The 57,671-nt window shown below is 62.8% G+C and carries 50 protein-coding genes, 1 tRNA gene and 1 pseudogene (1 of these 52 running past the window's edge); 32 read left to right on the top strand and 20 right to left on the bottom strand.

Translation table 11 applies throughout. The features are described from left to right. On the top strand, positions 1-356 hold the 3' portion of the coding sequence (locus KSW38_RS22095) for a cation:proton antiporter regulatory subunit (protein ID WP_216927152.1). Its footprint begins 127 nt before the window's first position; the window shows 356 of its 483 coding nt (coding positions 128-483); its start codon lies beyond the left edge, outside the window; it ends in the stop codon at positions 354-356. Positions 357-362: 6 nt separating this feature from the next. Continuing rightward, complete coding sequence (locus tag KSW38_RS22090; RefSeq protein WP_216927150.1) at positions 363-1,562, top strand: cation:proton antiporter; 1,200 nt, start codon at positions 363-365, stop codon at positions 1,560-1,562. Positions 1,563-1,608: 46 nt separating this feature from the next. Here KSW38_RS22090 and dcd read toward each other — a convergent pair whose 3' ends face one another. After that, positions 1,609-2,184 (bottom strand): dCTP deaminase, encoded by a 576-nt coding sequence (gene dcd, locus KSW38_RS22085; protein WP_216927188.1) that lies wholly within the window; start codon positions 2,182-2,184, stop codon positions 1,609-1,611. A 633-nt stretch (positions 2,185-2,817) separates the two neighbouring features. After that, positions 2,818-3,057 (bottom strand): hypothetical protein, encoded by a 240-nt coding sequence (locus KSW38_RS22080; protein ID WP_216927148.1) that lies wholly within the window; start codon positions 3,055-3,057, stop codon positions 2,818-2,820. Here KSW38_RS22080 and KSW38_RS22075 point away from each other — a divergent pair. After that, positions 3,044-4,270: a CAP domain-containing protein gene (locus KSW38_RS22075; protein ID WP_216927180.1), complete on the top strand. Its 1,227-nt coding sequence runs from the start codon at positions 3,044-3,046 to the stop codon at positions 4,268-4,270. The two genes, KSW38_RS22080 and KSW38_RS22075, sit on opposite strands and share 14 nt — an antisense overlap. A 30-nt stretch (positions 4,271-4,300) precedes the next feature. Here KSW38_RS22075 and KSW38_RS22070 read toward each other — a convergent pair whose 3' ends face one another. Continuing rightward, the gene (locus KSW38_RS22070; protein ID WP_216927140.1) at positions 4,301-4,744 is read right to left on the bottom strand and encodes an SRPBCC family protein; all 444 of its coding nucleotides are present in this window, start codon (positions 4,742-4,744) and stop codon (positions 4,301-4,303) included. Positions 4,745-4,959: 215 nt separating this feature from the next. Here KSW38_RS22070 and KSW38_RS22065 point away from each other — a divergent pair, with 215 nt between their 5' ends. The 3 genes from KSW38_RS22065 (at position 4,960) to KSW38_RS22055 (ending at position 7,352) form a co-directional block, all read left to right on the top strand. After that, the gene (locus KSW38_RS22065) at positions 4,960-6,480 is read left to right on the top strand and encodes a M15 family metallopeptidase (protein ID WP_216927138.1); all 1,521 of its coding nucleotides are present in this window, start codon (positions 4,960-4,962) and stop codon (positions 6,478-6,480) included. A 78-nt stretch (positions 6,481-6,558) separates the two neighbouring features. Next, positions 6,559-6,632, top strand: a tRNA-Gly gene (locus KSW38_RS22060). 258 nt (positions 6,633-6,890) lie between these two features. Beyond that, the gene (locus KSW38_RS22055; RefSeq protein WP_216927136.1) at positions 6,891-7,352 is read left to right on the top strand and encodes a nuclear transport factor 2 family protein; all 462 of its coding nucleotides are present in this window, start codon (positions 6,891-6,893) and stop codon (positions 7,350-7,352) included. 79 nt (positions 7,353-7,431) lie between these two features. On the opposite strand, the gene KSW38_RS22050 is transcribed toward KSW38_RS22055, so the two are convergent. Then, a complete protein-coding gene (locus KSW38_RS22050; RefSeq protein WP_216927134.1) occupies positions 7,432-8,817 on the bottom strand; it encodes an MFS transporter in 1,386 nt (461 codons plus the stop codon). A gap of 156 nt (positions 8,818-8,973) precedes the next feature. Here KSW38_RS22050 and KSW38_RS22045 point away from each other — a divergent pair, with 156 nt between their 5' ends. Then, positions 8,974-9,828: a LysR substrate-binding domain-containing protein gene (locus tag KSW38_RS22045; protein ID WP_216927132.1), complete on the top strand. Its 855-nt coding sequence runs from the start codon at positions 8,974-8,976 to the stop codon at positions 9,826-9,828. On the opposite strand, the gene KSW38_RS22040 is transcribed toward KSW38_RS22045, so the two are convergent. Next, positions 9,825-10,754, bottom strand: a complete 930-nt coding sequence (locus KSW38_RS22040) for an NAD-dependent epimerase/dehydratase family protein (protein WP_216927125.1) — start codon at positions 10,752-10,754, stop codon at positions 9,825-9,827. The genes KSW38_RS22045 and KSW38_RS22040 overlap by 4 nt on opposite strands. A 67-nt stretch (positions 10,755-10,821) precedes the next feature. Between KSW38_RS22040 and KSW38_RS22035 the strand changes: the two genes are divergently transcribed. Further along, positions 10,822-11,160, top strand: coding sequence for a metalloregulator ArsR/SmtB family transcription factor (locus tag KSW38_RS22035; RefSeq protein WP_216927123.1), 339 nt, complete (start codon positions 10,822-10,824; stop codon positions 11,158-11,160). Between the two features lie 170 nt (positions 11,161-11,330). Next, entirely contained in the window at positions 11,331-12,104 is a 774-nt protein-coding gene (locus tag KSW38_RS22030) for a sugar phosphate isomerase/epimerase family protein (protein WP_216927121.1), read from the top strand. Positions 12,105-12,144: 40 nt separating this feature from the next. Here the strand turns inward: KSW38_RS22030 and KSW38_RS22025 are convergent, their stop codons facing one another. After that, positions 12,145-13,185, bottom strand: coding sequence for a LacI family DNA-binding transcriptional regulator (locus KSW38_RS22025; protein ID WP_216927119.1), 1,041 nt, complete (start codon positions 13,183-13,185; stop codon positions 12,145-12,147). Positions 13,186-13,381: 196 nt separating this feature from the next. On the opposite strand from KSW38_RS22025, the gene KSW38_RS22020 reads away from it, so the two are divergent. From KSW38_RS22020 to KSW38_RS22005, 4 genes are all read left to right on the top strand, one after another. Beyond that, the gene (locus KSW38_RS22020; protein WP_216927111.1) at positions 13,382-14,551 is read left to right on the top strand and encodes a Gfo/Idh/MocA family protein; all 1,170 of its coding nucleotides are present in this window, start codon (positions 13,382-13,384) and stop codon (positions 14,549-14,551) included. After that, positions 14,551-15,765, top strand: coding sequence for a dihydrodipicolinate synthase family protein (locus tag KSW38_RS22015; protein ID WP_216927109.1), 1,215 nt, complete (start codon positions 14,551-14,553; stop codon positions 15,763-15,765). The genes KSW38_RS22020 and KSW38_RS22015 overlap by 1 nt, the downstream gene beginning before the upstream one ends. Then, entirely contained in the window at positions 15,762-16,604 is an 843-nt protein-coding gene (locus KSW38_RS22010; RefSeq protein ID WP_216927106.1) for a sugar phosphate isomerase/epimerase family protein, read from the top strand. The genes KSW38_RS22015 and KSW38_RS22010 overlap by 4 nt, the downstream gene beginning before the upstream one ends. Before the next feature lie 267 nt (positions 16,605-16,871). Continuing rightward, complete coding sequence (locus KSW38_RS22005; protein ID WP_216927104.1) at positions 16,872-17,051, top strand: hypothetical protein; 180 nt, start codon at positions 16,872-16,874, stop codon at positions 17,049-17,051. Positions 17,052-17,073: 22 nt separating this feature from the next. Here the strand turns inward: KSW38_RS22005 and KSW38_RS22000 are convergent, their stop codons facing one another. From KSW38_RS22000 to KSW38_RS21990, 3 genes are all read right to left on the bottom strand, one after another. Then, complete coding sequence (locus KSW38_RS22000) at positions 17,074-17,313, bottom strand: hypothetical protein (RefSeq protein ID WP_216927102.1); 240 nt, start codon at positions 17,311-17,313, stop codon at positions 17,074-17,076. Continuing rightward, positions 17,294-18,409 (bottom strand): YihY/virulence factor BrkB family protein, encoded by a 1,116-nt coding sequence (locus KSW38_RS21995; RefSeq protein ID WP_216927100.1) that lies wholly within the window; start codon positions 18,407-18,409, stop codon positions 17,294-17,296. The genes KSW38_RS22000 and KSW38_RS21995 overlap by 20 nt, the downstream gene beginning before the upstream one ends. Before the next feature lie 126 nt (positions 18,410-18,535). Beyond that, positions 18,536-19,798 carry an ROK family transcriptional regulator gene (locus KSW38_RS21990; RefSeq protein WP_216927178.1) on the bottom strand — a complete coding sequence of 421 codons (1,263 nt, stop codon included), beginning with the start codon at positions 19,796-19,798 and terminating at the stop codon, positions 18,536-18,538. Positions 19,799-19,880: 82 nt separating this feature from the next. On the opposite strand from KSW38_RS21990, the gene xylA reads away from it, so the two are divergent. The 7 genes from xylA (at position 19,881) to KSW38_RS21955 (ending at position 28,661) form a co-directional block, all read left to right on the top strand. Beyond that, a complete protein-coding gene (xylA, locus tag KSW38_RS21985) occupies positions 19,881-21,068 on the top strand; it encodes a xylose isomerase (protein ID WP_216927097.1) in 1,188 nt (395 codons plus the stop codon). Between the two features lie 123 nt (positions 21,069-21,191). Beyond that, on the top strand, positions 21,192-22,622 hold the full coding sequence (xylB, locus tag KSW38_RS21980; protein ID WP_216927096.1) for a xylulokinase: 1,431 nt from the start codon (positions 21,192-21,194) through the stop codon (positions 22,620-22,622). A gap of 68 nt (positions 22,623-22,690) precedes the next feature. Continuing rightward, on the top strand, positions 22,691-23,674 hold the full coding sequence (locus KSW38_RS21975) for a LacI family DNA-binding transcriptional regulator (RefSeq protein WP_216927176.1): 984 nt from the start codon (positions 22,691-22,693) through the stop codon (positions 23,672-23,674). A 130-nt stretch (positions 23,675-23,804) separates the two neighbouring features. Then, on the top strand, positions 23,805-25,508 hold the full coding sequence (gene araB, locus KSW38_RS21970) for a ribulokinase (protein ID WP_216927094.1): 1,704 nt from the start codon (positions 23,805-23,807) through the stop codon (positions 25,506-25,508). Continuing rightward, on the top strand, positions 25,505-26,212 hold the full coding sequence (locus KSW38_RS21965) for an L-ribulose-5-phosphate 4-epimerase (RefSeq protein ID WP_216927092.1): 708 nt from the start codon (positions 25,505-25,507) through the stop codon (positions 26,210-26,212). Before araB ends, KSW38_RS21965 begins: the two co-directional genes overlap by 4 nt. A 35-nt stretch (positions 26,213-26,247) precedes the next feature. Then, positions 26,248-27,768, top strand: a complete 1,521-nt coding sequence (gene araA, locus KSW38_RS21960; protein ID WP_216927090.1) for an L-arabinose isomerase — start codon at positions 26,248-26,250, stop codon at positions 27,766-27,768. After that, positions 27,765-28,661 carry an aldose 1-epimerase family protein gene (locus tag KSW38_RS21955; protein WP_216927088.1) on the top strand — a complete coding sequence of 299 codons (897 nt, stop codon included), beginning with the start codon at positions 27,765-27,767 and terminating at the stop codon, positions 28,659-28,661. The genes araA and KSW38_RS21955 overlap by 4 nt, the downstream gene beginning before the upstream one ends. A 69-nt stretch (positions 28,662-28,730) precedes the next feature. Here the strand turns inward: KSW38_RS21955 and KSW38_RS21950 are convergent, their stop codons facing one another. Beyond that, complete coding sequence (locus tag KSW38_RS21950) at positions 28,731-29,747, bottom strand: LacI family DNA-binding transcriptional regulator (RefSeq protein ID WP_216927086.1); 1,017 nt, start codon at positions 29,745-29,747, stop codon at positions 28,731-28,733. Positions 29,748-29,872: 125 nt separating this feature from the next. Here KSW38_RS21950 and KSW38_RS21945 point away from each other — a divergent pair, with 125 nt between their 5' ends. Genes KSW38_RS21945 through KSW38_RS21930 form a run of 4 tightly spaced genes read left to right on the top strand, consistent with a single transcriptional unit; the run spans position 29,873 to position 34,970 of the window. Next, positions 29,873-30,274 (top strand): L-rhamnose mutarotase, encoded by a 402-nt coding sequence (locus tag KSW38_RS21945; RefSeq protein WP_216927084.1) that lies wholly within the window; start codon positions 29,873-29,875, stop codon positions 30,272-30,274. Further along, positions 30,271-31,452, top strand: a complete 1,182-nt coding sequence (gene rhaI, locus KSW38_RS21940; RefSeq protein WP_216927082.1) for an L-rhamnose isomerase — start codon at positions 30,271-30,273, stop codon at positions 31,450-31,452. The genes KSW38_RS21945 and rhaI overlap by 4 nt, the downstream gene beginning before the upstream one ends. 2 nt (positions 31,453-31,454) lie before the next feature. Next, positions 31,455-33,503 carry a bifunctional aldolase/short-chain dehydrogenase gene (locus KSW38_RS21935; RefSeq protein ID WP_428982445.1) on the top strand — a complete coding sequence of 683 codons (2,049 nt, stop codon included), beginning with the start codon at positions 31,455-31,457 and terminating at the stop codon, positions 33,501-33,503. Between the two features lie 9 nt (positions 33,504-33,512). After that, the gene (locus KSW38_RS21930) at positions 33,513-34,970 is read left to right on the top strand and encodes a rhamnulokinase (protein WP_216927079.1); all 1,458 of its coding nucleotides are present in this window, start codon (positions 33,513-33,515) and stop codon (positions 34,968-34,970) included. 7 nt (positions 34,971-34,977) lie between these two features. On the opposite strand, the gene KSW38_RS21925 is transcribed toward KSW38_RS21930, so the two are convergent. After that, complete coding sequence (locus KSW38_RS21925) at positions 34,978-36,939, bottom strand: FG-GAP-like repeat-containing protein (protein ID WP_216927077.1); 1,962 nt, start codon at positions 36,937-36,939, stop codon at positions 34,978-34,980. A 140-nt stretch (positions 36,940-37,079) separates the two neighbouring features. Here KSW38_RS21925 and panD point away from each other — a divergent pair, with 140 nt between their 5' ends. Further along, the gene (gene panD / locus KSW38_RS21920) at positions 37,080-37,511 is read left to right on the top strand and encodes an aspartate 1-decarboxylase (RefSeq protein ID WP_216927071.1); all 432 of its coding nucleotides are present in this window, start codon (positions 37,080-37,082) and stop codon (positions 37,509-37,511) included. Between the two features lie 161 nt (positions 37,512-37,672). Then, positions 37,673-38,599 (top strand): AEC family transporter, encoded by a 927-nt coding sequence (locus KSW38_RS21915; RefSeq protein WP_216927069.1) that lies wholly within the window; start codon positions 37,673-37,675, stop codon positions 38,597-38,599. 79 nt (positions 38,600-38,678) lie between these two features. On the opposite strand, the gene KSW38_RS21910 is transcribed toward KSW38_RS21915, so the two are convergent. From KSW38_RS21910 to KSW38_RS21895, 4 genes are all read right to left on the bottom strand, one after another. Continuing rightward, positions 38,679-41,315 carry a trehalase-like domain-containing protein gene (locus KSW38_RS21910; RefSeq protein ID WP_216927068.1) on the bottom strand — a complete coding sequence of 879 codons (2,637 nt, stop codon included), beginning with the start codon at positions 41,313-41,315 and terminating at the stop codon, positions 38,679-38,681. 111 nt (positions 41,316-41,426) lie between these two features. After that, positions 41,427-42,416, bottom strand: a complete 990-nt coding sequence (locus KSW38_RS21905) for an LLM class flavin-dependent oxidoreductase (RefSeq protein ID WP_216927067.1) — start codon at positions 42,414-42,416, stop codon at positions 41,427-41,429. A 145-nt stretch (positions 42,417-42,561) separates the two neighbouring features. Beyond that, positions 42,562-43,491, bottom strand: a complete 930-nt coding sequence (locus KSW38_RS21900) for a threonine/serine dehydratase (protein ID WP_216927066.1) — start codon at positions 43,489-43,491, stop codon at positions 42,562-42,564. 95 nt (positions 43,492-43,586) lie between these two features. Beyond that, a complete protein-coding gene (locus tag KSW38_RS21895; RefSeq protein ID WP_216927065.1) occupies positions 43,587-44,468 on the bottom strand; it encodes a helix-turn-helix transcriptional regulator in 882 nt (293 codons plus the stop codon). 195 nt (positions 44,469-44,663) lie between these two features. On the opposite strand from KSW38_RS21895, the gene KSW38_RS21890 reads away from it, so the two are divergent. The 6 genes and pseudogenes from KSW38_RS21890 (at position 44,664) to KSW38_RS21865 (ending at position 50,870) form a co-directional block, all read left to right on the top strand. Further along, a complete protein-coding gene (locus tag KSW38_RS21890; protein ID WP_216927064.1) occupies positions 44,664-45,545 on the top strand; it encodes an aldo/keto reductase in 882 nt (293 codons plus the stop codon). A gap of 82 nt (positions 45,546-45,627) precedes the next feature. Then, positions 45,628-46,071 (top strand): GNAT family N-acetyltransferase, encoded by a 444-nt coding sequence (locus tag KSW38_RS21885; protein ID WP_216927063.1) that lies wholly within the window; start codon positions 45,628-45,630, stop codon positions 46,069-46,071. 67 nt (positions 46,072-46,138) lie between these two features. Beyond that, positions 46,139-47,335, top strand: coding sequence for an FG-GAP repeat domain-containing protein (locus KSW38_RS21880; protein WP_216927062.1), 1,197 nt, complete (start codon positions 46,139-46,141; stop codon positions 47,333-47,335). Between the two features lie 4 nt (positions 47,336-47,339). Next, a pseudogene (locus tag KSW38_RS21875) lies at positions 47,340-47,801 on the top strand (hypothetical protein); the annotation flags it as partial. Positions 47,802-47,977: 176 nt separating this feature from the next. After that, on the top strand, positions 47,978-49,726 hold the full coding sequence (locus tag KSW38_RS21870; RefSeq protein ID WP_216927061.1) for a helicase HerA-like domain-containing protein: 1,749 nt from the start codon (positions 47,978-47,980) through the stop codon (positions 49,724-49,726). 115 nt (positions 49,727-49,841) lie between these two features. Next, positions 49,842-50,870, top strand: a complete 1,029-nt coding sequence (locus KSW38_RS21865; protein WP_216927175.1) for a hypothetical protein — start codon at positions 49,842-49,844, stop codon at positions 50,868-50,870. A gap of 85 nt (positions 50,871-50,955) precedes the next feature. On the opposite strand, the gene KSW38_RS21860 is transcribed toward KSW38_RS21865, so the two are convergent. From KSW38_RS21860 to KSW38_RS21840, 5 genes are all read right to left on the bottom strand, one after another. Then, positions 50,956-51,780: a type IV toxin-antitoxin system AbiEi family antitoxin domain-containing protein gene (locus tag KSW38_RS21860; protein WP_216927060.1), complete on the bottom strand. Its 825-nt coding sequence runs from the start codon at positions 51,778-51,780 to the stop codon at positions 50,956-50,958. 161 nt (positions 51,781-51,941) lie between these two features. Beyond that, positions 51,942-53,915 carry an NHL domain-containing thioredoxin family protein gene (locus KSW38_RS21855; RefSeq protein ID WP_216927059.1) on the bottom strand — a complete coding sequence of 658 codons (1,974 nt, stop codon included), beginning with the start codon at positions 53,913-53,915 and terminating at the stop codon, positions 51,942-51,944. Next, positions 53,915-56,200, bottom strand: a complete 2,286-nt coding sequence (locus KSW38_RS21850) for a bifunctional copper resistance protein CopD/cytochrome c oxidase assembly protein (protein WP_428982436.1) — start codon at positions 56,198-56,200, stop codon at positions 53,915-53,917. The genes KSW38_RS21855 and KSW38_RS21850 overlap by 1 nt, the downstream gene beginning before the upstream one ends. A 175-nt stretch (positions 56,201-56,375) precedes the next feature. Beyond that, the gene (locus KSW38_RS21845) at positions 56,376-56,663 is read right to left on the bottom strand and encodes an HU family DNA-binding protein (RefSeq protein ID WP_011776355.1); all 288 of its coding nucleotides are present in this window, start codon (positions 56,661-56,663) and stop codon (positions 56,376-56,378) included. Between the two features lie 294 nt (positions 56,664-56,957). After that, complete coding sequence (locus KSW38_RS21840; RefSeq protein WP_216927058.1) at positions 56,958-57,521, bottom strand: GNAT family N-acetyltransferase; 564 nt, start codon at positions 57,519-57,521, stop codon at positions 56,958-56,960. Positions 57,522-57,671 lie beyond the last annotated feature (150 nt).

Raw genomic sequence — 57,671 nt, 5'->3', positions numbered from 1 at the left:
ATGACCCGGACACCTGCCAGGCCTCCATTCCCCTTACTGCCGATGAAGCCGCAACTCTTGGCAACCTCCTGGGCGGGCAACATATCGCCATGCGCCTGGCAGAGGCCCACCGTGAGATACCTGGCATCGTGACCCGCCAGTTCTCCATCACCCCTGACTCCCCGTTCGTGAACCAGCCCATGGGCAAAGCCCAGGTCCGCACCCGCAGTGGCGTTTCGATCGTCGCGATTATGCGCGAAGGCGAGGTCGTCCCCTCGCCCGCACCCGACGTCGTACTTCACACGGGTGATTTGCTCGTTGCGGTTGGCACCCAGGAAGGCCTCGACTCGGCGGCCGATATCCTCCGCAACGGCTGACCCACCATGGATCCGCTCGCACTAGCCCTCGTTGAACTGGGGGCCGTCGTCTTCTGCCTCGGTCTCCTTGCTCGACTAGCGGGCCGGATTGGCATGTCCCCCATTCCGCTTTACCTGCTGGGTGGCTTGGCCTTCGGTGCAGGCGGCTTCGTCAAATTGGATGGCATGCATGAATTCGCCCATCTTTCGGGCGAAATCGGCGTCATCCTGCTGCTGTTGATGCTCGGATTGGAATACACCGCCTCCGAACTCGTCACCGGACTCAGACGCTCATGGCAGGCCGGTGTCCTGGACTTCGTCCTGAATTTCCTCCCCGGCGCCGGAATTGCCGTTCTTCTGGGCTGGGGTCTTGTGGGCGCCATCGTGATGGGTGGCGTTACCTATATCTCGTCCTCAGGAATCGCGGCGAAGGTCATCACGGACCTAGGGCGGATCGGTAACCGCGAAACTCCCGTGGTGCTTTCCATCCTCGTTTTCGAGGACCTGGCCATGGCCATATACCTACCCATTCTCACTGCCATCCTGGCCGGTGTTGGGTTCCTGGGTGGGTTGCAGACGGTGGGCATCGCGCTGGCTGTCGTCACGGTAGTCCTGATGATCGCGCTCAAACACGGGCACCGCGTCTCCCAAGCCGTTCACAGCGAGAACTCGGAAGTGTTTCTGCTGAACGTGCTCGGCCTGGCCCTCCTGGTTTCCGGTATCGCCTCCGCCCTGCAGGTCTCAGCCGCTGTGGGTGCATTCATGTTGGGCATCGCCATCTCCGGCGCCACGGCCCACAATGCGACCCGCATCCTTGAACCCCTGAGGGACTTGTTTGCCGCGATCTTCTTCGTTGCCTTCGGCCTCAATACGGACCCCACGTCCATCCCGCCGGTCCTGGGCTGGGCGCTGCTCCTCGCCCTGCTGACAACTGCCACGAAAATGTTCACGGGATTCTGGGCAGCCAAACGCGCAGGCATCGCAATGCCGGGCCGCTTCCGTGCGGGAGCGGCCCTGATTGCGCGTGGTGAATTCTCTATCGTCATTGCTGGCCTGGCGGTGGCCTCGGGAGCCGTACCGGACGAGGTCGCAGCCTTGGCTACGGCTTACGTCCTCATCATGGCCATCACGGGTCCGCTGGCCGCTCGCTTCGTGGAACCTGTGGTCAAGGCACTGCGCAGGAGCCCCCGCACACCGCCGCGGACTGCCGAGCGCGCCAGCGCCTGACGGGTAGCGCTGAACGCTTGGCGCCTGACGCCCAGCCTGTTTCCGGCTAGATCGCCGTCCGGTGGAAATTCTGGTGGCTTCGGCTGGCGGTCGGTCCGCGCTGGCCCTGGTAGCGGTTGCCGTACTCACCGGAACCGTAGGGGTGTTCCGCTGAGGACGTCAGGCGGAAGAAGCACAACTGGCCGATCTTCATGCCCGGCCATAGCTTAATGGGCAGCGTCGCCACGTTGGAAAGTTCCAGCGTGACGTGTCCGGAGAACCCCGGATCGATGAAGCCAGCGGTGGAGTGCGTCAACAAACCAAGCCGGCCGAGGGAAGACTTACCCTCAAGACGGGCAGCGATGTCATCGGGCAGGCTGACGGTCTCATACGTTGAGCCCAAGACGAATTCACCCGGGTGCAGGATGAAAGGCTCATTGCCTTCAACCTCCACCAGCCGGGTCAGTTCCGGCTGCTCCTCGGCGGGGTCGATGTGGGCATATTTGTGGTTGTCGAAGAGCCGGAAAAACCGGTCGATCCGCACGTCCACGGAAGACGGCTGAACCATCGCGGGATCGTACGGTTCAAGGACAATCCGTTGGGAGTCTATTTCGGCACGAATATCGCGGTCAGAGATCAGCACAGCATCAAAAATACCCCATGCATTGTCCGCGCCGCCCCATGGGACTATAGTTCCCGGACATGTAAAGCCGCGCCCGTACTTGGGGGCAACGAGCATTCGCGGGGTTATTGTGGGGAAATTGTCAGCGCCTGCGGCTATTGTGCTGGCTGGCGCGCTTGCCATATTGGTAGCCGCGTCCAGCCAAATCCTGCCAGCTACAGAGGCCCTACCGGGCGGCGGCACTACTTCTTCGGGCAGCGTCCCTTCCGGCCTCACGGCCCCTGAAACGAGTACGACGCCGGACCCCGCACTTTTGGAGGCCACCCCCGCCGCCAGCGAAGAAGCTGGCGGCCCTACGCCGGACCCGGGTCCAGGGACGAGTCCCGGTTCCGAAAGTGGTGCGCCGAGCAGACCGGTCGCAGTAGATCCGATGGTTGAGACGCCCCCTCCGGTGCCGAACATCGGGCCCTCATGGGGCCCGGACGATCCTTCCTCGTACGGCACTCCCTCCGCGAGTCCGGAGGCCAACGAACCAGCCGTCTCGACTCCTCCCGCCTCTGCACCGTCGTCGGCTCCTCCCACCGTTCCAACGCCGACGGCACCTGCCGCGGGACCTGGCCCGTCGGAGTCACCGACGCCAACAGCGCTACCAACTCAAACCACGTCACCGCCAACACCCTCAGCAACTCCAACATCTACGCCGTCACCAACGGCTTCCGCGCCGTCACCAACGGCAACCCCACCCTCCTCAACGACGTCCACTCCCACACCCTCACCAACCCCCACGCCCTTCCCCGGGAAGACCCCGAACAGCGATGCGGATCCGGACAACGGTGCCCTCGCGCTTCTCCCGGACGACAACACGGCGGCGATCTTGACCGTGTTCAACGCCATCAACAGCTACCGCGCTTCTTTGGGCCTGGCCCCGGTGAAATATCACGCAACCGTGGCGAGCATGGCGCAGGAATGGTCGAACAGCATTGCCAGCCGTGAAGTGATCCAACACAGGCCGAACTTCTGGATGGACCCGCGCGCGCTCAACCCGAACAACGGTGCGGGTGAGGTCATTGCCGTCCGATGGGATCGTGACGCTGCCCAACTGGTGGAGTGGTGGAAGGGCTCCCCCGGTCACGACGCCTTGCTGCGCGATCCGCGCTTCAATGTGATGGGCATCGGAATCACCTACACGGACGGCAATTGGCAAACAACGCCCAACCGCTACACACTGTGGGGCGTGGTGAACTTCTTCGGCTACACCACGCTGCCCGCCGGAACCACTACGCGCCCAGGCGGGACTGTCACGCCGCCCACGGATCCTGTGGGTGTGTGCGAACCCGGCGGCAAGTACCAGCCGCCTACCGTGAATCTCAGTGCTGCGGCCATCCGCAGCGCTGCAGACCTTGTATCCATCAGCCCGGACGGAACGGTTTATTCCTACCCATCCTTGGGTAACGCCAAATACGGCACGGCCCGCAAGATCGGCATCGGTTTCACCGGGTTGAAGGAGTTGTTCGTTTCCGATTGGGACCGCGACGGCGTCTTTGACCTCATCGCCCAACGCCTGGACGGGGCGCTCCTGGTGTACCCGGGCAGGCAGTCCGGCGGCTTCGGATCGCCCGGAGTCCTGGGCCAGGGGTGGGAGTCCCTGAACATAGCCGTGGGTACTTGGTGTGCAAACAACCGTCTCCCGCAAATTGTGGCCATGGATGCATCCGGCGGCCTCTGGTTCTACAAGAATTCCGGTATGACGTACATACGCACCCAGGCAGCAATCGGAACAGGCAACAAGGCCGTCCGGCTCAGCATGGTGGACTACAACGCCGATGGTTTCCAGGACCTCCTCACTGTCGAGCCCAATGGTTACCTGAGGCTGTACCGCGGCAGCGGGCTGGCCATCCCGAAGCAGGAGGCCAGGCCTGTGGTGGGTGCGGAGTGGACCGACTACACCGGTTTGCGTTCACTTCAAGGAGTGACCGGCTCAAACACCACGGGCGTCGCGGGCCTTGGCACCAATGGAGTATTGGAGTATTGGGACCTCACCTCGGGAGGCCTGACGACGCCGGTCATAGTCGGGGGCGGTTGGAGCGGCTTCAAGCTCGCCCAGTAGGGAACAACCCAGTAGTGAACAACCCAGCAATCAAACCGTCTGGCCGGACTCAATCACGGTCTTGAGCTGCTCCAACTGGGCAACTTCACTTTCCATGGTTTTCTGGATCATGCTGTTCATGAGTTTTTGCAAGCCCTTGGGGTGGTACTCCAAGGCGAACCTGAGCCGGGTGGTCTTGCCTTCGGTGCTGAGGTAATAGCCGCCGGTGGGCCGGGCGGGTCCGGCCACCACGGCGAAGCGGACTTCCGCGCCCGGCCGGGCCTCCGTGATCTCGAAGTCAGCGGCGATCGGCCGTCCTCCCGGGCCAGTAAGGGTCTGCTGATAAACCGCGCCCTTCTGGCCACGGACACCGGATCGAAGCGAGATGCTGCGCACGCCCGAACGCCAGAGCGAGTTGTTCATACCATCCATGAGGAATCCATAGACGGTCATGGCATCCCTGCTGATCACCACTTCATAAGCTGCAAATGCCACGGAAACCTCTTTCGGCGTACGGTTCGAATGTCGTAGCCCGGTTCCCCATACACTGCAGCTAACACCTTCAGAATAGTCAGCCGCGCTTGCCTGCGACACACGACAAACGAGCCTTGACCGAATGGTTACCTGGCGATGTATCTGAGACACAGCTGACACATAGTCCCGGGCCGGGTAGAGTTCGTGCCGCTGGCAAAAACCAAATTGGGGGCGTAATGCGAGTACTGAAACATCCGTTTGTCCATGGCAACGCACGACGACGGCTGGCCGCTTGCGCAGCATTCCTCGCCATGGCTGTGGCTGGCGGAGTCATGACCGCTGCGCCGGCGTCGGCAACGCCGCTTCCAACAACGGCTCCCGTGGCAGCGGCATCCGCAATCGCGAACAAAATGGCAGCGCCCACCACCGTAAATCCCCTGCCCAGCGTGGATCCCATCGGGAACCCTGCTAGCTTCTCTGTCCTGGTCAACAAATCCCGGCCACTGAATCCCGTCAGCTACGCCCCCAGCGACCTCATAAATGCCCGCGGCTCTGGACAGTACATGCGGGCTGAAGCCGCCGCGTGGCTTAACGGCCTCTTCCAGGGAGCAGCCGATGCTGGCACCGGCGGCCTGTCGATCGTGAGCGGCTACCGTTCGTATGCCCAGCAGCAGGAAGTGTATGCCTACTATGTCAGCATTTACGGCCAGGCCTATGCAGACACCATCTCAGCACGTCCCGGGTATAGCGAACACCAGACCGGCCTCGCCATGGACATCGGCAATGCTGCTGGTTCCTGTGGCCTGAGCACCTGCTTCGGAGATACAGCAGCCGGCAAGTGGGTGGCAGCCAACGCCCACAAGTACGGCTTCATCGTCCGTTACCCCAACGGCTACACGGGCACCACCGGGTACAGCTACGAGCCTTGGCACTTGCGCTACGTTGGCGTCGCGCTGGCCACTGATATGAACCGGCGCGGATTCCCAACGCTGGAGCACTACTTCGCTGGAAACCCAGCGGCCGCTGCGAGCATCAAGTCCGGCGCCGACCTCGTAGCTGCCGACGCGTCAGGGCGGATGCTGCGTTACCCCGCGACGGCGGCTGGCGGGTATGGGGCACCCCTCCAGATCGGTTCGGGCTGGACCGGCTTGAAGCAGGGGTTCGTGGTGGACTGGGACATTGATGGCATTTACGACATCCTTGCGCAGTGGAACAACGGCGTCCTCGGCGTTTACCGCGGCCTTCCCGGCGGCGGCTTCGCCGGTCAGGTTGTCGTGGGGAACGGCGGCTGGGATCGCATGACCATCACCGTGGGCAAGTGGACGCACGCGCACCCCCGGCCCGGCGTCGTCGGATATTTTCCGGATGGTGTGCTGCGCTACTACCCCAACACTTTCGGCGGTGCGCTGAGCGGTCCGCAGGTCATCGGCAACGGCTGGAACGGCCTGGAACTGACCATGGCCGACTGGGAGGGCGACGGAGCCAATGACATCCTGGCGAGGACAGCTTCCGGTTCCTTGATCAATTACCGAGGAGACGGCTGGGCTGGTTTCTTTGGCCCGGCCACCACCGTGGGCACGGGTTGGCAGTACATGCGCACGCTGCTGCCGAGCTTCGGGCTGACCGGCGCGGGCACTCGCGGCGTCACCGCGCAAACTGCTGAAGGCAACCTCTACAACTACGGCCTCGGCAGGGGTTCCTGGACCACCTACGCGCAGGTTGGATCCGGTTGGAATGGCCTGAAGCTCTTCAAATAGACATGGTCGCGCGCCTGTCATGAGGACCGCCGGAACTGCGCTAAGCTAGGACTCGCTCCGGCGAATACCCGGAGCGACGCGGGCGTAGCTCAATGGTAGAGCGCTAGCTTCCCAAGCTCGATACGCGGGTTCGATTCCCGTCGCCCGCTCCATCATGACCCCCTTGCCTCCGGGCAGGGGGTCATCTCGTTAAGAACCCGTATGGTCCTGACCCTCTTTGGCAGCGAACCCCGGCGAAATACTGGCAAATCAACGCATTGTGGTTGTCGCCGAATTCAAAGTCGGTCAGGAAGCCACGCAACTGGGAATCACGACGGCGGCACTCACCAGATAAGGCCCTGCGCCCGTCGACCCGGGCGGCCACCGAGCCTAAACTCGTAGATACATCCACCTATCCGGGAGGTCCTCCAATGACTCTCACCGACGATGCTGAGGCGGGTCCACTCGCCGTCATCCACCGCCTGCTGGAAGCCACGAACAAGCATGATCTTGAAGCCTTGGCCGAATGCTTCGCGCCTGGCTATGTCAATGAGACGCCTGCCCACCCCACCAGGGGCTTTACGGGCAGGGACGCTATCCGTAGCAATTGGGAACAGCTCTTCACGGGAGTGCCGGACATCAAGGTTCGGATGGTGTCCCACAGCGTGTCCGGCCACCAGGCCTGGACCGAGCTGCATATGCAGGGCGCTTGGCGGGATGGCACGCCACATGAGCTCACGGGCGTCATCATTTTCGGCGTGGAAGAGGGCGTCATCAACAGTGCCCGGTTCTACATGGAGCCTGTGGAGCACTTCGTCCGCGTTGACGACACCGCGGACCGCGTCAGCCACCGGGTAACCCATGGCCGGCCCGCCGTCGAGCCCGCCCAGTGAGTCCAGGCCACTAGATCCAAGCCAGTGAGTTCAGAGCCAGGGGTCGTCAGCCCAGGCTGACGCCCCGGCCCCGATCCGGTTATGCCGTTTGCGTCCGGTCAACGATCCGGAGTACGCGACGCCGGTCACGCAGGTCCACCTTGATGTGCAGGGAAGCCTTCCGGGCCAGCACGACGGCGACCACAGCCGCCGCCGCTGCCGGCACACCGCCAGCCACAAGGATGGCCAAGTGCGGCCCCAGGTGCTCGGCGAGCCAACCCATGACGGGGCCGCCAATTGCCTGGCCGCCGATGAGCACCACCAAGTACAGGCTCATGACCCGGCCTCGAATGCTCATGTTGGAACTGGTCTGCACCATCTGGTTTGCCGCCGTCAGGAACATGAGGCACCAGAATCCAGCCAGGACCATCGAGACGCTGAACCAGACCATGGACGGCATCACGGACGCTAGGCAGAGCATCAAGCCATACAGTCCGGCCGAGAGCACCACCGATCGCAACCGCAGTTGACGACGTCGAGTGGACGTCACAGCTCCCGTCAGTGCGCCGAGCGCAACCATTGCGTTCAGCAGGCCGTAGCCTCCGGCCCCGGCGTCGTACACGTGGTCCGCAAAGGCGGCCAGCAGCACCGGAAGGCTCATCGCGAAAACAGCTATGAATCCGGCCATCAGCCATGGCCAGTAGATGGTGGGTTTGCTGAGGGCGTACTGGAGGCCTTCGCGCAGCATGCCCTTCTTGCGAGGCGTCGGCCGGCTAAGGTGCAGCTGGTCTTTGCGGAGGATCAGGAGCATAGCGACGGTCGAGCAACATGCGACTGCATTGGCCGCGAACGCCCAACCAGCGCCCACAGCAGTGAGCAGCCATCCCGCGAGTGCCGGACCGATCAGGCCACCGAGCTGGAAGGTTGTTGAGTTGACGCTGATGGCGTTGCGCAGGTACTTGGGACCGACGAGTTCGTTGACGAATACCTGCCGCGCCGGCTGGTCCAGCACGGTTACAAAGCCCAGGACCAGGGCGATCGCGTAGACGTGCCAGACTTCTACGCGGTGGCTGAGGGAAAGCGCCGCCAATGTCGCAGCAAGAACGGCAGCCGCGGACTGGCAGATGATGAGGATCTTTCGCTTCGCGAAGCGGTCAGCCATCATGCCGCCCCACGGGCCAAGGAACAACGACGGCATGAACTGCAGGGCCACGGTAATTCCGACGGCGGTGACGGAGCCTGAGAGCTGCAGCACCATCCAGTCCTGGGCAATGCGTTGCATCCAGATCGCAATCACGGCAATAAAGTGGCCGATTGCGAAAATCCTGAAGTTGGGTACCTTCAGGGAGATAAAGGTGTGCCGCCAGGGCAGCTTTTCGCTTACGACGGCGAGTGGCTGGGTGACGGTGTCCGGCGTTTGCGGCGCGGACAGGGAATCGATGACGGGCTGGCTGACATTTGCCGCTGAAGGCGGTGGGGGTGCCAAAGATAGTCCTCGGATCGAGAGTTTCGGTGGGATGCCTTTAACGCTATGGTTGCCAGCAGCAATTATGGAAGCGTATTGCGCCTATAACTAGCATTGCGGATTGCAATGATGCGCCCGTACTTCCGCACTAATTCGACCCAGCGCTTGAGGAGTTCCGTGTTCGAACCTGTCCAGCTCCGTTCCTTCCTGGCCGTCGCTGAGACGCTGAGTTTCACCAAGGCGGCCGAGCGATTGGGCTTGGCCCAGCCAACAGTGAGCCAGCACGTCCGCAAGCTCGAAGCCGCCGCAAAGCGGGTCCTGGTGGCCCGTGACACCCGGGAAGTCCGACTGACGGACAACGGTGACGCCATGGCTGGTTTCGCCCGCAGCATCCTTGCAGCCCACGACTCCGCAGCACGATACTTTTCGGGTTCCGCAATGCGGGGCCGTCTTCGGTTCGGCACTGCGGACGACCTCGCAATCACAGGCCTCCCGCGGATCCTGCGCGAATTCCGGCAACTGTATCCGCAGATCAACCTGGAACTGACCGTCAGCCAAAGCGACCAACTCTACAAACGCCTCAACGCCGGCCAGCTGGATCTCGTCTTCGTGAAGTGGGTGGCTGGCGCCAAGGAAGGCACCGTGGTCCGGCATGACAACTTCGCGTGGGTTGGCGTCGAGCAAACACTCCTTGAGCCGGGTGCTCCGGTGCCGCTGATTGCCTACCCTGCGCCAAGCCTGAGCCGAAAGTTGGCGATCGATGCTTTGGAAGCGGCAGGGCGCACGTGGCGCATCACGTGCAGCACCAAACAGATCAGCGGCGTGCTGGCCGCAGTGCGGGCGGGCATTGGCGTTGCGGTGATGCCCGCATCCCTGGTTCCTGAAGACCTCAAGGTGATCACCCAGCGCTTCGACCTCCCGCCCGTGGGCGACGTCGATTTCACCTTGATCCGAAATCCCCTGGCCAACGCTGAGGTCATCGATGCCCTGACACAGGCGATCATGGGGAGGACCCTGAGTAAGTCGAACTAACTGATGGGCCGGCTCGCCTGGTGGCGGCGTTGCCCGGCCCACCATCGTGCGATTCGTAGATCGCTAAGGCCGAAACGACCGTCAGGCAGCGCGGCCTGGATCCGATCGACGTCGAACCTCAGAACTGGGCGAATTTCCTCCGGAAGCTCCGACGCGAATGGCGCGGGCTCGCTGACACCCCACGCGAGCATCTGTGCTTGTGCTTTTGCAACAAGTGGGACCACCATTGTCCACTCCGTGAGCTGCGCAAGTATGCGGATAGCCCACACCGGGACCGGCACGTAGACAGGGCGCCTGCCTGCGACTTGTGCAATTCGACGAACGGCCGCGCCAAGTTCCAGCTCCTCGGCTCCGACGACGGCGACCGTCGGGCTCGGAATGCGCCCCTCAAGGGCGGCAAGCAAAACGTTGACGGCTTCCTCGACGGGTACGGGGCGGACTGTCCGCTCGCGATAGCCGACAGTGGCGAAGACCGGCCACGTTCGGACGGCCCGGGTAACGTGGTCCACCATATGATCACCCGGGCCGTAGATCATGCCCGCCTTAAGGATGGCGTGGTCGATCCCGGACCGCCGGACGAGTTCCTCGGCAGCCCACTTCGTCTCATGGTAGGGCGATCCACAGTCAGGGCGGGCCCTGAGGAAGCTCAGCATAACGATCCGCTGCACGCCCGCTCGTCGGGCTGCCTCAATGACAGCCCGGGTACCTTCGACGTGTACGCGGTTGAAGGTCTGGTCTCCGATCTCGCGATTGATACCCGCGCAGTGGACGACGACCTCGCACCCGGAGAACGCCGCCGTCAGGGCCTCCGCATCATCGATCTGCACTCCTGTCCGACGAGAGATCACCACCGTGTCCTCGCTGCCTAGACGTTCTGCCAAGTGGCGGCCAACAAACCCGGTACCACCGGTAATAGCTACACGCATCACGTTGCTCCTTCGCTTATTAGCAATGAAGCTAAACTGTATATAGCAATCGTGCTATATTGCAAACATGGCAGATACCGCATCCGACATCTTCGCCGCGCTCGCGCACCCTACGAGGCGGCAGATTCTTCAGGACCTCAAGGACGGCGAGTTGGCCGCGGGCGAGATCGCTGCGAGATTCAGCGCTACCGGCCCAACCATTTCCCGTCATCTGAGTGTGCTCCGCCAGGCCGGCCTGATCGCAGAGCGGCGCGACGCCAATCGCATCCTGTACTCGCTAGTCGGCGAGCGGCTCGCTCTCTCAGTCGGCGACTTCCTCTCAACTGTCTGCCCAGAGCAGATCGTGTTGCGCGAGGTCCGGAAGCGCAACACCTCACGCCCCTCGTCGATTTCACCTGAGGCCTGACCCGGCAGCCGTAGGACGCTCGCCCACTCATTCACGCCACAGTCAAACGGCCGTCCGTAAGCTTCCATTACCGAGCCGATCCGGGGTCAGGGATGGATCTGTAGCGTTCAGAAGTGTTCAACCAGCGATACGCCCTTATCGGGTAAGCGCATTCCAGCTATCCTGAACCAATGATCGACCTCACTACGTTGGCGGACCTCACGCCCGGCATTTGTTCCGTCACCCTACGGGATTCGGGGATTGACGACGTCGTCCGCATTTCTGCCGACGCAGGTTTGGCAGGCATCGAGTGGGGCACTGATGTCCACGTCCGCGACGCCGCATCGGCTGCCCACGCCAAGGAAGCCACTGAAGCGGCCGGCCTCACGGTCCTTTCGCTTGGCTCTTACTACCGCGCTGGCGACTTCGGCGATTTCGGCCCGACTTTGGAGCTGGCGGCGACCTTGGGCGCACCTCGAATACGCATCTGGGCTGGAGAGCTTGGTTCGGCAGACGCCCAAGACAATCATTGGGATGCTGTCGTAAAGGACACGCAACGGGTGGCAGACCTGGCGGCCGCGCGAGGAATAGCCATCGCCCTCGAGTATCACGGCAACACCCTCACCGACTCCCCCGAAACAACACTTGAGCTCCTGCGACGCGTCAACCACTCCAACGTCGGCACTTACTGGCAACCAGCCGTCGGGCTTTCCGACCAACAGGCACTGGACTCGCTCCACCGGGTGTTGCCCCACGTCATTGGCGTCCACTGCTTTTCCTGGGGACCCAAAGCCGAACGGTTCCCGCTCCGGAACAGGAAGCTGCTGTGGCAGACGGTGTCGGACGCCCTGCGGGGAAACGGCAAGGACATGGACATCATGCTGGAGTTCGTTGAGGACGACCTGCCGGACAACGTGCTCAACGACGCAGCATTCCTCCACACCATCACACTCGGGGAAGACTAGCGCCACCTGAACGGGGCTTCAGTTTGGGCCAATGCATCAACTACGCAGTTTCGCTCTCCACCGGAAGCTCCGTGCTGCGGCGGAGCTTGACGGAACCAACCACAGAGCCTCCATCCGGGTCACCGGCCGCAAGCCGTCCAATGTCCTCCAGTGGCAAATACACCGTGGACAGGGCAGGACGGAAGTCCCGCAGGGTTTCGATGTCGTCAAAACCAGCAATGTTTGCGTCACGGGGAATCCACACGCCCTCTGCCCGCAGTGCAGCGGTCACACCGATGGCCATGACGTCGTTCGCCGCGAAGATGCAGAGTCGTTCGTCGGAGGCTTTGATCCGTTCGGCCAGCGCCAGCCCGGCGTCGTATCCTCCCGCACGGTTGAAGCCTGTACGGATAACCTCAGCGCGAGGCCGGCCGGCGTCGCCGAGTCCGCGCTGGAAGCCGCGGATCCGGTCATCAGAGGTAAAGAGCCCTTCAGGTCCGGCAACAACGACGAATGCGCCGTCATGCGAGGCAGCCAACTCGTCGGCGAGCTCCGCTGCGAGGTCCTCGTTGGGCACCTCAACTACGTGGTAGCCCTCGTCCGCAGCGGAGCCCACGATCGGGTGACCTACTACGCCTACATGTCCGCCATTACGGCAATAGCGATCCAACTCGGCAGCGAGTTCCAGATTGCCTTGCTCGTCCTCGGGCCGCGCCGAGCGTGAACCCGCGATCACGATTGAATCTGCGCGGCGGGCAGCGAAGGCTGCCACAGCTTCCCGCTCATCCGAAGGAGCGCCGGAGGTGCTGGCCAACAGGACCATGCGGTTCTGTTGGCGGGCTGCCTCCTGGACACCGCGGGCAATGGCAGAAAAGTAGGGGTCGGCGATGTCGTGGACAATCAGGCCGATCAGTCCTGAGCTGGACTTTGCGAGCGCCTGGGCCTGGGCATTGGGGACGTAGCCGAGCTTTTCGGCGGCCTCACGGACGCGCTCCGCAATATCCTCTGCGGGCTTACGGGTGGAACCGTTGAGGACACGGGACGCCGTTGCAAGGGAGACCCCTGCCAAACGGGCAACTTCACTCAATGTGCTGGCGGCCACGAGGCCCTCCTTTTCTGCAAGCCTTCAAGACTGGCGCTAAAGAAATTATGGCAGTCTTCGCCCATTTTTGGGAAAGCGCTTGCCAAGCGCACTGGGAATGGTGCATGATCAATGCAACGGGAATGCGCTTTCCCACCTTCTTGAATTGCAAACACCGGCAACCACAGCGGCCGGCACACAAGGACCTGGAGAAAACATGGGCTACGAAACAAAGACGATCCGCATCGCCATGAACGGCATCACCGGCCGCATGGGTTACCGCCAGCACTTGCTGCGGTCCATCCTCCCTATCCGCGATGCCGGTGGTTTCACTCTCGAAGACGGCACCAAGGTTCAGGTGGAACCGATCCTCGTTGGCCGCAACGAAGCCAAGATCCGCGAACTCGCCGAACTCCACAAGGTCTCTGAATGGTCCACCGACCTGGACGCCGTCATCGCCGACCCCACGGTGGACATCGTGTTTGACGCCTCAATGACCAGCCTTCGCGCCGCCACCTTGAAGAAGGCCATGCGAGCAGGCAAGCACATCTTCACCGAAAAGCCCACGGCTGAGACTCTTGAGGAAGCAATCGAGCTGGCACAAATCGGCAAGGAGTCCGGCGTCACCGCAGGCGTCGTGCACGACAAGCTGTACCTCCCGGGCCTTGTAAAGCTCCGCCGACTCGTGGACGAAGGCTTCTTCGGCCGCATCCTCTCCATCCGCGGCGAGTTCGGCTACTGGGTCTTCGAAGGCGACGTCCAGGCAGCCCAGCGCCCCTCGTGGAACTACCGCAAGGAAGACGGCGGCGGAATGACCACGGACATGTTCTGCCACTGGAACTACGTGCTTGAAGGCATCATCGGCAAGGTGAAGAGCGTCAACGCCAAGACGGCTACCCATATCCCCGCACGTTGGGATGAGGCCGGCAAGGAATACAAGGCCACTGCAGACGACGCTTCCTACGGCATCTTCGAGCTTGAAACGCCGGGCGGCGACGAGGTCATCGGCCAGATCAACTCTTCCTGGGCCGTCCGCGTGTACCGCGACGAACTGGTTGAGTTCCAGATCGACGGCACGCACGGTTCCGCCGTCGCCGGTTTGAACAAGTGCGTTGCGCAGCAGCGCGCCCACACTCCCAAGCCTGTCTGGAACCCGGACCTGCCCGTCACCGAATCCTTCCGCAGCCAGTGGCAGGAAGTTCCGGCCAACGCTGAACTTGATAACGGCTTCAAGCTGCAGTGGGAAGAATTCCTGCGCGACGTGGTGGCCGGCCGCGAGCACCGCTTCGGCCTGCTCTCCGCCGCCCGTGGCGTACAGCTTGCCGAGCTCGGCCTGCAGTCCTCGGCAGAGCGCCGCACCATCGACATCCCGGAGATCACCCTCTAATGACGTCACTCATTCTTCCTACCGACGACGGCGGCACCCGCGAGTACCGCCTTCAGCCCGCCACGGCGTGGGTCAAGCCGAGCGCTCCCCTGACGGCCCGCCGCGCGTACGCCGCAGCCCACGTCATCCCGGAGGTCGCTGCTGACAATACGCCCGGCGCCCCTGCGCAGCTTGATTGGGATGCCACGCTGGCATACCGGCATGAACTCTGGTCCTACGGACTTGGGGTCGCTGACGCCATGGATACCGCGCAGCGCGGCATGGGCCTGGACTGGGCAGCTACCCAGCAGCTCATCAAGCGCACCGGCGCCGAGGCCGCTTCCGTAGTTGCAACGGGCAGCGCCGCGACAGCGGGCAAGTCCGTCCGCGACCTTGTCTCCTGCGGCGCAGGCACGGACCAGTTGGACATCACCGCCCTACCTGAGGGCGCTGCCGGCATCCAGGCCGTCATCGAGGCCTACCGCGAGCAAATCGCAGTGGTCAGCGAAGCCGGCCCCAAGGTCATCCTCATGGCCTCCCGCGCCTTGGCAAAGGTTGCCAGCGGCGCCGATGACTACCTGCACGTCTACTCGACGCTCTTGCAGGAAGTTGACCAACCTGTCATCCTGCACTGGCTCGGCACCATGTTCGATCCCGCGCTGGCTGGCTACTGGGGCTCGGACGATGTTTCCGTGGCCACTGAAACATTCCTCAGCCTGATCCGCGAGCACGCGGACAAGGTGGATGGCGTGAAGGTCTCGCTTCTGGACGCTTCCCATGAAGTCGCCCTCCGGGCCAACCTCCCGGAAGGCGTCCGCCTCTACACAGGCGATGATTTCAACTATCCGGAACTTATCGATGGCGACGACACCCACCACTCGGACGCACTGCTGGGCATCTTTGCCGCCATTTACCCTGCCGCTTCGGTTGCCTTGCAGAAGTACGACGCCGGACAAGGTACAGAAGGGCGCGCCATCCTTGACTCCACCCGTGAGCTCGGCAAGCACATCTTCAGCGCACCGACGTTCTACTACAAGACCGGCATCGCGTTCATGTCCTGGCTCAACGGCAAACAGCCCGGATTCCAGATGGTCGGAGGACTGCACTCGGGACGATCCGTCCTGCATTTGGCCAAGACCTTCGAACTTGCCGATCAGGCCGGCTTGCTGAAGGACCCGTCGCTGGCAGCATTCCGGATGTCCGACTACCTAAGGATCAACGGGGTGGGCGCATGAGCCCGGATTTCTCCCGACTGTCCCTGAACAGCGCCACCACCAAGAAGTGGACACTCGCCGAGGCCGTGGATGGTTGTGCCCGCGCGGGCATCCCGGCAATTGGCCCATGGCGTGACCGCGTGGCGGAAGCCGGACTGGACAAGGCGGCCAAGCTCATCAAGGACGCTGGCCTCCGTGTTTCGTCCCTGTGCCGCGGAGGCTTCCTCACGGCGGCTGATGCTGAAGGTCAGGCTGCTGCCCTGGCTGACAACTTCGAGGCCGTCCGTGAAGCCGTAGTGCTGGACACCCAGGAGCTGTTCCTGGTGGTCGGCGGCCTCGCTCCGGGCGAGAAGGACGTCGTCGCTGCCCGCCAGCGCGTTGCCGATCGCCTTGAGGAACTGGTGTCTTTTGCGTCCGAAAACGGTGTCCGTTTGGTATTGGAACCGTTGCACCCGATGTATGCAGCGGACCGCGCCCTCATCTCCACCCTGGGCCAAGCCCTGGACCTTGCAGCGCCCTACGACGCGAAGGCAGTGGGCGTCGCCGTCGACACCTTCCACGTGTGGTGGGATCCGGAACTGAAGGCGCAGATCGAACGGGCCGGCCGCGAAAACCGCATTGCCTCATACCAGGTATGCGATTTCAATCTGCCGATCGCTGCGGACGCGCTGCTGTCCCGCGGCATGATGGGCGACGGCGTCATTGACTTCGCCACTATCGGCACCTGGGTGCGGGACGCCGGATACACGGGCGATATCGAGGTTGAAATCTTCAACCAGGAAATCTGGGACGCCGACGGCGACTCCGTCCTGGAAACCATGAAGAAGCGCTACGCGGAACTCGTCCTGCCGTACGCGTAAGAACCCAAACAACCCTAAGAACGTGGTCCTCCCGCAGATGCCCTAAGCTCCGCGGGAGGACCACCCCCCAAGCAAGCGAGCCCCTGCCCGGTCACGGCAGGGGCTCGCTTTTTCGCCCCCTGTTTGTTTCAGCCGCGAGGCCCGGAATGCCCATGTTAGATAAGTGGTACATAGCTGAAACATTGCGTCGATGAGAAGAAACAATGCCCGCCTACGCTGGTTTCACCTGGACAAAGAGGTCCAAGAAACCACTGAAAGGACACCACCATGATGCTCTTGAAGACTCTCAACTTTTTCCTGGACGCCGGCAGCAGCCCGAGCGGATCCTCAGGCGCTTCCCCTGAAGAAAACACGCCTGCTGCCACCTTCGCTTTTGAGCGCCTATCCTCCAGCGCCTGGGAGGGTTGGTGGGACGACGCCGACCAGGGCTTTCCCGCAGGGGCGTAATCCGCACGGAACCTCAGCCCGGCTACAGGTTGGCGGGCACGTGGACCTCGGCGCGCGGAACACCGATCAAGGTGAGAGTGCCGCCGTCGTTGGCTTGTAACTCCACCCGGATATTCCGGGTTCCATCCTCCGGCTGGACGGAGCTGACGCGGAAAACCTCACCGTGGATTTCCACCCTGTCACCGTCGCGAACAGACTTGAGCTTTCTGCGGGTGGCACCCAACCCGTTGTCGCCCTGGGCTTCACTTCTTGTCTTCGGCATCTGCGCTTCGTTCCTGGGCTTCGTTGGAGCGTGTTTCGTCTCCGTAGTTCTCCCGAAGTTCCTCCCCGCGGCGGATAACCTCGTCTTCCTGCTTCTGCTGCTTATCGCTGCGCTTGGTATCCTTCGGCGGGAGTTGGATGCTCTCTTCGGCTTCAATTCCTCCCTGCAATTGCCGCCCGCGTTCCATTTCGGCGTCAAATTCCGCGCCGAAAAGCAGCGACATATTCAGGATCCACAGCCATAGCAGCATGATGATGACGCCCGCCAGCGTTCCATAGGTCTTGTTGTAATTGCTGAAGTTGCCAACGTAGAAACCAAAGCCCAGGGATGCCAGGGCAAAAATCACCAGTGCAATGAGGGACCCCGGGCTCATCCAACGGAACTTGGGCTGTTTGACGTTGGGGGTGAAGTAGTAGAGCACTGCGATGACAATGACAACCAGCACGATCAGGACTGGCCACTTAGCGATGTTCCACACGGTCAGGATCGTGTCCGACATTCCGATTGCCTTACCGATAGCCTCGGCCACCGGTCCGCTCAGGACAAGCATCGTGGCGGCCAGTGCCGCGCCCACAAGCGCGACGACGGTAACGGCGAGCATCGTGCCGCGCAGTTTGACGAAGCCGCGGCCTTCGTCCACTTCGTACACGCGGTTCATCGCCCTACTGAAGGCCGTTGTGTACCCGGAGGCCGACCACAATGCCACCAAGATGCCGAGGGCGAGTGCAAAGCCCGCCGCGTTGGAGCGCGTCAGTTCCTCGATGGGCTGCCGCATGGCGTCAACACCGGGCCCTGGAGCGAACTGCTGCACGATGTCCAGCAACGCGTTGGTGGTTTTCCCGGCGTCGCCAAAGATCCCGATGAGGGAAACCAACGCTAGAAGCGCCGGGAAAAGGGAGAGCACGGCGTAGTACGTGAGGCCGGCAGCGGCGTCAGGACATTGGTCCTTACCGAATTCCCGCAGCGTCCTCTTGGCGATATACATCCACGTGGGTTTCACCAGGTCGTTGAGACTATCCGGTTTGCGGTCGTCTTCAGGGGCGGGAGCGCTGCCTGCCTTCGCTGTGCTGGTGTGTGCTGAGTTTTGAGTAGTCATGGGGCACCTGTTCGTGGGTTGAGCATGCGCGAACAAACTGACCACTTAATAGTAAGCATGCTGATGATTCGCATGGAAGGACCAGCCGCAGAGAATCCCGGAAACCCCCTCCCCGCGAAAGATGCCCTACGCGGGTTTGCCCAGGATGAATTCGAACGGCGATTCAATGACCGCGCGGATCACTTGACCCGCTGCGCCCAGCAGCGTCCCGGAGTGCTCCAACCGGGAAACGGTCAGGCTTTCCGGCTCCAGCAGCCCCGGCGCATACCTTTCCAAACTCGATAGCACTGCCGGTTTCAGCCAATCGGCGAGGACGGCAAAATGGCCCCCGAGCACCACGGCCTCGATGTCCATCAGACGCGCAGAAGAAGCGAGCGCGATGCCCAGGTACCGTCCGGCGTCACGAACTGCACGCTTGGCATGCTGCTCATCGGCGGCCAAGGCTGCGAGCAGCAGTTCGGTCCGCCTGCCAAGAGAACCCTCCGGGATGCGGGCAGCTTCAAAAATAGCTTCCTGGCCAGCGAATGTTTCCAAGCAGCCAACCCCTCCACAGGAACATGAGGGCCCTTCGGGATGCACCACGATGTGGCCCAGTTCGCCGGCGGAACCGCCAGGTCCCGTGTAGAGCTCAGAACCGATGATGACCCCACCACCAACGCCGACTTCACCGGAAACGTAGAGGAAGTCCGCGGGGCCGTCGCCGTACCAAAGCTCACCGAGCGCAGCACTGTTTGCCTCATTGGACAGCCTGACACCCAGCGGCGCGTCTTCCAGCAACGCCTGTGGATTCAATTGCTCGTGCTCCCAATGGAGGTTTGGAGCGGACAGGACGATGTTGCGTTGCTCATCAACCAGGCCCGGAACGGCAAGTCCGCCACCGAGGATGGTGATGCCGGCAGAGGTGGCTGCGGCTTTCGCCTGACTGGCCAGTTCACCCAGTTTCTCCATGACGGCACCCGGCTTGAGTCCGCGGTTGCGGGACTCCACCGTGGAACTGAAACGCAGGCTCCCACCGAGATCCACCAAGCCCACAGCCAAATAGTCGACGTTGATTTCCATACCGACGACACCTCGGCGGGAGCTGAGCTCGAGGCCTTGGCCCGGCCGTCCCCGCTCCCCATCGCGGTACAGGCCTACCTCGGAGACGAGGCCCGACTCCACGAGATCAGCCACCAAACTCGATACTGCCGCCTTGGTCAGCCCCGTTCCAGCCGCTACTTGTGCGCGGCTGGGCTTGGCATCGCCGTTGCGGGCGATCGAATCCAGGACAAGCGAAAGATTTCGACGGCGGACGTCACCTACGCGCCCCGGGGCCGCTTGCTCATTCACTCTGGCAGCCTCCTCAAGGGCTTGAAAGATTTTTGCTGGCTTCCATTGACCATGATCCATCATCCCCCATATAGTTCAGATTGAAAACTAATTGGAGCGCTTTTTATCCATGGCCTCCCCGCCGCCTTGCAAAGGAGCAACAATGACCCCGCAGCCAACTCCCCAGGACCGCTTCACGTTTGGCCTTTGGACAGTGGGATGGACAGGCGCCGATCCCTTCGGCGTTGCAACCCGGGCAGCCCTGGACCCGATTGAAGCGGTTCATAAGCTCAGTGAACTCGGCGCCTACGGCATCACTTTCCACGACAACGACCTTGTCCCCTTTGACGCCAGCGCCTCCGAGCGCGACCTTATCCTGAAGAACTTCAAGGGAGCTTTGGCCGAAACGGGCCTCAAGGTTCCGATGGTTACCACCAACCTGTTTAGCCACCCCGTCTTCAAGGACGGCGGATTTACCTCCAACGACCGCTCCGTCCGACGCTTTGCCCTGAGCAAGATCCTTCGCAACATCGACCTCGCCGCTGAACTCGGCGCCGAGACGTTCGTGATGTGGGGCGGCCGCGAAGGCAGCGAGTACGACGGCTCCAAAGATCTCTCCGCGGCGTTGGACCGTATGAAGGAAGGCGTGGACACCGCCGCCGGCTACATCAAGGAGAAGGGCTACGGTCTGCGGATTGCCCTGGAACCCAAGCCCAACGAGCCCCGCGGCGATATCTTCCTGCCGACTGTTGGCCACGGCCTTGCGTTCATCGCCCAGCTGGAACACGGCGACATTGTTGGCCTCAACCCGGAGACCGGCCACGAGCAAATGGCGGGCCTGAACTTCACCCACGGTATTGCCCAAGCCCTCTGGGCCGGCAAGCTCTTCCACATCGACCTCAACGGCCAGCGTGGGATCAAGTACGACCAAGACCTCGTCTTCGGCCATGGCGACCTCACCAGCGCCTTCTTTACGGTGGACCTCCTGGAGAATGGCTTCCCCAACGGCGGACCCAAGTACGATGGTCCCCGCCACTTCGACTACAAGCCCTCCCGCACCGACGGTTACGACGGCGTATGGGAATCGGCCAAGTCCAACATGTCCATGTACCTGCTCCTGAAGGAACGCGCCCTCGCTTTCCGCGCCGATCCGGAGGTTCAGGAAGCGCTGACCACCTCGGGCGTGTTCGAACTCGGCGAGCCCACATTGAATGCCGGCGAAACTACTGCTGACCTTTTGGCTGACGCCAGTTCCTTCGAAACGTTCGACGCCGACAAGGCCGCCGAGCGCTCGTTCGCGTTCGTACGCCTCAACCAGCTGGCCATCGAGCACCTTCTGGGCGCGCGCTAAAGATCAGCCATTCGCAATTCCGTCGCCGGGACCACACGAGGTTCCGTATTTTCCGGACTGCCAGTCCCGGCGACGGTCCGCAAAGAAGCGTCCACAAGGAACAGTCCGTAAAGGAACAAACGCATGCCTCTCGTAGCCGGGATCGACAGCTCCACCCAGTCCTGCAAGGTGGTCATCAGGGACTCAGACACAGGTGCCCTGGTGCGGCAGGGGCGCGCTTCACACCCTGAAGGCACCGAGGTCCATCCAGATCACTGGTGGACTGCCCTCCAGGAAGCCATCAGCCAGGCTGGTGGCTTGGACGACGTCGATGCTGTTTCGATCGGGGGCCAGCAGCATGGAATGGTGTGCCTGGACGAATCAGGAAACGTGGTCCGCCCCGCGCTGCTGTGGAATGACACCCGATCCGCCCTGGACGCCGAAGAGTTGATCCTCGAAGCGGGCCAAGGCGATGCCGCGGCCGGGGCCGCGTATTGGGCAGCCAGCACGGGAACCGTGCCCGTGGCATCCCTGACGGCCACCAAACTTCGGTGGCTGGCTCGAAACGAACCGGAAAATGCCCGGCGCACTTCTGCCGTTTGCCTTCCCCATGATTGGTTGTCGTGGCGTTTGGCCGGCCATGGGCCAGGCACAGGGCAGTCCTCTTTGGAGCTGCTCCGCACAGATCGGTCCGATGCTTCCGGCACAGGATACTTCTCGTCCAGAACGGGCGAATACTTTCCGGAAGTCCTGAAAGGCACCCTTGGCCATGTCCCGGTGCTGCCGGCCGTCGTCGGGCCTTTGGAAGCATCCGGCAAGACGCCGGGCGGCGCCTTGATCGGGCCCGGTGCAGGCGATAACGCCGCAGCGGGTCTGGGCGTCAGCGCTGCAGTGGGGGATGTTGTTATTTCGATCGGCACGTCAGGCACCGTTTTTGCCGTATCGGCCGTCCCTTCCCAGGACCCAAGTGGACTGGTGGCAGGGTTCGCCGATGCCACAGGAAACTACCTGCCTCTTGCCTGCACCCTCAACGCCACCCGGATTTTCGATGCCACAGCTGCATTGCTCGGGGTGGATTTGCCGGAATTCGGCAAGCTTGCCCTGTCCGCTGCGGAAGGAGCCGGCGGCTTAACCTTGGTGCCGTACTTTGAAGGGGAACGGACGCCCAATCTTCCGGATGCCACAGGCTCCCTCCACGGGCTTACGGTTTCCAACTACACGCCAGCCAACCTGGCCAGGGCCGCCGTCGAAGGTGTGTTGTGCTCCTTGGCCGATGGCCTCGCCGCCCTGCAATCTCAAGGCGTGTCGGCCCGGCGCATCATCTTGGTGGGCGGCGGCGCCCAGTCCGAGGCTGTGCAGCAGGTTGCTGCGGAGGTCTTCGGATTGCCGGTGTTCGTGCCTGCTCCCGGGGAGTATGTGGCAGACGGCGCTGCACGGCAGGCAGCTGGCGTCCTCACGGGAAAGCTGCCCGATTGGCCACTTGAAGGAATCGAGGTTGCTGCGCCGAAGACTTCCGGGACGCCCGCGTTCCTGACGAGGTACCGCCACTACGCGGCCAAGGCGGCCAAGGGCTGATCACCGCGCCGGTGCTCTATCGTGACAGGGTGAGCACTGAACAATCCGCACCAAGCAGGCCTCCTGTCATGGAAGACGTCGCCCGCGTTGCAGGCGTTTCCCACCAAACTGTGTCCCGTGTTCTGAACAACCACCCCAACGTGAGCACGAAGACCCGGGAGCGCGTCGAGCAGGCCATCACCGAACTTGGGTACCGCCGCAACACCGCTGCACGCAGCCTGGTGACGCGGCGCTCCCAAACCATCGGCGTCCTGGGAAGCGAGTTGGCGCAGTACGGCCCGTCCCACACCCTCCTCGGAGTGCAGCAGGCGGCCAGGGATGCGGGCTACTTTGTCAGTGTCGCGGGCTTGCGGGAAGTCACGCCGGAGACCATCAAGGACGCTATGGCGCATTTCATGGACCAAGGGGTGGACGGGATCGTTGTGACAGTGCCGCACCCCGGGACCTTTGATGTCCTCAAGGACATCACCGCTCAGGTACCGCTGGTGGCAGTGGGCTCTGTCGGCGACGAGCACCTCAGCGGCGCCACCGTGGACCAACGCGAGGGAGCGCGGCTGGCCGTCCAGCACCTCCTTGAACTGGGGCACAAGCACATCGGGCATCTTTCCGGGCCCGCTGATTGGATTGACGCAGTTGCCCGCACCGAGGGTTGGCGGGACGCCTTGCGTAAGGCCGGTCTGGAACCAGCTGCCCTGATCGAAGGCGACTGGAGCGCTGAGTGCGGCTACCTCGAGGGCCTGAAAATCGCCGCTGAACGTTCCATGACGGCCCTGTTCGTCGCCAACGACCAAATGGCCCTCGGGGTGCTCCGGGCGTTCCATGAAGCCGGTGTGCGCGTCCCTGCCGATATCAGTGTTGTGGGCTTCGACGATCAACCCGAAGCCGCTTACTTCATCCCGCCGCTGACTACCGTGGCCCAGAACTTTGAGGAACTCGGCGAGCGTTGCATCGGTTTGCTGCTTGATCGTCTGGAGACCGGCGCTACGGGTACGCCAGTGACCGTGAAGCCCCGCCTTGTTGTCCGAGCCACGACAGCGCCCGTCTCAAGCTAACCCAAGCGTGCAGTTCTCCGGTCCGCTCTTGACATCAAAGTTGTGAGCGCTAACAATTGCATCAGACCTTCTTCGTTTCTTCCACCCCGACCCCCGGCAATGAGGCCTTGGCCAGCCGGATGGAGACCCCATGAATACCACTGAAAACCTCCCGCTCGACGAACAGTTCGTCATCGGCGTGGACTACGGCACCCTGTCCGGTCGCGCCGTCGTCGTGCGTGTCTCGGACGGTGCCGAGCTCGGCAGCGGCGTGTTCGAATATCCGCACGCCGTTGTGTCCGACCGGCTGCCGACAACCGGTCAGCGGCTGCCCGCCGACTGGGCGCTCCAAGTGCCCAACGACTACCGCGACGTCCTGCGCAACGCGGTTCCGGCCGCCGTCGCCGATGCCGGCATCAACCCAGGCCACGTGGTGGGCATCGCTACGGACTTCACCGCTTGCACCATGGTCCCGACGACGGCGGACGGCACTCCGCTGAACGAACTGGAACGCTTCGCGGACCGTCCTCACGCCTACGTCAAGCTGTGGCGTCACCACGCGGCGCAGCCGCAGGCCGACCGCATTAACAAGCTCGCCGAGGAACGCGGAGAGGCATGGCTTCCCCGCTATGGCGGCCTGATCTCCTCGGAGTGGGAATTTGCCAAGGGCTTGCAGTTGCTTGAGGAAGACCCCGAAGTTTACGGCGCCATGGATCACTGGGTTGAGGCAGCCGACTGGATCGTCTGGCAGTTGTGCGGCAGCTATGTGCGCAATGCCTGCACCGCTGGCTACAAGGGCATCTACCAAGACGGTAAGTACCCTTCGGAGGATTTCCTCACCGCGCTGAACCCGGACTTCAAGGGCTTCGTTTCGGAAAAGCTGGAGCACACCATCGGCCGCTTGGGCGACGCCGCAGGCTACCTTACGGAAGAGGCTGCCGCCTGGACCGGCTTGCCTGCGGGAATTGCAGTAGCCGTGGGCAATGTGGATGCCCACGTCAGCGCCCCTGCAGCCAACGCTGTTGAGCCGGGGCAACTGGTTGCCATCATGGGCACCTCCACGTGCCACGTCATGAACGGTGACGTCCTGCGTGAAGTCCCGGGCATGTGCGGCGTTGTGGACGGCGGCATCGTGGACGGATTGTGGGGCTACGAAGCCGGGCAGTCCGGAGTTGGCGATATCTTCGGTTGGTTCACCAAGAACGGCGTCCCCCCTCACTACCACCAAGCCGCAGCCGCCAAAGGCTTGGGCATCCACGAATACCTCACCGAACTCGCAGAGAAACAGGCAATCGGCGAGCACGGCCTGATTGCCCTGGACTGGCACTCAGGCAACCGCTCAGTGCTGGTGGACCACGAACTCTCCGGCGTCGTAGTGGGCCAGGCACTTGCCACGAAGCCAGAGGACACCTACCGCGCACTGCTGGAGGCCACGGCCTTCGGCACCCGGACCATCGTGGATGCATTCCGTGATTCGGGAGTACCGGTCAAGGAGTTCATCGTGGCCGGCGGGCTCTTGAAGAACAAGTTCCTGATGCAGGTCTACGCAGACATCACGGGCCTCCAGTTGTCGACCATCGGCTCGGAGCAGGGACCCGCACTCGGCTCGGCAATCCACGCCGCAGTCGCTGCCGGGAAGTACAAGGACATCCGCGAAGCGGCAGCATCCATGGCAGCTGCCCCGGGTGCGGTCTACACGCCGATCCCCGAAAATGTCAGGGCCTACGAGGCACTTTTCCAGGAATACCGCACCCTGCACGACTACTTCGGCCGCGGGACCAACAGCGTCATGCACCGCCTGAAGGCAATCCAGCGCGCTGCCCACACCGCCATCACAGAAGGGGTGAACGCATGAGCACGCTCTTGGAAACCATCGCGAAGGTCCGGCGCGAAGTCTGCGAACTGCACGCCGAACTGACCCGCTACAAGCTGGTTGTCTGGACTGCGGGCAACGTCTCCGGCCGGATCCCTGGCTACGACCTCATGGTCATCAAGCCCTCCGGTGTCTCCTATGACGAGCTGACGCCGGAGCAAATGGTGGTCACGGACCTCTATGGGACTCCTGTCAGGGGCATCAACATCGGAAGCGGCGGAACTGTTGACTGGGGCAACCCGGACCTCTCGCCGTCCTCTGACACTGCAGCGCATGCCTACGTCTACCGGCACATGCCCGAGGTTGGCGGTGTGGTGCACACCCATTCCACCTATGCCACCGCCTGGGCTGCCCGTGGCGAGGAGATCCCCTGCGTGCTGACGATGATGGGCGACGAATTCGGCGGTCCGATCCCGGTAGGCCCGTTCGCGCTGATCGGAGACGATTCGATCGGACAGGGAATCGTGGAGACCCTCAAGAACTCCCACTCCCCCGCCGTGCTCATGCAGAACCACGGGCCCTTCACCATCGGCAAGGACGCAAGGTCCGCGGTAAAGGCAGCCGTGATGTGCGAGGAAGTAGCAAAGACGGTGCACGTCTCCCGGCAACTCGGCGAACCCCTCCCCATTGACCAGGCCAAAATCGACTCGCTCTACAACCGCTACCAAAACGTCTACGGCCGCTAAAGCGGACGTCCACCACACTTTCAGGAGCCATCAACATGCCCAGCGCCAACAACACGTCCCTTGATCAGTACGAGGTCTGGTTCCTCACCGGCAGCCAGCACCTCTACGGCGAAGATGTCCTCAAGCAGGTCGCCTCGCAATCGCAGGAGATTGCCAACGCCCTCAACGATTCCTCGGACGTGCCGGTCAAACTCGTGTGGAAGCCGGTCCTCACGGATTCCGACGCCATCCGACGCACCGCGCTGGAAGCAAACTCCAACGACTCCGTGATCGGCGTGACCGCCTGGATGCACACGTTCAGCCCGGCCAAGATGTGGATCCAGGGCCTGGACGCCCTGCGCAAGCCGCTCCTGCACCTGCACACGCAGGCCAACCGCGATTTGCCCTGGGCCGATATCGATTTCGACTTCATGAACCTGAACCAGGCAGCCCACGGCGACCGCGAATTCGGGTATATCCAGTCGCGCCTCGGCGTGCCGCGGAAGACCGTCGTCGGGCATGTCAGCAATCCTGAGATCGCCCGCCAGGTGGGCGCTTGGCAGCGTGCATCGGCCGGTTGGGCCGCTGTGCGGACGCTGAAGCTGACCCGGTTCGGTGACAACATGCGCAACGTCGCCGTCACCGAAGGCGACAAGACCGAAGCCGAGCTCCGCTTCGGCGTCTCGGTCAACACCTGGTCCGTGAACGAGCTCGCCGATGCCGTTCACGGCGCGGCGGAGTCCGACGTCGACGCCCTGGTTGCCGAGTATGAGCGCCTTTACGAGGTGGTTCCGGAACTGCAAAAAGACGGCGCGCGCCACGAATCGCTGCGCTACAGCGCGAGGATCGAACTCGGTCTCCGCAGCTTCCTTGAGGCAAACGGCTCGGCCGCGTTTACGACGTCGTTCGAGGACTTGGGCGAGCTCCGCCAGCTCCCCGGCATGGCCGTTCAGCGGCTCATGGCCGACGGCTACGGCTTTGGCGCCGAGGGCGACTGGAAGACCGCCATCCTGGTTCGCGCCGCCAAGGTCATGGGCGCGGGCCTGCCCGGCGGCGCATCGCTCATGGAGGACTACACCTACCACCTCGAGCCCGGCTCGGAGAAGATCCTTGGCGCACACATGCTCGAGGTTTGCCCGTCCTTGACCGCCAAGAAGCCGCGTGTGGAGATCCACCCGCTGGGCATTGGCGGCAAGGAAGACCCCGTACGCATGGTGTTCGACACGGACGCCGGCCCCGGGATTGTGGTCGCACTGTCCGACATGCGCGATCGGTTCCGCTTGGTCGCGAACGTGGTGGACGTCGTCGACCTCGACCAGCCACTGCCCAACCTCCCGGTGGCCCGCGCACTGTGGGAGCCCAAGCCCAACTTCGCCACGTCGGCCGCAGCCTGGCTCACTGCCGGCGCCGCGCACCACACTGTCCTGTCCACGCAGGTGGGCCTGGAGGTATTCGAGGACTTCGCCGAAATCGCCAAGACTGAACTCCTGACCATCGACGAGGACACCACCATCAAGCAGTTCAAGAAAGAACTGAACTGGAACGCCGCTTACTACAAGCTGGCCGGCGGCCTGTGAGCACCGAATTTAGCCTGAGCGCGGGCGGTTACACGGCTGTTGTGACCGCCCGCGCGGCTGCCTTGCGAGTCTTGCAGTATCAGGGCCGCGACCTCGTGGTTCCCTTTGCGGCTGGCGAAGCAATCCCGGATTACCGGGGAATCATCGCGGCGCCGTGGCCCAACCGGATTGCCGACGGTACCTACCGCTTCGATGGCACGGTGCATCACTTGCCCGTCAACGAACAGGACCGGGGCACATCGTTGCACGGCCTCGCGTTCCCGCTCGACTGGACCCTGAAGGAGTCCGACGCCGGTTCGCTGACCTTGACGTGCACCTTGGGGCCGAGCACAGGTTATCCGTTCGCACTGGAGCTTTCGGCCCGGTACGTGCTGGACGACGCCGGGCTGCACACGCGGGTGACTGCCCGCAACGCTGGTGACGCACCGGCACCGTACGGAGTGTGCCCGCACCCTTATCTTGTGGCTGGTTCTTCGCCTCTGGATCAGTGGGTCCTCGACTTTCCTGCGGATAGCTTCCTTGAGGTAACCCCTGACAGGCTGCTGCCCGTTGGTATTGTGCGAGTTGAGGGCCATGCTTTCGATTTCCGGACCCCGCGCTCTCTTGGGGGCACCGAGATCGACCACGCCTTCACCGGAATTACCTTCGACGACGGGCTGGCGCGGCTTTCCCTGCGCGACCCGGCGGGCACCGGCGTCGGGATGTCCTGGGACGAAAGCTGCCCGTGGCTGCAGATCCACACGGCAGACAAGCCGGCACCACTCCCTAACCGCCTGGGCCTGGCCGTGGAACCGATGACCTGCCCGCCCGACTCGTTCAACAGTGGTACGGACCTGATCCGGCTGGAACCCGGCGCATCGCATAGCGCGTCCTGGACCATCTACGCGCTGTAACGTCCCGCGGCACCCAACTGAGTCGCATTAGTGCGCGTTTTGAAGGCTCATAACGCGCACTACTGCGACTCAGTTGGGTGAGCCGGCCGTGCTTTGGCGCACCACGAGCTCCGGCGTGAACACCACGGCCCGGTGTTTGGTTCCGCCGCTTTCCTGCTCCTCCGCCAGCAACTCGATCGCCGTGCGACCCAAGGCCTCCGTGGGCTGGCGGATGGATGACAAAGGCACCACGGCGGAGACGGCGAAGTCGATGTCGTCGTAACCAATAAGGGCAATGTCCTCAGGGATTTTCACTGTCCGGAGCATGGTCAACGACTGCATAACGCCGAGCGCCAGGAGGTCGTTGGAACAGAACACGGCTTCCGGCCTTTCGCCTGGCGCCCGCTCCACCAGGTCGTTGCCCACTTGGCGCCCGGCAAGGACGGTCTGACCTGCGGAGTCCAGGACCTCAATCGTCGCTCCTGCTGCTTCTGCGACTGCCCGTTGCGCGCCGCTGAGTCGGTTGGCTACCTGGCGAATTGATGGGGTGCCAACAAAAGCCAGACGACGGCGGCCCGTGTCCAGCAGATGCCGGGCGGCAAGATATCCGCCTTCTTGGTCATCCACTGAAACTGAGCTGCACCGGTCGGTATCGGCGAGTTGGTCCACCAGGACAGTTGGCACGCCACGTTCGCGCAGCGTATCGATCCGATCCGCAACGTCCCCTACAGGCGAGATCAGCAGACCCTGGACACGCTGTTCCTGGAACAGGTCCATGTAGTGCGCTTCACGGGAAGCATCCTGGCCGCTGTCCCCTACCAACACCACGCTACCCAGAGCTGTAGCTGCATCTTCTGCGGCACGAGCAACCGAGGAGAAGAACGGGTTGCCCACGTCCAGCACGATCAATCCGATGGTCCGGCTCTGCCCTGCCCGGAGTTGACGGGCGGCGTCGTTCCGGACGAAACCGAGTTCGGCGATGGATTTGAGGACGCGTTCCTTGGTCCGTTGCGATACGCGGTCCGGATAATTCAGCACGTTGGAAACAGTTCCCACGGCTACTTGTGCGTGGGTGGCAACGTCTTTGATGCTCGCTGTCTGGGACATGCTTTCCAATCTCCGCTGGTTGTCATCGATATGCAGGGAACGCCTTGACACCCTCCTTCTTGCGAGGGTAATTTGAATCGTAACAAATGAAACGATTCAAAGACGAGTGACCTGGAGAACCGCACATGAGGGTCTGTTTCCGCTCTTCCGTCCAGCCGGAGTTGATGGACGAATACAAGCGCCGGCATGCAGCCGTTTGGCCGGAGATGCTGCACGCCCTCAAGGACGCGGGATGGAACAACTACTCCCTCTTCCTGGCTTCGGATGGCCAGCTGATCGGATACCTGGAATGCGATGACTACCAGGCGGTCCAAGCCCGCATGGCACTAACGGACGTCAACGCCCGCTGGCAGGCCGAGATGGCAACCCTGTTCTCGAACGGCGACCTGCCTCCGGACCAGGGATTCGAAATCGTCGAAGAAGTTTTCAATCTTGAGGACCAGTTGGCCGCCGCGAACGGCGTCACAAACTCCGCCGCCCCAGTACATACAAACGCCACCACCGGACACCAGAAGGAACAAGCATGAACACCACAGAGTCGGCCGCCACAGAGTCGGCCCTGGGCCGCCTGGGAGAACTGGCCATTGAAGTGCCGTCCTGGGCCTACGGGAATTCGGGGACACGGTTCAAGGTCTTCGGCACACCCGGTACCCCGCGCACCGTCCAGGAAAAGATCGCCGACGCCGCCAAGGTCCATGAGCTGACAGGCCTTGCGCCCACAGTCGCCCTGCACATTCCGTGGGACAAGGTTGATGACTACTCTGCGCTGCGGTCGTTTGCGGAAGGTCTGGGCGTTGGACTGGGCACCATCAACTCCAACACGTTTCAGGACGACGAGTACAAATTCGGTTCCCTGACGTCCTCCAACGAGTCCGTGCGCCGCCGTGCGATCGACCACCACCTTGAGTGCATCGAGATCATGCATGCCACCGGATCAAGGGATCTGAAGATCTGGTTGGCCGATGGCACCAACTACCCGGGCCAGGACGATATGCGCGGCCGGCAGGACCGCCTCGCGGAATCCCTCCAGGAGATCTACGCGGCCCTCGGTGATGAACAGCGCCTGGTGTTGGAGTACAAGTTCTTCGAGCCGGCTTTCTACCACACCGATGTTCCGGACTGGGGCACCTCCTACGCGCAGACCCTTGCCCTGGGCGATAAGGCCTTTGTGTGCTTGGACACCGGCCACCACGCTCCAGGGACCAACATTGAGTTCATCGTGATGCAGCTGCTGCGCCTGGGCAAGCTGGGATCCTTCGACTTCAACTCCCGTTTCTACGCCGATGACGATCTCATTGTTGGCGCAGCCGATCCGTTCCAGCTTTTCCGCATCATGCACGAGGTAATCCGCGGTGGCGGCTTCGGGAAGGATTCAGGCGTTGCCCTGATGCTGGACCAGTGCCACAACCTGGAAGAGAAGATCCCGGGCCAGATCCGCTCGGTCCTGAACGTCCAGGAAATGACGGCCCGCGCACTGCTCGTGGATACTGCCGCACTGTCCGAGGCACAGCGTGCCGGGGATGTTCTGGCTGCCAACGGTATCTTCAACGATGCTTTCTACACCGATGTCCGCCCGGTCCTGGCCGAGTGGCGTGAATCCCGCGGCCTGCCCGCCGACCCGATCGCTGCCTACAAGGCCAGCGGCTACCAGAAGAAGATCAACGAGGACCGCGCTGGCGGCCAGCAAGCCGGATGGGGCGCATAAGCATGACCACGCATGAAACCAACAAAACTGTTGAAGACCTGATCACCCGTTCCAACCGCCTCGGCGCGGACAAGCGGAACACCAACTTCGCCGGCGGCAACACCTCCGCCAAGGGGGTCGAGAAGGACCCTGTCACCGGCCAGGACGTCCAGCTGCTGTGGGTCAAGGGCTCCGGCGGCGACCTCGGCACGCTGAAGGCGGAGAACCTCGCTGTACTCCGGCTGGACCGGTTGCAGGCACTGAAGTCCGTTTACCCCGGCGTCGAGCGTGAAGACGAAATGGTGGCTGCGTTCGATTACTGCCTGCACGGCAAGGGCGGCGCGGCTCCCTCGATCGATACCGCCATGCACGGCTTGGTGGACGCTGCGCATGTTGACCACCTGCACCCCGATTCGGGTATCGCGATTGCGACGGCGGTGGATGGTGAGGCGCTGACCTCAAAGGTATTCGGGGACAAAGTTGTGTGGGTTCCCTGGCGTCGCCCCGGTTTCCAGCTCGGCTTGGACATCGCCGCGATCAAGGAAGCAAACCCGCAGGCCATCGGCACCATCCTGGGCGGCCACGGCATCACCGCCTGGGGCGCCACCAGCGAAGAGGCTGAGGCCAACTCGCTGTGGATCATCGACCAGGCAGAGAAGTTCATCGCGGAGAACGGCAAGGCCGAGCCTTTCGGTCCCGCCCTGCCGGGTTACGGCGCCCTCCCCGAAGCCGAGCGCCGGGCGAAAGCGGCCGCCCTGGCCCCTGTAATCCGCGGCCTGGCCTCCACGGACAAACCGCAACTGGGGCACTTCAGTGATGCCGCCGTCGTGCTTGACTTCCTTGAATCCTCCGAGCACCCGCGGCTCGGCGCGCTTGGCACCTCCTGCCCGGACCATTTCCTGCGCACCAAGGTCAAGCCCCTGATCCTGGACCTTCCCGCGGACGCGTCAATCGAAGATGCGGTGAACCGGTTGAAGGAACTCCACGCCGAATACCGTCAGGATTACCAGGCCTACTACGACCGCCACGCCGACTCAGATTCACCCGCATTGCGCGGAGCCGACCCGGCGATCGTGCTCATCCCCGGCATGGGCATGTTCTCCTTCGGCAAGGACAAGCAGACCGCACGCGTTGCCGGCGAGTTCTACATCAACGCCATCAACGTGATGCGCGGCGCCGAGGCCATCTCCACCTACGCCCCGATCGAGGAATCCGAGAAATTCCGCATCGAGTACTGGGCCCTGGAAGAAGCCAAGCTCGCCCGCATGCCCAAGCCCAAGTCCCACGCCACCCGCATCGCGCTGGTGACCGGCGCGGCGTCGGGCATTGGCAAGGCGATCGCAACACGCTTGGCGGCCGACGGCGCGTGCGTTGTGATTGCCGATCTGAACCTTGAGAACGCGCAAAAGGTGGCCGAGGAACTGGGCGGATCCGACGTCGCGATCGGCGTCCAGGCTGACGTGACCGACGAAGCCCAGATTGCAGAAGCGATCCAGGAAGCCGTGCTCGCGTTCGGCGGCTTGGACCTGGTAGTCAACAACGCCGGGCTGTCCATCTCCAAGCCGCTGCTGGAAACCACCGAAAAGGACTGGGACCTCCAGCACAACGTCATGGCCAAGGGCTCGTTCCTGGTTTCCAAGGCCGCGGCCAAGGTCATGATCGACCAGGGCCTGGGCGGAGACATCATCTACATCTCCTCCAAGAACTCCGTGTTCGCCGGTCCGAACAACATCGCCTACTCCGCCACCAAGGCAGACCAAGCCCACCAGGTCCGCCTGCTCGCTGCTGAACTGGGCGAGTTCGGCGTGCGCGTCAACGGCATCAACCCCGACGGCGTGGTCCGTGGCTCCGGCATCTTCGCTGGCGGCTGGGGCGCCAAGCGTGCTGCGGTTTACGGTGTGGACGAGCAGGAACTGGGCAAGTACTACGCCCAGCGCACACTGCTGAAGCGGGAGGTGCTGCCGGAACACGTTGCCAACGCCGTCTCCGTGCTCACCAGCAATGAGCTGTCCCACACCACCGGCCTGCACATCCCCGTGGACGCGGGCGTTGCTGCCGCCTTCCTGCGCTAGGGCTGCCAGATGGTCAAAGGAACCACCGCGAACAGCAAAGCAGTCTTCGCGGCAGTGGATATTGGCGCCTCTTCCGGTCGCGTCATGCTGGGCCGCGTCTCGCCCACTTCGGGTGTGGCCCTCGAGACCATCCACCGCTTCCCCAACGGAGTTGTAGAGCTCGACGGCGGCCTCCGCTGGGACTTCGACGCCCTGTTCGCTGAGGTACTCAAGGGCTTGTCCGCCGCCGCTGCCGTTGCGAGTGGGAATGGTGAGCGCATCCTCAGCATCGGCATCGACACCTGGGCGGTGGACTATGGATTGGTGAACGACGCCGGGAAACTCACCGCGCAGCCTTACAGCTACCGGGATGAGCGCAGCCGCGCGACGGTTGAACGCGTGCACTCTGCGATCTCCCCGGAGAAGTTATATGCCACAACGGGTTTGCAATACCTGCAGTTCAACACGCTGTACCAGCTGGCAGCGGAACCGAAGCTGGATGGTTTGCAGGCTCTCCTCATCCCGGACCTGTTCGCCTTCCTGCTCACGGGAGAACGCCGGACGGAGGCTACAAACGCCTCCACCACAGGGCTCTTCAATGCTGAGACGGGAGAGTGGGCCACCGAGTTCCTGGACGCACTGGGCCTGCCGGGAGACATCTTCCCTCCGCTCATCCAACCCGGCGAAACCGTGGGCACGCTGCTGCCCTCGGTGCTTGAGCAAACAGGGCTGCCCGCGGACACAGTTGTGGTGGCCGTGGGTTCGCATGACACCGCCTCGGCCGTCGCGGCTGTCCCCGCTGAAGTGCCGGACTTCGCCTACATTTCCTCGGGAACGTGGTCCCTGGTGGGGGTGGAGCTGGACGCTCCCGTGCTCAGCGAAGCAAGCCGTAAGGCCAACTTCACCAACGAACGCGGCGTGGACAGCACCATCCGGTACCTGCGGAATGTCGGCGGGCTCTGGCTGCTCAGCGAGTGCCAACGTGCTTGGGCGGCGCAAGGGTTCAGCCAATCGCTGACCTCGCTGCTGGACGCGGCCGCCGCTCTTTCCGCCGACGGTCCACGAATCAACGCCGACGACCCCGTCTTCACAGCTCCGGACAACATGCCGGACCGCATCCGCGCAGCCGTGCGGAACACAGGTTCCGTGCTTGCGGACCGGCCTGCCGCCGTCGTGCGTTGCATCATGGACAGCCTCGCCGCCGGTTACGCCCGCACATTGGCCGACGCCGAGCGGCTCACCGGCCGCAGCACCAGCGTGGTGCACATTGTGGGCGGCGGTTCGCAGAACCGGCTCCTATGCCAACTGACAGCGGACGCCACTGGGAAGCCCGTGATCGCCGGGCCCATTGAGGCGACGGCGCAGGGCAACGTCCTGGTTCAGGCCCGCGCGGCAGGAGTGGTGACCGGTGGGCTCAAGGAACTGCGTGCCCAGGTGGCGGCGGGAACAGAGCTGGAGCGTTACGAACCGGCAGGGGCGCTGGTGTAACGAATGGTCAGGCGATGACCGTCATGACGTTCCAGCCAACCCCCACCAGCACTCGGGGCAGGTATCCGCCCGATGGCCTCCCGGGATACAGCCAGAGATTTCCGGTGCCGTCGCGGGCCAGGAGGTCTGGCTGGTCGTCGCTGTCGAAGTCCCCTGGGGTCACCATTGCGGTCATCCCGTTCCACTCGATCCCCACCAGCATCCTGCTGCGCCATTCCCCGGCTGTGGTCCGTTGGTAAAGCCAAAGCGTGCCTGCGCGATCCCGGGCGAGGATGTCATTGCCGGCTTCATTAGTATTGCCCGGACCGAGGATCGCCGTCATCTCGTTCCACCCCGTGCCGATCCTGGTACGGGGCAGCCAGCCGCCGGTGCCGTCGCCGGGATAAAGCCACAAATCACCGGCACCGTCACGGGCGACTATGTCCGTCTTGCCATCGAAGTTGAAATCTCCGGGGGTGACGACGGCGGTCATCGAGTTCCAGCCCGTACCCACCTTGGACCGGGGCAGCCAGTCCGAGGCCCCGTTTCCGGGGTACAGCCAGAGGTCGCCGACACCGTCGCGCGCCAGGATGTCCGGAAAGTGGTCGCCGTTGAAGTCCCCCGGGGTGGCGATGAGGTTCATGACGTTCCAGCCGGAGCCCACCTGCTTGCGTGGGAGCCAGCCTGTGTTGGCGTTGCCAGGGTAGAGCCACAACGCACCGTTCCCGTCCCTGGCCAGGACGTCGGTGGCGCCGTCCGAGTTGTAGTCCTTGCGGATATGTTCAATGACCGGGGCGCGGAGAACCAAGATCCTGTTTCCGTCGATGAACGTCCCGTAGCCTTTGCTTCCGCCCGGCTCGAGGATGAAATTCTCGGGATTCTCACCCATGAACTCCGTTCCCAGGAATTTCTGCGAAGGCAAGGCCCTGACCACGGCAAAGGTTCCCACTATGTAGAGCCGGGTGCCATCCACACTGACCCGCACTACGGGCTTGTCCCGCCCTACGTACCCGTTCTCGAGTGCCGTGGAGGTGTTGTTAACGAGGTCCAACGTGACCACGAAATAGGCGCCAGCTTCGAAGCGACCGTTGACGTATCTGCCGGGTTCCTGATCCACCGCGTAGCCGGTTTTGCCGTCGGGAGTCAGTGCGGGCAGGGACGGCTCACTCGTCGTTCTAATGGTCCCGACCAACGCGTCGGTAGCAACGGACATCACGGAAAGACCGCTTTCCTGGGTACTGCTGAAGGTGAAGTAGACCCGGGATCCGTCCGCCGACAAGGCTCCGCCGTAAACCCCCACGGGGACCGGGACAGTTTTGCTGACCGTGTTCGTTGCAGCGTTGATGACGGTGACGGTGTCATCAAACAAGTTCGGGACATAGACTTTCGCGCCATCGGCTACGATGACTGGCCTGCCGGGGCCCGACCCCACCGGCAACACCGTTTTGATTTTCCTGGCAGTGACGTCAATGACAACCACGGAGCCGGCCGATAGGGATTCGTCCGACACGTACACGGTGGCGCCGTCCGGCGAAACAGCCAATTTCCCGGCTTTTTCCATGGGTACCGCACCAGTGACCCGCATCGAAGCCACGTCAATGATCGTCACGTTCGGAATACCAATGCCGGCAGCTACGAAAGCGGTCGTTTCGTCCCGTGAGAGGACCATGTCACCTGCGCCGGGAACGTCCACACTCGCAACGACGGTGTCGCTGGCAACGTCGATTGCGTGGAACTTATCGCGGCCCGCCGCGAAGGCACGCGACCCGTCACCGTTGAACGCAATGGATCGGGCAGGTACGGCAATGCTGGACGGCGGCTCGAGGGTCGCCGTCGGAACGGCGCTGCCTGGGGCCAGGGCTTGTGGGAAGGCCACGGGCTCCGTGTTGGCTGCGGGTATGAATCCTGTCACCATCACAAATGCCATGACCACGGCGGCTACGCCCACACGGATGTTCGGCGCGCGGAAAAGCCCTTTACTTGAACCCATGAATCCCCCCGGCTTCCTGCGTCGCGGATCTGAGCATCCGACGCCGATCGTCAAACAGTATCGATGGGCGGCGGCAAAAACCAGAGGCGTCTGGTACGTCACAGCGCCGGATGAGGGTGCCGCGCTAAACTGATCGCATTATGATCCGCACAATGTTCAAGTCCAAGATCCACCGCGCAACGGTGACCCATGCCGATCTTCACTACGTCGGTTCGGTCACTGTCGACCTTGACCTGCTGGACGCGGCTGACATCCTCCCGGGCGAACTCGTCTCCATCGTGGACGTCACCAATGGTGCCCGGCTGGAGACCTACACCATCGCCGGCGAGCGCGGTTCCGGCGTCATCGGGATCAACGGCGCGGCTGCCCACCAGGTTCATGTAGGGGATGTCGTCATCCTCATCACCTATGCGGAGATGACCACGGAAGAGGCCCGGGCCTACGAACCCAAGGTTGTCCACGTTGGTAAGGACAACCAGATCCTTCAGCTCGGTAACGACCCCGCTGAGGGCCACACTCCCGGGCTCATGCGTCCCCCACACGCGCTGAGCAACGCAGCGCACCTCAGTTAACCCGGCCAAAAGCCAAACCTCGACGTCGGCACTCACCAGAGTGCCGACGTCGAGCCTTTAGTGTCCGTATGACGGAACTCTCGCGAGAAAACGCTTACTCAGATCGTATTTATGCCTAAGCTGTTGTTCGTGACCCAACACCTCCCCGCCCGCACGCCCTCATGATCGGCGTCCTGTCCGGGTTCTTCGTGGTGTGGGCCATCATCCTGGTGGGCATGTTCGTTGGGCGTCGCGAAATCCTGGGTGAGAACGCCCGCTCGGTCCTGAGCTCGTTGACGTTCTTCGTCGCAAGCCCTGCACTGCTCTTCGAAACCCTGAGCAAGGCCAAGCTGCACGAGGTATTTGCCGCCCCACTGCTGGTCACTGCGGTGGGGGCCATCATCACTGGTCTGTTGTTCTTCCTGATAGTGAAGTTCTGGCTCAAGCGCACCATGCCCGAAGCCCTGATGTCATCGATGAGTGCTTCCCTGGCCAACTCGGCGAACCTGGGTATCCCGATCGCCGTCTTTGTCCTGGGCGACGCGAGCTATGTGGCGCCGCTGCTGATCTTCCAGCTCGCGTTCTTCACACCGATGTACTTGATGGCGCTCGATGCCAGCACCAGCACCCACCGCACCACTCCCCTGCGGTTCCTGCTCATGATCGTGAAAAACCCGATGATCGTGGGCTCGGGGCTTGGGCTTCTGGTGGCAGGAACTGGTTTCCAGGTGCCTACGCTCATTCTGGAACCCATCCACCTCATTGGCGGCGCCGCGATTCCGGCCATGCTGATGGCGTTCGGCATGAGCCTGAACGGATCAAGGCCTTTGCAGAAGGACACCGGACGGCGCCTGGACACGCTGCTGGCCAGCGGGTTTAAGCTGTTCGTGCACCCTTCAATCGCTTATGTGTTTGCCCGCTTTGCCTTGGGGATGGACGGGCATGCCCTCTTCGCCGTGGTGGTGACCGCGGCGCTCCCGACGGCCCAGAACGTGTTCGTCGCCGCCACCCGCTACCGCGCCGGCGTCACCGTTGCCAAGGACACCGTGCTCATCACGACCATCGTCGCGGTGCCAGCGATGATCGCCGTGGCGCTGCTGCTCACCTGATTGCCCCGCCTCCCCCAACTAGGTCGCATTTGTGCGCGTTTTGGGCGCTCAAAACGCGCTCAATTGCGACTCAGTTGGACTACTCGACGTCAGCGCTGGCCAGATAATGGTCAAGGAGCTGTGCACACCGGATGAAGCCCAGGTGGGAGTATGCCTGCGGGTGATTACCCAGGTGCGTTTCCGAGGCAGGATCGTATTCCTCCGGTAGCAGGCCAGTAGGACCAAACAAAGCCACCAGTTGGTTGAACAGCTCCAGAGCATCGTCCAAGCGTCCAACAGCAAGGTACGCCTCGATCAGCCAGGTGGTGCAGATGTGGAAGCCGCCCTCCAAACCCGGCAGGCCGTCGTCGTACCTGTACCTAAAGACGGTGGGACCCACACGCAGTTCGCGCTCAACGGCCGTTACGGTATCCAGGAACCGCTGGTCCTGGACATCTAGCAGGCCGGACAAGCCGATATGCAGCACTGCGGCATCCAGATCAGGGCTGTCATAGGCCACGGTGAAGGACTGCGCGGACTCGTCCCAGCCCTGCCGTAGGACTTCCTTCCGGATCCTGGCAGCTGTCGGCGCCCAGTCCTCGTGCGCCACACGACCATGCAAAGCAGCGGTTCGCAAGGCCCGGTCCAGCGTTACCCAACACATGACCTTGGTGTATACGTGGTGCCGTGGTGGTCTACGAGCTTCCCAGATTCCGTGGTCTGGCTCGTGCCAGCGGGCAATGACGGCGTGGGCCATCTGCTCCATCAGGAACCAGTGGTCATCCGGCAGGTACCCGCGCCGCTCGCCAAGATCGTGAATCAGCTCGGCTATCGGGCCAAAGACGTCCAACTGCACCTGGTGGTCGGCCGCGTTCCCGATCCTCACCGGACGCGAACCGGCATAGCCTGGAAGGCTCTCGACGATCGCTTCCGTGGACAGTGGAGCACCGGTCACCGAGTACAGCGGGTGGAGCCACTCCGGCCCGGGCGCAGTTTCCAGGATGCGGCCAAGCCAGCGGAGGAACCCGTCGGCCTCGTCCGTAGAGCCCAAGCTCACCAAGGAATTAACGGTCATGGAACCGTCCCGCAGCCAGCAATACCGGTAATCCCAGTTGCGCGTCCCGCCGATTCCCTCCGGCAGGGACGTAGTTGGTGCCGCAAGGACAGCACCCGTGGGCTCATGCACCAGCGACCTCAGAACCAGCGCAGAGCGCCGCACCAGTGAGGTCTTGATGGTGGGCAGCTGCAGCGTCTTGACCCACTCCCGCGCAGACTGCCCGACGGCGGCACGCCGCGCCGGCTCTCCAACCGGGTCCGCGGGTGGCGGCTCTGTGTCACCGCAGCGCAGGTTCAGCACCACAGGACCATATTGCAGCGGCACTTCAGCGGTGGCCGTGGCGTACCTGCCGTCGCTGGTGATCTGGAAGGCAACCCCTGGCGCCGAGAGGATGATGGGATCCGAGGTGCCCATGATGTGGACTTCCTCGCCACGGATCTCCATACTGAAGGGCGCAGTGGCATAGTCCGGCCGGGGCGCGAACACTATCCGGGCCGTACCCGTGCCGGACAGAACACGGACCAGGCTGGTGATGCCTTCAGGTGCGGGCTCAAGATAGTCCGTCACGGTGACGTCGGCCCAACGGGTCTCCACGATCATGGTGTTGTCCACATAGCGCTGGGCGAGTACTTGCGAACGCTTGACTGGTTCGATGCTGAAGTGGCCCGCCGGTTCACCGCCCAGGATATGCGCAAACAGGGACCCCGAGTCCGGCAAGGGGTGGGTCATCCAGCAAACCTTGGCGTCAGGGGTGAGCAACGCCGTTGACGTGCCGTTCCCGATCATCGAATGCCGCTCCAGCCCCACGGCGTCCTCGCCGAACAGCCACGCCCGCCGCAGTTCGAACAACAAAGCCAGCACACGTGCAAAGGCTTCCGGATCCGGTATGGTGTGTGCCGCCGTCGTACTCCCGGGCCCGACGTGAAGGCCAAGGTCAGGGCCGCGCAAAGTGGCGAGCGCCTTTTCGTCGCTTTCGGCGTCGCCCGCGTATAGGGCAGCGCTCACACCCAGGCGCGAGCGAAGCTGCTCCAGGGCCTGGCCCTTGGCCGGTTCCTCAACGGTAAGGTCCAGCACGGAGCCGTCGATGATGAAATAGAGCCCGTACTCAATGGCAATCTGCTGGGACCGGAAGATGACGCGTTCCACCACTTCCGGCGTCGCGGGCCGGGTGTGGACAGCAACGCCCACCGGCTTGCGGACGATGCTGATGCCCTTCTCAAAAGCGACCGCTTCAGTCAATGCCGTGGCTACCTGCTGGAGCAGGGTTTCCGTGGCCAGGGACAGGGTATACGCATAGCCCATGTCGAACTCAACGCCGTGGGAGCCCACCAAATGAACCTCCGCAGGCAACCTGGACACCGCCGCCAGGTCGCGCAAGGACCGGCCCGAGATGATGGCCGTATGCGTATTAGGGAGTGCTGCGAGCGCACGGAGAGCCACAGCGGCGCTGTCCAGCGGCAGGGTCTCGGTGGAGGTTCCTTCAGCTGAACAAAGAGTGCCGCCATAGTTGCACGCCACCAGCAAACCCGGGACGCGGGCAATGGCCCTAAGCTCCGCCATCAACTGGGGTGTGATGCCCTGCTGCGCGTCCGTCCGGAGCAAGGTCCGGAGCAGGCCAAGCGGCAGCGAGTTCATCAGCAGCGCAGAGTCTGCGGCTGATTGATTTAAGGGCGTAGGCATAGCGGATCCTTCCACTGCGGATAGCTATAGTCTCCGCCTGTGGAGTTTCGGCGTCATGCCCAAATCATTGCAAATGCGTAAAGCTTTCGAATTTATTTTCGATGCCGGCCGCTACGCCCTCACAAGCCCCGCAACTTCGGCAACCAGTTCCACCGAGCGCAGGCGTTCCTGGGTGCCAATGCTCTGGTGGGCGACGATGAGTTCGTCCGCATCGGAGTGCTTGGCGAACTCGTCAAGGTAGTCGCGCACAACGTCCGGCGTACCGACGGCGGAGTACTTCATCATTTGGGAAATGTGCTGGCCTTGCGGGGAATCCAGCACCATATCCGCTTCGTCATCCGTGAACTGCCGGCCGCCGCCAAAGAACAGCGAGACACGGGCACGCTTCACGGCGAGATGGATCGCCTGGGCCTCGGCATTGCTGTCCGCTGCAGTGACGTTAACCCCTGCGATCACGTGCGGTTCGGACAGCTGTTCCGAGGGCTTGAAGTCCCTGCGGTAAATAGCCACGGCATCCTGCAAGGCGGCAGGCGCGAAGTGCGAAGCGAACGCGTAGGGCAGACCAAGCTGCGCAGCCAGCTGTGCCCCAAACAGCGAGGAACCCAGGATGTACAGCGGCACGTTGGTGCCCTTTCCCGGGGTCGCTTCGACACCCTGGATACGAGTAGGTCCGGTGAGGTAGCCCTGCAGTTCCAGGACATCCTGCGGGAAAGCATCCGAGGACGTATGGTCGCGGCGAAGCGCACGCATGGTGTTCTGGTCACTGCCCGGGGCGCGGCCAAGGCCTAGATCGATGCGTCCCGGGTGCAGGGTCTCCAGGGTGCCGAACTGCTCGGCGATAGTCAACGGCGAGTGGTTGGGAAGCATGACGCCGCCGGCCCCAAGCCGGATGGTGTTCGTGTGGGCGGCGACGTGCGCGATCAGCACACTCGTGGCCGAGGAAGCGATGGCTGACATGTTGTGGTGCTCGGCGTACCAGACCCGGCGATAGCCCAGCTCTTCGGCCTTCTGCGCCATGGCAACGCTGCCGGCGAGGCTTTCCGCCACGGTCTGGCCCTTTCCGATGGTTGCCAGGTCCAGGATGGAAAGAGGAACAGTCACGGGGATGCCTTTCGGTACGTTTCGCGGCACCCGCACTGTTGGTTGGCGGGCACTCTAGCGACAACGACGGCGGTCCCCGGCTTATTTCTGTGAGTTGCGTCGCGCAGGGGCTACTTTCGCCGCGTCCCTGAATCCACGCGCCCTTTTAGAAGTGCGCTGGATCCGTGTTGGCGCCGCAGAGAACGACGGCGAACGTCTCACCATCCTTGGGCACGTACGCACCGGAGAGCAGCGCGGCGTAGGCTGCAGCCGCGCCATGCTCCACCACCATTCGGTACTCCTCCCACAGCGTGCGGCGGGCCTGGACGATGTCCTCGTCGCTGACCAGCACGCTCTGCACACCCGTGCGACGCGCAACACCGAATCCGATCTCCCCGATGCGCCGGGCCCCCAGGGAATCCGCGGCGATTCCGGAAACTGCCACATCCACCGGCTCTCCCTTGGCCAAGGCGGTGTGCAGCGTGGGAACCGTCTCAGGCTCGACGCCCACCACATGTGCCCGGCCTTCAACGGCCGCGGCAATGCCACCCATCAACCCGCCCCCGCCTACAGCAACCAGGATGGTATCGACGTCGGGCAATTCGTCCAGCAGTTCCAGGCCAACGCCGCCTGCGCCGGCCACAATCTCGGGCTGGTCATAGGCGTGGCAATAGACCGCGCCTGTTTCCTCGGCGAACTTCACGGCTGCAGCGTAGGCCTCGGCATACTCAGAGCCTCCTTGGACCACGCTGGCCCCGATGGCGTACAACTTGTGGACCTTGTTGGCAGGTGCGGACTCGGGGACGAATACCGTAGCGGGAACGCCCAGCTTCGAAGCCGCGTAGGCGTTGGCCAGGCCAGCGTTCCCACCGGACGCCACCACAATGCCAACCTCTGGGTTCAGTTCGCCATTCTCCCGCGCCGTGAGCAATCGATTGAACGCGCCCCGGGCCTTGAACGTTCCGGTGTGCTGCATGTACTCGCACTTGAACCAGAGGTGATACGGCTCCTGGTTGCCGCTTTCAGCCACCGGTGTGTGCCGTACCCAGCCTGCCGTCCGTGAGTATGCTGCCTCTACTTCTTCGCGTGTGACCATCGTGTGCTGCACCTTTCGTCCGTTTCATCCTATGGTTCGGGCGGTGGTGCTGGGGCGTCGAACAATGGTCAGCACCGTGGACGGTCAGTGAAGGTTCATTTCTTCTCGTTAACTGCAGCTTCCGTAGTTTCGCGTTGCGTCGCTACCCAGCTGGCGAGGACTTTCAAGGCGTCCTCTGAGGTGGTGTTGGGGTCGGCGGTATAGACGTTGATCCTCAGCCCCGGGTCTGCGGGCAGCTCAAGGGCTTCAAAGGTGAGATCCAGGTCCCCCACCACCGGGTGGTGAAGCCGTTTGCGCCCAGTGCGGTGATACTTCACATCGTGCCGGGCCCAGCGTGTGCGGAACTCTTCGCTGCGGGTGGAGAGTTCACCGATCAGGTCCGTGAGGTCCTTGTCGTAGGGATTTTTCCCCGCGGTGGAGCGCAGAACCGCGACTATGTCATCAGCTGCCCGTTCCCAGTCGGCGAAGAACTCCCGGGCTTTGGGATTCAGGAACGTGAAGCGTGCACTGTTGGGCGGCTTGGTTTCTTCGGCCATCAAATCCATGTACAGGGCGTTGCCCAGCTCGTTGGAGGCCAGGACATCCCCGCGGTCGTTGCGTACCCAGGCCGGCGCAGCGGTGATGGCGTCAATGACGCGCTGGACACTGGGCCTCACTGTCTGCGGGCTGCGCTTGCGCCGCACCCGAGGAGCTGCAGTGGCAGCACGGGCCAAGTCGTATAAGTGGGCGGTCTCCGCTTCGTCGAGCTTCAATGCTCGGCCCAGTGCTTCAAGGACACTGTCCGAGGCGCCGGAAAGGTTTCCCCGCTCAAGGCGGATGTAGTAATCGATACTCATGCCCGCGAGCATCGCGACTTCCTCACGGCGCAGCCCCGCGACCCGCCGGTTGCCGCCGTACGCGGGAAGCCCGGCCTCCTCAGGGGTGATCCTTGCTCGGCGCGAGGTCAGGAACTTCCGCACATCATCGCTGTGTGTCATGGCCTCCACGCTACGCTGCGGCTCCCCGGCGAGGGAGGGTCTGCCGTTACCCGGAACCTTCAGAGCCCCACTGCATGGGGGTAATGGCATGCACTCCCACGGAATCAGCGCCCGGTGTTGACTGGAAATACGCCCACCGGTGAAGCGCAGAAAGTGCCCGTCCACCGTCCACACGCAACGACAGGAACAGGAAACATGAACATCACACTCAATAACGGCGTCGTCATGCCGGCACTTGGCCTGGGTGTCTTCCAAAGCGCCCCCGAAGAAACGACGGCGGCAGTCGAGGCCGCGCTCGCCACTGGCTACCGGCACATCGACACTGCCGCAGCCTACGGTAATGAGCGCGAGGTAGGTGAAGGCATCCGCAAGTCCGGCCTGGACAGGTCGGAGGTCTTCATCGAAACAAAGGTCTGGGTCAGCGACTATGGCTACGAGCAGACCTTGCACGCATGGGACAAGGCTGTGGGAAAGCTCGGCGTCGAGTCCTTGGACCTGCTCATTCTGCACCAGCCGGCTCCAGACAGGTTCGAGAAAACCATCGCTGCTTACAAAGCCCTGGAGACATTGCTTGCTGATGGCCGCGTCCGCGCGATCGGTGTCAGCAACTTCATGCCGCACCACCTGAAGGAGCTCCTCGCGGCCACCGACGTTGTTCCTGCGGTGAACCAGATTGAACTGCACCCGTACTTCGCCCAGCCGAACGTTCAGGCTGCTGATGCCGAACACGGCATCCTGACACAGGCGTGGTCACCGATCGGCGGGATCACGTTCTACCCGGGGTGGGGCGAGGAACGAAAGAACGTCATGGACGATCCCACGCTTGCCGGCATTGCGCAGACACACAGCAAGAGCCCGGCTCAGGTCATGCTGCGCTGGCACCTGCAACAGGGCCGCTCCGCCATTCCGAAGTCAACCAACCCGTCACGCATCGCCGAGAACTTCGACGTGTTCAACTTTGAACTCAGCGCTGAAGAACTTGCAGCCATCGACGCCCTCGACACGGGCAACCGCAACGGCCCGGACCCGGACATAGCCCGGGAAGAGCGTTTTGCCATGGTCATCCCCGAGGCCTAAGAGAAGGAACAAGTACAGAACCGCACCATGACATCACCGTCGACGAATACACCGGCAGCCAACGCACCATAGGCTTGTTCGCATGGCTGACTTCGTCCTCCGTCCCTGTGTAGCTTCCGACGCCGCGTGGATCGCCGAGCTCCGCGCGGTGGTGATGCGTCCGGATTTGGAACGGCTGGGGCGATTCGATCCCGTCCGTGTCCGCGAGCGCTTCCTCAACAGCTTCCAGCCGGAGCACACCTACGTGATCCATACGGGCGGTGTGGATGCCGGGGTCATTGCGGTTCGCCCCGAGCCAGATGCACGGTGGATTGAACACTTCTACGTGGCCCCGGCACATCAGGGTAAAGGGCTTGGGGGTGCCGTACTCCGACATGTCATGGCAGCGTCCGTGGACGAGAGGCCCTTCCGCCTGGACGTACTGCAAGGAAGCCCCGCCCGGCGACTTTATGAACGCCATGGCTTCGTGCTGGAGTCCGAGGATCCTGTCGACGTCTTCATGATGGCTATAACCACCCATGACTGAACCGCCGCAATTACGGTAGCCTCAGCACAAACCTATGCACCATCGCTGCTGGCTTCCGGGGGGAACATTGGGGATAAATCGAGCGCGGGCTTGGACGTTTGTCAGTGCTGCTGCATTGGCTCTGGCAGCCACGATGACCGGGACCGGGCACGCTACGGCGGACTCCCAGCCAACACCCGTCATCGACGGCGTCCCGTACGTAGGTGCGGAGCTCCGCCGACAGTACGACTACAACTATTGGGGTTGCCGGAACCCGGACGGCACCTCTGATGCCATCACTTTGGAATGGCTCCGCGATGGCGAGCCGCTCCCGGAGGAAAGGCAAGGAGACACTCTGCGGATCCTGCCTGAAGACATGGGCAGCCGTATCTCCATGCGTGTTCATCCCCTCACGCCAGGAAACCAGGGTTGCCCAACTGGCACGCAGCTGAGCAGCGAAACGCAGCCCGTCAAGGCGTCCAGCAGGGCCATGGGCTGGACCGGGCGCGGCAACTTTGAACCCCTTGCCCGCACCTACGATGGCAGACTCATCCTTTACCCGCGGACGTACACCTACGACAAGGGCGCCTGCGAGGGTCCCTGCCCGGCGTACCGGCGTTCCTGGGACGAACCCCGCCAGGTAGGCCAAGGGTGGAATGTTTTTGACATTGTCTTTTCCCCCGGCGACTTTGACGGCGATGGGTACAACGACCTCCTGGGCAGGGACGCTGCCGGAAAGCTCTTCCTGTACCCCGGCGACGGTGAAGGTGGCTGGCTTCCCCGGGAACAGGTGGGCCAAGGTTGGGCCATCTTCGACGCCATCGTGGGCCCGGGCGACTTCAATGGCGACGGCACCAACGATGTGCTGGCACGCGATGCCGCAGGCGGTCTGTTCCTCTACCCCGGCGACGGCGAAGGCGGCTGGCTTCCCCGTGAACAGGTTGGGTGGGGCTGGCAGGTCATGAACAAGATCATCACCGGCGGAGATATGAACGCCGACGGTGGCGTAGATATTTTCGGGCGCGACCATTATGGCTATCTGCGCCAATACCCGACTGACGGCGAAGGCGGCTGGGAGGAACCTGTCTGGTTCGGCACTGGTTGGGAAGCGTTCTCCGAGGTGGCCGGACTTGGCAGCTCCAGCCACACGAAGTACAACGACCTCGTCGCCGTTGACCCGAATGGCGACCTCGTCACCTATGCTACCGGCGCTTCAACCACAGGCATGTACGGCCCCTATGGCCCCATCGGCACGGGGTGGGACGTGTTCAAGGAACTGCTGTAGCCTTCGGGCGGCTAGAGCGATCCACGGCTGGTGGCATGGCTTCTTCAGCTTCGTGGATTCCGGGCCGCCGTCACACCGTCTTCGGGAGATGCTCGCGCTGCACCGCGCCGGATTCCTGAAGTTCCTGGTGCCGGGAATGTGGGTTCGCACCGACGAATCAACGGGCCGGTTTGTGGCAGGCTCCTTCCAGTCACCCGTGGTGGTGGATGCGTCCGCGTACATCGAGGCACGGCGGCCCTCGAGCCTCCGTGGAACGTTCAGCGAATCCAGCTTTGGCAGACCTGCACGACGCCGGATGGGGCACCGAGCAGAGGTTGCTCACCTCTGCGGATCCACACTCCACGGGCAAACTCCTGGTCTCCGGAATCAAAGGGTCCTGTCCCCTGTTGGTACTGCACAGAGCACTTTGTTTGCGGTGGGACCGTGGACGTCCGGTTGGGGCGCGGGAGCGTTTGCCCGCCCCAACTGAGTCGCAGTTAAGCGCGTTTTGACCGCCCAAAACGCGCTCAGCTGCTACTTACTTGGGCTATATCTACGAAAGCGCGATCCCCGCGTCGGTCCCCTGCTGGAGGAACTCGCCGTCGACCCACTCTGCGCAAGCATTTGGCCTTCAGCAAGGATCTTGTCCGGCCCAGCTAAGCTATGCGCATGGCCAACGAACCCATTGCAACAACTGCTGAAAAACTTGCCACCATCCAGCAGGGGTACGCCCTGGAAGGTGCCACCATCGAGCTGGGTGCGGCGATCGTGGACGGTGAAATCCACAAGGAGGCCCAGGTCCGGCTCCCCTTGGCGATGATGAACCGCCACGGCCTCGTGGCCGGCGCCACCGGTACTGGCAAAACGGTCACGCTGCACATGATTGCCGAGCAACTCTCGACGGCGGGTGTTCCAGTTTTCCTCGCGGACATCAAGGGAGATCTTTCGGGACTGGCGACGGCGGCAACGGGCAGTGAAAAGTTGAGCGCACGCACTGAAGCCCTCGGCCAGCAGTGGCAGGGAAAGAACTTCCCCGTGGAATTCCTTAGCCTCGGTGGAGACGGCAACGGCATCCCCGTCCGCGCCACCATTACCTCGTTCGGGCCCATCCTGCTATCGCGCATCATGGACCTCAATGAGACCCAGGAATCCAGCCTCCAGCTGATCTTCCACTTCGCGGACAAGAACAACCTGGAACTGATCGACCTCAAAGACCTCCGGGCCGTGATCCAATTCCTTACCTCGGACGAAGGCAAGGAACAGTTGGAGGACCTTGGCGGGCTCTCCAAAGCCACGGCGGGCGTTATCCTCCGGGAACTTGTTGGGCTGGAAGGCCAGGGCATGGAGAAGTTCTTCGGTGAACCCGAGTTCGATACCGCCGAGCTCCTCCGCACCGCCCCCGACGGCCGAGGCGTCATCAGCTGCCTTGAGCTGCCCACCCTCCAAACCAAGCCCCTGCTGTTTTCCACGTTCCTCATGTGGCTCCTCGCTGATCTCTTCGAAGACCTTCCCGAAGCCGGCGACCTCGACAAGCCCAAGCTCGTCTTCTTCCTGGACGAGGCTCACCTGTTGTTCAGCGACGCCTCCAAGGCCTTCCTTGAGGCCATCACCACCACCGTCAGGCTCATCCGGTCCAAGGGCGTGGGCATATTCTTCGTTACCCAGACACCCAAGGACGTCCCCGCCGACGTCCTGGGCCAGCTTGCCAACCGGGTGCAGCATGCCTTGCGTGCGTTCACCCCGGAGGATGCCAAGGCACTCAAGGCCACCGTGTCAACGTTCCCCGTCAGCGACTACGACCTCGAAGAGACGCTCACCTCCGCGGGCATCGGTGAGGCCGTCATTACCGTCATGAACGAAAAAGGCGCGCCTACACCTGTTGCCCTCACCCGGCTACGTGCCCCCGAATCCGTGATGGGTCCAAGCACCGATGACCTTGTCCGCAGCACCGTGGCCTCGTCCTCCCTTCTGGTCAAGTACGGGACAGCAGTAGACAACGTGTCCGCCTACGAGAAACTCACCAGCAAGGCCGCGCCCTCCACAGGCGACGCTGCGCCGGGCTTGCCGCCGGTTCCGGGCAGTGTTCCGGTGGGTTCTGCTTCGGGCGGTTCTGCCGGGGCGCCGTACGACATCGACGCCGAAGCGCGGCGCATCGAGGAAGAGATCCTCGGCTGCCCGAGTTCCCGTCCGGCCCCTGCGCCTTCATCGTTTCCAGAGCCGTCCTCGTTTCCTCCGGCACCTGCGCCGCAGCAGGCGTCCCGGCAGGACGGCGGCATGTTCGGCGACCTTGCCGGCGCACTCGGCGGAGCCCTGGGCGGTGGGCTGAAGAGCATGGTCCGCTCCATGGGGACACAGCTTGGCCGCGACCTCGTGCGCGGCGTTTTCGGTACCTCCTCGCGGCGCCGCCGCTAGCCCTTTTTGGCTGTCAGAAGCCCGACGGCGGGTGGCGGCAAGAGTTGCTGCCACCCGCCGTCGGGCCCTACAGGAAGCGTCTTCGCAGGTCACGCCGACGCCCTCATGCACGGCTATCGCTGCCGCGGCAGGTAACGTAAAGGGCGTGCAGTTGAGTCAAGCGATAGTCAGGACCGCAGCCGGATGGCTGCTCGGTCTGATGCTTGCTGCCGCCGGAGCCATCGTCTGCATCAACCTGGTGAGCTCCTCCGTGGCCAGTCCGCAACAGCCTGTCCGGGAGTACTTGGATGCCTTGCAAAAGGGCGAAGGCGAGCAAGCCCTGGGTCTGTTGCGAGCAAAAGTTCCCAGTGCGAATGCCGCCATGCTCGACGGCACGGCCCTTCAAACAGCCGCCTCAAAACTGTCTGACATCAAACTCGGAAACGCCGAGTCCAGGGGCAGCAACCGTGTTGCCGTGCCCATGGACTACACGTTGGACGGTAACCGGCTCCATACCGAATTCCTCATGGAGCGCACCGGGACCCAGTGGTTGTTCTTCGGCAAATGGGCTTTCGTTCCCACCACGCTACCCACCATTGAAGTCACCGTGGTCAACTCCAGCGAAGCAGCGCTCAACGGCGTCCCCGTGAACATGCCAAATGGCCACAACACCTTTGCCGTGTTCTATCCCGGCAAATACGAAGCCACCCTCAACGGCACATACTTCGAGGCTCCTCCTACCTCGGCCCTCGTTTCAACCCGGGACGGCGGCCAGGCCCCGCTGAACCTGCAGACGCGGTCAACCAAGGCCTTGAACGAAGCCGTCGCCGGCAAAGTCCGGGAATTCCTGGACACCTGCGCCGCCCAGGCCACCGAACAACAGCGCCTCCAACCTGATTGCCCGTTCTACCACGTCAGCAATGCGCGCGTCGTGGACGGAACCATCAAGTGGGAAATTACCGAGTACCCCAAGATCACGATCGAGCCCTTCGGCGGCAAATGGGTCGTTGCCCCGCTCAACGGCAAGGCAAGGGTTTCCGCCCGCGAGATCAATTTGTTCACCGGCTTGGTCAACGACCTCAACGTGGAGCATGATTTCAGCTTCACCACCCAACTGGACACGGACAACAACACGGTGACCGTCACACCCATGCTGACTTTCTAGGCCCCGCCGCACTGGCCCACCTTTCATCACCTGAGGCGTGCAGTCTGTGCTCGCGCCGGCTCCGAGCGGCCCAAAACTGGGCTGGTTACACCAAGCGGCCCCGACGAAGGACCTCACGTACGTGACGCAGCATCGCATCCGGCGTGTGGACAACATCGTCGTAGAAGAACCTCAGCACCAGCAAGCCCTGGCGGATCGCCTCGTTGTCCCTCCGACGATCCTTCTTGAACTGGCGCGGATTCAGATAGAACGCCAGCCCGTCGATTTCGATAATGAGGAAGCCCTCAAGGAGGAAGTCCACAGTTCCTACGCCGTCGATCCAGACCTGGGTCTCGGTCCGGATCCCCACATCCCTGAACAAGACACGCGCCAAGGTCTCGATCAAGGAACCCGCCCCACGATCAACTTTTGAAAGGACTTCACGGGCCCGCCCGCCCCGGTTGCCCACCAGGTGCCGCCGCAGGTATTCCAACGTGATGTCGCCGCGGATGAAGGCACTTTCGACCATCACCAGTGATTCCAACGCGGGCAGGCAAAGCAGCGCGTGCAACAGGACATCCGGCAGTGCAACGAACGGTTCGCGCCGCGGCTGGGACAGGGGCAGGCGGTGGCTGACGCATCCGGTCGCCCGCCGGCCGTTGCTTTGCCAATAGTGGGGCTCGGTTGGTTGGTGAAGCAGCCATAGGCCATAACGGCCTGCAGCAGACGCGCACGTCAGTAGCGATCTCGCTTTAACTGCCGCAACAAACTCCGGATCCGCACCAGGAAGGCCCAACACTCCCCGCTCTACGCGCTCAATACAGCCTGCCCGCAGCGCCGCCCGAATTGCGGACTCACTGACGCCGCGGGACTGCACCTGCCTGTTCAAGGCGACGCCGCCCAGCTGTCGCAGTGCTAGTTCCGCATCCATCCACACAGCCTCCCGCCAAGGCTAGGAAGGCCGGCAGTCCCAAACCGGCGTATGTGGAGAAGTGGGCGCGGCAAACTGGCCCGGTTACGGAGAAGGGTGGCGGCATGAAGAAGCCCGGGTCCTCCCTCTCAAGAGTCAAACCCGGGCCAGTTCAGCAGGCTTTAGTCCATGCCACGGAGGTCGAGCACCAGCTCTGATTCACCGTCGGCCTGCAAAATAACCGGGATGCCCCAATCCTGCTGGTACAGGTGGCAGGCTGCGTGGTCCGGAATTTCTCCGTCCTCGGTTTCAGGTCCGTCACAGGCGGCCGCACGGGCAGTGATGTGAAGGATGCCCTCGGGCACGTCGGGCGACAATTCGATGGTCCGCAACAGACCCACCGATGTCCCGCCTCCGGAGACCAGCAGTTCCGGAGGAGTGGAAGAGACCTTCATCTGCGTGGGGTCGCCCCAGCGGTCATCAAGCTTCTGCCCGGTGGGGGCCTTGAAGCGAACGGCCAGCTCCAGGGTTCCAGGTGTCACGGGGCTCTTGGGACGGTGCGTCTGGGACGCACCCTCATCCACCTGCTGGGCTTCCTTGGGGATCGGCACCAAAACCAGTTGATGCTTGTTTGACTCAACCACCACCAGTAGCGGATCACTATTGCTGTGGTTAACCACGACGACGTCACTCGGCTCAGCCAGGCCACGCGCCAACGTTGACACTGTCTTCGTCGCGGGATCGTACCGGCGAACGGCACCGTTGTAGGTATCGGCGATCGCTACGGAACCATCCGGCAGTACCGTGACCCCCAAGGGGTGCTGCAGGCGTGCCTCACTGGCGTCGCCATCACGGAATCCGAAGTCGAACAGACCTTGGCCGACGGCTGTCTCCACCGTCACGCCGGTTTCATCAAGCACCAAACGTCGCAGAGAGGAAGTCTCCGAGTCGGCCACCCAGATGTTGTCATCGGCATCAATGGCCAGGCCGGACGACTGGGCGAACCAGGCGTCCTCCGCTACGCCGTCCAACAGTCCTTCCAGGCCCGAGCCCGCCAGGATGGAAACCTGGTTGGTTACGGGATCGAACGCAAAGATCTGGTGCGTTCCCGCCATCGCGATCACGACTCGCTGCAGCTTCGCGCTCCACACCACATCCCACGGCGAGGACAAGGAAACCCCGGTCCCGAGGCCAAGCACCCCGACGTCGATTGCGTCAGCAGCAAAGTCAGCCGGACCGCCGTCGTGGTGTTCGGACCAGGCGCCCGCGCCCGTCTCGGTGACACGGGCAGGACCGGCATCGAGCAAGCGCTGCACACCGTTGCCGGCAACAGTCCGGACATGCCCTGAACTCAACGTCACCCCGCGAAGGCGGTGGTTCACGGTGTCCGCGACCACGGCGTCATAACCGAGCGTAGACGCGAGCTCGGAGGGAAGAACAGCTATACCTTGCGGCTCGTTGAACTCGGCGGTGTCCGCTTGGCCGTCCGCGTACCCCTTGGTCCCGGAGCCAATAACCCGCTCAACGGTTTTCAGGTCCGGGTGGAGCTCCACCAGGCGGTGGTGCCCGGAGTCGACGACGAGGTAATTGCCGTTGGCCAACTGCGTCGTCTTGCCCGGGAAGCGCAAGGTGCCCGACGTCGGCACAGGAGCAACGTACGGACCGTTACCCCGGTGGAGGGTCCCCTTTGCTTCGTGCTCAGCAACAAGTTCCTCAAGCAGCACGGCGAGGCCATCTGCGTGGCCTTCACCGGAAAGATGCGCCACGATGTAACCCTCCGGATCAACAACCACCAGCGTGGGCCAGGCACGGGCTGTGTACGCCTTCCACGTGGCCAGCTCAGGGTCGTCCAGAACCGGATGATGGATCTCGTAACGCTCCACGGCAGCAGCAAGGGCAACAGGATCGGCTTCGTGCTCAAACTTGGGCGAATGCACGCCGACTGTCACCAGGACATCAGAGTACTTTTCCTCAAGGGGCCGGAGTTCGTCGAGCACATGCAGGCAGTTGATGCAGCAGAAGGTCCAGAAGTCCAGCAGCACAATTTTGCCCCGCAGGGATTCCAGGTCAAGGGACTTTCCGCCCGTATTGAGCCAGCCGCGGCCCTCCAGTTCGGAGGCCCGGACCCGGAGTTGGGTGCGTACGGTTTCGCTCATCAGCGTCCTTCCAGCTTCGTGTTTCGTTCAGTCTTGCTGCTTGCTTCGCCAATGCTTCCCGTTGCGTGGCCTGTTGACGCGCTGTCCCCAGGAGCGGCGCCGTCGGTCGCTTCAGTCGTTTGAGTAGTCAGGGCCGTCGGGTTGGCTGAAGCCGGGCGGCCGGCCAACTTGGCATCGCGGTCAGCGAGCCGGGCAAACATATCGTTATAAGCACTGAGATCGGCGTCGTTATTCCTGTCGGCCGCACGGTCCACCCGTCGGGTCTCCCGCTCGTCCGAGCGTGACCACATGACGGCTACGCCGATTGCCACCAACAAGGTGGGAACTTCACCAATGCCCCAAGCCACAGCACCGCCCATTTGCTGGTCTGCAATGGCCGAGGCACCCCAGGTCCGGCCCAGGTTGCCGAAGTAGTCAGCAGCCAGCAGGCCAGTGCCGCCCATAATGGCCACGCCAAAGAACGCGTGGAACCCCATGGTTGCGAGGAGGAGCAGCAGGCGCATGGGATACGGCGCACGTCGCGGCAGTGGATCACTGCCGATCATGCTGAGCACAAAAATGTAGCCCGTCAGCAGAAAGTGCACATTCATCAGCTCATGGCCTACGTGCTCCCGCATCGCCAGGCCGAAAAGGTCCGAGTAGTAGAACAGCACGATGGATCCCGCGAAGTTCGCAGCGGCGAACAGCGGATGAGTCACCACCTGCGAGAACCGGGAGTGGACGAACAGGAGCAGCCACTCCCGAAGACCCCGCGAACCGTGCGCGCCTTCACCCCGGGAAGGGAGTGCACGCAGCGCGAGGGTCACCGGCGAACCCAACACCAGGAAGATCGGTGCCACCATGGTCAGGGCCATGTGATCCACCATGTGGGCAGAAAACAGTACGCGGCCATAGACAGCTGGCGGACCAGACGTGATGTAGGTGAGAATCACCAGTCCAATCATCCAGTTCACCGTCTTGAACCAGGACCAGCTATCCCCGCGCTTGCGGATCTTGATGATCCCGAGGATGTAGGACACAGCGCCGAACAAGGCGACTCCCACCCACAGCCAGTCAAAACGCCATTCCGTAAGCCAGCGCTCGGGGGTAAGTTCAGGCGGAAGCTCATAGCCGGACAGGATGAAGGCCGGCGAGGCGTCCGGTGCGTACGTGGTGGGCTGCGGCGGGGCCGAGCGCCCCAGCGCCACGGCGAGGCCCGACGTCGCGCCCATCACCAGCAGCTCAACCAGAACCAGCTGCCACAGCACCCGGCGGGCAGACATCGAACCGCTCTTTCCCAGCTGAGGTATGACCCACTGACGATGCATGAAGCCGATGCCACCCAGCACCAGGGTGGCAAGTGCCTTGGCAAGGATGATTTGCCCATAGGCAGAGCCAAACAGATCGCCCAGGTTCGTCACGCGGATGGCTGCATTTATCACACCGGACGCAAACACCAGAACGAAAGCAAAGCCTGCCAGGGCCGAGAACCTTCGGAGGGTCGGTTCGGTGATGTCGCTCGTCCCAGGCTTCCTGGAACCAGCGAGCAATCCGGAAAGGACCGCGAGCATGATGATCCCTCCCACCCACACGGAGACTCCAACCAGGTGAAGGCCCAGCGAGTTGATGGCGCCTTCGTGATCACTGGAGCTGGAGGAGTGACCGATCAGTGCGGTCGGAATCAGCCCGATCAAGGCAAGCAGCAGCGTAAAGGCGAGGCCAGTCAGCGATCGGACGCCGAAGAGCGCGGTGGTGACTACCGCAGCAATGATGGTGATGGACAGCCAGGCCTTGCCCGTATCTATGTCCGTCATGAAGTACACCAGCGAGCGGGTGAATTCAGCGTCCCCGGAAAGTCCCTGACCCGCGACATCCGCGTAGGTCAATACCAGGACCGCTACGGCGGACAGTGTCCAAGCGGCACCTGCCGCCGCGGCAACGGCAAGGGCGCGTGCAAAAGCTGGATGCTCCGGAGCCTCCAGATCCTTTTCACGGGATCGCGACCCTCTAAGGTTCTTGGGCAGGATTCCGACCGCGAAGATGAGGCCACCAATAACTGTCGCTATGGAAGCGTTGTGGACGGCTTTCGCCACCGGCAAGCCCCATCGAACCAGCGCACCGGGGTCCGAAACCTGGCGGGCAGCAGAAGCACCGGAGAAGACGAGGGCAGCAGCCAAAGTCAGGAAGAGCACCGCCAGTCCAGCAAGCTGCCATGGGACGGAAATGCCCGTGACGGCATTGCCGCCCCGCGCTCCCGGCTTGGGAACAGGCGATGGGGCAGTTGCGGAGCTTCTTGCGGATGGCACCTATCCATTGTCCGTTACGTGCGGCTGCGCTGCGAATCGGGAACCATTTGGGGAGGAGAAGTGGGCATCGGCAAGCGGATGCCGCCTTGGTGTGCGGGACAAGTGATTGCTTAACGGCAAAAGGGACGGCAACCAGTTGGTTGCCGTCCCTTTCAGGCATTCGCCGAAGTTGGAATTACTTCTTCTTGGCGACAGCAGCCTTCAGCTTGGAGCCTGCGGTCAGCTTAACGCTGTGGCCAGCGGCGATCTGGATGGTTTCGCCCGTCTGCGGGTTGCGGCCGGTGCGTGCTGCACGGTCGGTACGCTCAACTGCGAGCCAGCCCGGGATGGTGATCTTCTCGCCAGCGGCAACAGAAGTCTCGAAAACTTCGAACAGTGCATCGAGCACGGAGTTGACGGCTGCCTGGCTCGTGCCAGCCTTGCCTGCTACCTCTGCAACGAGTTCACTACGGTTCTTAGCCATTTACGTCCTCCTGGACTAATACGTTTTTTGAGCTTTCAAGCGGAATGCGAGCAAGCCACTGCTCGAAAACTTACCAGCTTGCACCGACTTGGCCAGCAAATTCCGCGTGTTTCCGCGCTTTTTTGACCAAAATCACCGGTTTTTCAGGGTTTTTGGGGGTGTGGACCGCACATGGCGTACCCTACGGCGTTGAACGGGCCACCATCCAGCGTAAGAAACCACGACGCCGACAGCCACCGCCGGGAGTTGCACGCGGCTAGCCATCGCGGCTTCAGAGCATCCAACCGACGTGGATCACAAGAGAATACGCTGATACAGGAAGTGGTCCTGCCATTCGCCTGCTATGTGGAGATACGACCGCGCCATTCCGATCCGCTCGAAGCCGGATCGTTTGAGGACTGCCTGCGAGGCTACGTTATGCAGCAGGGTTGCCGCTTGGATACGGTGGAGTCCCAGATCTTCGCTCGCCATGGAGAGAACTGCCTCTACCGAAGAAGTGGCAATGCCCTTGCCGGCGAACGCTTGGTCGACCCAATAACCCAGGTTGGCGTTCATGAATGGTCCACGGACTATGCCCGTCAAAGTAATCATGCCAACGACATCCCCGTCATGGAGAACTACCCACGGAACCTCCGTGCCAGCGGCATACTGGCTCAGTTTGCTCCGAACAACGGCCTCTTGCCCTGCCCTGGTATAAAACGCCTCGCTGCGCAGTGGTTCCCATGGGGCGAGGTACTCAGCGTTCCGGGTATAGGCGGCCGCCAAGGGCTCGACGTCGGACAGGGACAAAGTCCGAAGGTGGACTCTTCCATTCGCGGCGTTCCCAGACGGTACATCCAAAGCTCGGGTCAGGGTCATCATGCGACTCTAGCTCTTTGATTGCCCGTTAAAGTGGGGAAGCCCCGACCGTGGTGGTCGGGGCTTCCCGTTAATTGTTGTCCGGCGGTGTCCTACTCTCCCACACCCTCCCGGGTGCAGTACCATCGGCGCTGTGGGTCTTAGCTTCCG

Source organism: Paenarthrobacter aromaticivorans (assembly GCF_019038615.1).
Lineage (GTDB): Bacteria > Actinomycetota > Actinomycetes > Actinomycetales > Micrococcaceae > Arthrobacter > Arthrobacter aromaticivorans.
This window is presented reverse-complemented; position numbering and strand designations above follow the sequence as displayed.

Excerpts from the sequence above, each read along its gene's own strand:
- KSW38_RS22090 (WP_216927150.1), top strand. The coding sequence starts at position 363 with ATGGATCCGCTCGCACTAGCCCTCGTTGAACTGGGGGCCGTCGTCTTC.
- KSW38_RS22080 (WP_216927148.1), bottom strand. The coding sequence starts at position 3,057 with ATGGCGTTGAACACGGTCAAGATCGCCGCCGTGTTGTCGTCCGGGAGA.
- KSW38_RS22065 (WP_216927138.1), top strand. The coding sequence starts at position 4,960 with ATGCGAGTACTGAAACATCCGTTTGTCCATGGCAACGCACGACGACGG.
- KSW38_RS22055 (WP_216927136.1), top strand. The coding sequence starts at position 6,891 with ATGACTCTCACCGACGATGCTGAGGCGGGTCCACTCGCCGTCATCCAC.
- KSW38_RS22040 (WP_216927125.1), bottom strand. The coding sequence starts at position 10,754 with ATGCGTGTAGCTATTACCGGTGGTACCGGGTTTGTTGGCCGCCACTTG.
- KSW38_RS22035 (WP_216927123.1), top strand. The coding sequence starts at position 10,822 with ATGGCAGATACCGCATCCGACATCTTCGCCGCGCTCGCGCACCCTACG.
- KSW38_RS22030 (WP_216927121.1), top strand. The coding sequence starts at position 11,331 with ATGATCGACCTCACTACGTTGGCGGACCTCACGCCCGGCATTTGTTCC.
- KSW38_RS22020 (WP_216927111.1), top strand. The coding sequence starts at position 13,382 with ATGGGCTACGAAACAAAGACGATCCGCATCGCCATGAACGGCATCACC.
- KSW38_RS22015 (WP_216927109.1), top strand. The coding sequence starts at position 14,551 with ATGACGTCACTCATTCTTCCTACCGACGACGGCGGCACCCGCGAGTAC.
- KSW38_RS22010 (WP_216927106.1), top strand. The coding sequence starts at position 15,762 with ATGAGCCCGGATTTCTCCCGACTGTCCCTGAACAGCGCCACCACCAAG.
- KSW38_RS22005 (WP_216927104.1), top strand. The coding sequence starts at position 16,872 with ATGATGCTCTTGAAGACTCTCAACTTTTTCCTGGACGCCGGCAGCAGC.
- KSW38_RS22000 (WP_216927102.1), bottom strand. The coding sequence starts at position 17,313 with ATGCCGAAGACAAGAAGTGAAGCCCAGGGCGACAACGGGTTGGGTGCC.
- KSW38_RS21995 (WP_216927100.1), bottom strand. The coding sequence starts at position 18,409 with ATGACTACTCAAAACTCAGCACACACCAGCACAGCGAAGGCAGGCAGC.
- KSW38_RS21990 (WP_216927178.1), bottom strand. The coding sequence starts at position 19,798 with ATGGATCATGGTCAATGGAAGCCAGCAAAAATCTTTCAAGCCCTTGAG.
- xylA (WP_216927097.1), top strand. The coding sequence starts at position 19,881 with ATGACCCCGCAGCCAACTCCCCAGGACCGCTTCACGTTTGGCCTTTGG.
- xylB (WP_216927096.1), top strand. The coding sequence starts at position 21,192 with ATGCCTCTCGTAGCCGGGATCGACAGCTCCACCCAGTCCTGCAAGGTG.
- KSW38_RS21975 (WP_216927176.1), top strand. The coding sequence starts at position 22,691 with ATGGAAGACGTCGCCCGCGTTGCAGGCGTTTCCCACCAAACTGTGTCC.
- araB (WP_216927094.1), top strand. The coding sequence starts at position 23,805 with ATGAATACCACTGAAAACCTCCCGCTCGACGAACAGTTCGTCATCGGC.
- KSW38_RS21965 (WP_216927092.1), top strand. The coding sequence starts at position 25,505 with ATGAGCACGCTCTTGGAAACCATCGCGAAGGTCCGGCGCGAAGTCTGC.
- araA (WP_216927090.1), top strand. The coding sequence starts at position 26,248 with ATGCCCAGCGCCAACAACACGTCCCTTGATCAGTACGAGGTCTGGTTC.
- KSW38_RS21950 (WP_216927086.1), bottom strand. The coding sequence starts at position 29,747 with ATGTCCCAGACAGCGAGCATCAAAGACGTTGCCACCCACGCACAAGTA.
- KSW38_RS21945 (WP_216927084.1), top strand. The coding sequence starts at position 29,873 with ATGAGGGTCTGTTTCCGCTCTTCCGTCCAGCCGGAGTTGATGGACGAA.
- rhaI (WP_216927082.1), top strand. The coding sequence starts at position 30,271 with ATGAACACCACAGAGTCGGCCGCCACAGAGTCGGCCCTGGGCCGCCTG.
- KSW38_RS21935 (WP_428982445.1), top strand. The coding sequence starts at position 31,455 with ATGACCACGCATGAAACCAACAAAACTGTTGAAGACCTGATCACCCGT.
- KSW38_RS21930 (WP_216927079.1), top strand. The coding sequence starts at position 33,513 with ATGGTCAAAGGAACCACCGCGAACAGCAAAGCAGTCTTCGCGGCAGTG.
- KSW38_RS21925 (WP_216927077.1), bottom strand. The coding sequence starts at position 36,939 with ATGGGTTCAAGTAAAGGGCTTTTCCGCGCGCCGAACATCCGTGTGGGC.
- panD (WP_216927071.1), top strand. The coding sequence starts at position 37,080 with ATGATCCGCACAATGTTCAAGTCCAAGATCCACCGCGCAACGGTGACC.
- KSW38_RS21915 (WP_216927069.1), top strand. The coding sequence starts at position 37,673 with ATGATCGGCGTCCTGTCCGGGTTCTTCGTGGTGTGGGCCATCATCCTG.
- KSW38_RS21910 (WP_216927068.1), bottom strand. The coding sequence starts at position 41,315 with ATGCCTACGCCCTTAAATCAATCAGCCGCAGACTCTGCGCTGCTGATG.
- KSW38_RS21900 (WP_216927066.1), bottom strand. The coding sequence starts at position 43,491 with ATGGTCACACGCGAAGAAGTAGAGGCAGCATACTCACGGACGGCAGGC.
- KSW38_RS21895 (WP_216927065.1), bottom strand. The coding sequence starts at position 44,468 with ATGACACACAGCGATGATGTGCGGAAGTTCCTGACCTCGCGCCGAGCA.
- KSW38_RS21890 (WP_216927064.1), top strand. The coding sequence starts at position 44,664 with ATGAACATCACACTCAATAACGGCGTCGTCATGCCGGCACTTGGCCTG.
- KSW38_RS21885 (WP_216927063.1), top strand. The coding sequence starts at position 45,628 with ATGGCTGACTTCGTCCTCCGTCCCTGTGTAGCTTCCGACGCCGCGTGG.
- KSW38_RS21870 (WP_216927061.1), top strand. The coding sequence starts at position 47,978 with ATGCGCATGGCCAACGAACCCATTGCAACAACTGCTGAAAAACTTGCC.
- KSW38_RS21860 (WP_216927060.1), bottom strand. The coding sequence starts at position 51,780 with ATGGATGCGGAACTAGCACTGCGACAGCTGGGCGGCGTCGCCTTGAAC.
- KSW38_RS21855 (WP_216927059.1), bottom strand. The coding sequence starts at position 53,915 with ATGAGCGAAACCGTACGCACCCAACTCCGGGTCCGGGCCTCCGAACTG.
- KSW38_RS21845 (WP_011776355.1), bottom strand. The coding sequence starts at position 56,663 with ATGGCTAAGAACCGTAGTGAACTCGTTGCAGAGGTAGCAGGCAAGGCT.
- KSW38_RS21840 (WP_216927058.1), bottom strand. The coding sequence starts at position 57,521 with ATGACCCTGACCCGAGCTTTGGATGTACCGTCTGGGAACGCCGCGAAT.